A 57,671-nucleotide genomic window follows, 5' to 3' on the forward strand; every position below is an offset into this window, starting at 1 on the left:
CGTCTCGCCCCGCCGCACCCCACAACCCACCAGATGACGCGCAAGCCGATTCGCCGAAGCGTTCAACTCCCCGTACGAGATGCCCCGCCCCTCGAAAACCACAGCGGTGGCATGGGGAGTCCGCGCCGCCTGCTCCTCGAAGATCTGGTGGACGCAGTCCATGGACACCTTCATCATCTCCATCACTCGGCGGTCGGTCGAGGGCGTGTCGGGTGGTCCGGCGTGGTGTGACGCCGGCGTTGTGTGACGGGCCCGCGTGGTGTGACACCGGCGTGTATGACGATCCGGCGTGGTGTGACGATCGGGCGTGGTGTGGGGTGGCCGGGCCGACGGGTCAGCCCGCGGCGGTCTCGGCGATCAGGCTCGCCGGGCGCATGTCGGTCCAATGGGTGTCGACGTACTCCAGGCAGCTCTGCCGGGAGGCGGCGCCGTGGACGACGTTCCAGCCTTCCGGGACCTCGATGTCGGCCGGCCACAGCGAGTGCTGGTTCTCGTGGTTGACCAGCACCAGGTACGCGGCGTCCACGTTCTCGAAGGGATTGGTGGTCATCGGAATTCTCCTGTTCATGATGTGATTCTTCGGAGACGTCGAAAAGTTATCGCCGCGGTGAATTCCGGAAGGGCAGCAACCGGGGCAGCTCGGCGGCAGTTGTGCGGCGGCAGTGGAATGCGGACCTCTCGCCATTCCGCGCGATACGGTCCGCCGGCGCCGCTATCGGGGGTTTCGAAGGAGAGGCGCGTTCCGCAGAACGGCGGGTGTGCGGCGTTCTGCGCAGCAGCGTTCGGCCAGCAGCGCGTAAGGCAGCAGCGCCTCCAGGCCGGGCGGGCCGAACAGCGATACGCCGACCGGCAGTTCGCCGACGAACCCGGCCGGTACGGCGACGTTGGGGTGGCCGGCCAGGGCGGGGAGGGTGGAACTGGTCCGGGTGAACGGATCGGGCCCGTCACCGATGCGCCAGGCCGGGCCGCTGGTCGCGGCCATCAGGACGTCCACACCGTGGTCGGCCAGGGCCGTGGCGAGCAGCTCGCGGGCCCGCCGCCGGGAGCGTCGCCGCCGGTGGATGGCGAGCGCCCGGTCCTCATCGGTCAGCGCGGCGCACCGCTCGAAGAGTTCCTGGCCGAAGAAGCCCGGTTCCAGGGCGTCCCGCCGATTCGCCATGATGATCTCGTCGAGGGTGGCGGGGGCGTCGCGCCGGCTGCTCAGATACCGTTCGAGGGAGGGCCGGAACTCCGCGCAGAGCGCGTCGAGTCCGTCGACGAGCATGTCCCTGGGCAGGGTGAGCTCGACGGGCACGACGACCGCGCCCGCGTCGCGGAGCCGGTCGGCGGCACGTTCGGCCACGTCCTGGGCGTCGGGCGACATTCCCCGGACGTGCCACAGACCCACCCGGACGGTCTCCGGCGGGGCCGGGTCGAGGGGAAGCGGACGGCCGGTCAGGACCGCGAGGCAGAGCGCCGCGTCTTCGAGCCGCGACGCCAGCGGCCCGATGGTGTCCTGCACCACGGAGATCGGCACGACCCCGGCCGACGGCAGGGTGCCGGGAGCGGGTTTGATCGCGGCCACTCCGCAGACGCCGGCGGGGCAGACGAGCGAGCCGTCGGTCTCGGTGCCGATCGCGAGTGGGGCCATCCCGGCCGCGACGGCGGCGGCCGATCCGGCGGAGGAGCCCCACGGGCTGCGCTTGGGGTCGTACGGGTTGCGGGTCTGGCCGCCGACGGCGGACCAGCCCTCGATACCCCGTGTGGACCGGAAGTTGCCCCATTCCGTGAGGTTCGTCTTGCCGAGGATCACGGCCCCGGCCGCACGCAGCCGGACGACGACCTCCGCGTCCCGGTCGGGCGGGGTCCCGGCGAGCTGCCGGGAGCCGGCGGTGCCGGCGAGCCCCTGCGTGTCGATGTTGTCCTTGACGAGGACCGGGATGCCGTCCAGTGGGCTCAGGGGACGGCCCCTGGCGTGCCGGTGGTCGGCTGCGCCGGCCTGTGTCCGGGCGGTGCCGTCGACCGCGAGGACGGCACGGACCACGGGATCCACGGCGGTGACGCGTTCCAGGCAGGCAGTGACCAGGTCGGTGCTGGTGAGCTGGCGGGAACGCAGCAGCCGCGCCAGCTCGGTGACGGGACGGTCCTGGATGCCCGGGAGCCCCGGGGCCGGATCTTCGACGACAGCGGGGGCGGGGAGGCGGTCAGTCAAGGCGGGCCTCCCGCAGGAGGGGCGTGAACGTCACCGTGACGACGGCGGTCAGCGCGACCAGCGCGTGCAGCAGCAGCGCCCAGGTCATCCCGGTCCACTCGACGAGCACACCGAGGACCAGGTTGCCCATGGGGGCGGCGCCGAAGATGAGGAGCGCCTGGATCGACGCCACCCGGCCGCGCACGGTTTCGGGTGTCCAGCGCTGGACGCACGACACCAGCACGGTGCCGACCAGTGCCGACAGGAGTCCCAGGCCGGCGTAGGGGGCCAGGGCGGCGGCCATGGAGGGTGTCCAGGCCAGTGCCGCCAGGCACGCGGTCTGCCCGGCGGTGCCCAGGACCAGGACGCGTCCCGCGCGGTGGCGGGCCGGCCACACCAGGGACAGCACGAACCCGGCGGCGGCGCCGGCGGTGAAGGCGGTCAGCAGCAGTCCGGCGCCGGCGGCGGCCGAACCGTTCCGGCCCGCGATCAGCACCACTCCGATGTTGATCGGTCCCGCACCCGCGAACTCGGTCAGTCCGATCACGATGATCACGGTTCGCAGCCGTGGTTCGGCGGCCACGGCCCGCAGCCCTTCGCCGATGCGCGCCCTCAAGGACGCGCGCGGCCCGGTGCGGCGGGCGGTGCCGCGGCCCGCCGCGCCGGCCCCTCCGCCGCGCGTGGCGGCGTCCACGCCGTCGGCCGGGCCCGCCGGGGCCTGTTCCGTGGCCCCCGCCCCGGCCGTGGGCGGCCTCCCCGGCAATGTGGGACCGGGGCCCGCCGGGGCGGTACCCGGTACAGCGGTGTGCCCGCCCGCCGCCGTCCCCCGTACGGCAGCGGGCCCGCCGTTCTCCGCCGCCGCTCCGGGGGCGGCGGCGGAACCGCCCACGGCGCCCGGCGCGGTGGAGGGCCCGCCCGGTTCCGGCAGGGCCTTCGCTCCGTTCGTCTCCGGTGGCGGTGTGCCCCGTACCCGTACGCGGAGTACGGCCACCACCGACACCGCGTACGTCACGGCGTTGACGGCCGCGACCAGCGGGATGCCGCCGAGGGCCATCAGTACCCCGCCGAGCGGGCCGCCCGCCGCCTGGCCGCCGCGGAGGGCGCCCAGGTAGAGCGCGTTGCCGCGGACCAGGTGGTGGTGGGGCAGGAGCCCGGCGCGCATCGATCCGGAGGCCGGGATGAAGAACGCCCCGAAGAGCGAGAGCCCGGCGGCCGCCGCCACGAGCAGCGGCACTCCTGGGCCCAGGGCGAGGGCTCCGGCGGCCGCGAGCACCATGACGGCGCAGCGGGCCAGGTCGGCGCCGGCCATGACCCGGCGCGGGCCGATGCTGTCGACGACGGCGCCCGCGCCGAGCAGCGTGATCATCCTCGGCAGGGAGGCGAGCGCGAGGACCGCGCCCGCCCGTGCCGGGCCGGTCTCGGCGGTGACCGACCAGGCGAGGGTGACGTACCAGGCGGCGTCGCCGAGCGCGGACAGACCCATGGCGACGGCGAAGCCGAGGTAGCCGCCGCCCGTGAGGCCCGCGTCCTTCGTCCGGGTGGCGGCGGGGCCGGGCCCGGTGGCCGTGGCCCCGCTCATGGCCTGTGGCCCAGCGGCGTGTGGAGCGAAGGGTCCGGGTGCGGGAGCCCCGTCCCGGCCGCCCACACGTCCTCGTACGCGAGCGCGTCCGCCCGGTACTTGCCCAGCGCGCTGATCAGCAGGCGCAGTTCCAGGGACAGGGCCTCCACGAGACGGACCAGGCCCCGCTCGGGGTCCTCTTCGACCGCGAGGAGTGCCGCCCGTCCGAGTCCGACGGCGGTGGCCCCGAGGGCGAGTGCCTTGGCCGCGCGGGCGCCCTCCCACATCCGGCCGGACACCAGCAGTCCGGCGGCGGGGCGGCCGATGCGGCGCAGGCATTCGCCCAGCGGCAGCCCGACCCCGTCGAGGAAGCCCAGCGGGGCCCAGCCGGTGCCGCCCTCCGCGCCGTCGACGGTGACCGCGTCGGCGCCGGCCGACCAGGCGACGGCGGCGGCCTCCCGGACGTCCCGCCCGGGGTGGAGCTTGACCCACACCCGGGCACGGGGGAAGTTGTTGCGCATCAGCCGGATCTGCTGGCGCAGGATCTCCTCGGTGAACGTGCCGGGGCTGCCGCAGCGCAGGACCCGCCCGTCGCCGCCGAGGACGTCGTCGACGGTGTACTGGTCGGCGACGCGTGCGGCGGCTGCGCGGTCCAGGACGGTCATGCCTCCGAGCCCCGGCTTGGCTCCCTGTCCCACCTTCAGTTCGAAGGCGAGCCGCCCCGACTCCAGCAGCGGCCGGGCCGAGGGGTCGCTGTAGACAAGGTTCCACACCTCGGCGTCGGCGTCCTCGGTGCTCTGCTGCACGGCGACGCCGCCGGTGCCGTCGGGGACCTCGTCGAGGTAGGCGCGGATGCGGCCGAGCAGGGACCGCTCGGTGTGCCGGGACGGCGGGGTCGCGAGCCGCCCGTAGCCGTTGACGGGGACGACGTTCTCGCCGATCACCATGGGGATGCCGAGCCGTCCGGCCTGTCGGCTGGCGGCCGTGCCGAGGTCGGCGCTGGCCACCTGGGTGGAGCCGAACGCGGAGAGGTAGGCGGGTACTGGGGAGTGGAGGGCACCGACCACGGTGGCGAGGTCCACGTCGTGGTGCATCGGCTCGCGTGCGAGGTCGATGAGCTTCTCCAGGCGCTGCGGCATGAAGACGGGCGGCACCAGGCGGAGCTCGTCCAGGAGGTCGGTGCCCGGGGCGGCGGTCGCGTGACTCGGCGTGGCGCCGAAGAGGGTCCGTCCGTACGTTCCCCCGGGCGGGAAGAGGGCGGCGGTGCCGCGGCGGGCCCGGTCGCGTACGGCTTCGGCGGGGAAGCCGTCGGCCCGGAGGGCGGAGCCGTCGGGCGGGAGAGCGGAGCCGTCGGGCCGGAGGGCGGAGCCGTCAGAGGTCTCCCCGGTGGGTCGCGGGATCACGGGGCGACCACTCCCGGGACCTTCGGGTAGGCGCTGGCCTGCCATACGGCGTCGAGTCCCGCGAGGTAGCGGGTGAAGCGCTCCAGACCGATGCCGAAACCGGCGCTGTCCGGTATGCCGTCGCGGACCATCTGGAGATACCAGCCGTACTTGGCGGGGTTCTCGCCGGTCTCCCGCATCCGGGCGACGATCCGGGCGTACTCGAACTCCCGCTCGCTGCCGCTGCACAGTTCGCCGTAGCCCTCGGGCGCGATGATGTCGAAGTTGCGCAGGGTGCCCGGCTCGACGCGGCTCTCGCGGTCGTAGAAGCCGCGGGAGCCCTTGGGGTAGTCGGTGACGAAGAAGGGGCCGCCGGACTTGGCGGACAGCAGGGCCTCTCCCTCCCAGTCGATCTCGGCGTCGGCGCTCTGGTCGTGGCCCATGCCGCGCAGTTCGGCGACGGCCTCGGCGTGGGTGCGGTGGCCGAAGGGTTCTCCCAGGAGTTCGGTGAAGGCGCCGGTGTCGCGGCCGAGTCGCTCGAACTCCTCGGAGTGGTGCTCGGTGACCTCGCGCACGATGTGCCGTACGAGGTCCTCCCCGAGCCGGGTGATCTGTTCGCGGGAGGCGCCCGCGACCTCCACGTCGATCTGGTGGAACTCGGCGAGGTGACGACTGGTGTTCGCGGTCTCCAGGGGTTCCAGGCGGACGCAGGGCGCGATGCAGAAGATCTTGTCGAAGGCGAGCAGGGAGGCCTGTTTGTACAGGATGGCGCTCGTCATGAGCTTGTAGCGGTGGCCGTAGTAGTCGACGTCGACCTGCTTGGAGCCGCGCCCGCCGGGGTCGGTGACGGGTCCGATCATCGGCGGCAGCATCTCGGTGAACCCGTGCGCGCGCAGGAAGGAACGGGCAGCCGTGAGCATGCCGTTCTGGAGCCGTATGACGGCGCGGGTCGTCGGGTCGGTCAGGTGCCGTGCGGGGGCCTGCGGCAGGCGGTCCGTGTCGGCGGGACCGGCCGTCGGGTCCGTGATGTGCGGCATGGGTGTCTACCGTCCTTCTTCGGGGAGGGCCGCGCGGGCCGGCGGGCGGTGCCCGTCGCCGAGGGGCCGGTGGGCGGGCGGGAGGTCGAGCGCTGCGGCGTCGAAGCGCCGTTCCACGTGGCCGAGGGCCGTGAGAAGACCGCTGGAGGTCAGGCGTGGGGCGTGGGCGAGTTCGGCGATGCCGCCGAGCGGCATGGCGCCGATGGCGGACCAGCGCAGCCGTCCGTCGGTGTCGAGGTAACTGCGGGTCCGCTGGGCGTTGTCGGGGTGGAGGCAGTAGGGGACGTCGAGGTAGCCGCGCTCGAAGGCTCGCGGCAGGGCCCGGCCGAGATCGGGCGAGATCTCCAGGACCGCCTGGACGAGAGCGGACGCCTCGGCGTGGATACCGGTGTCGGGGACCGGCCCGGCGGCATGTCCTGGGGCCGGCGCCGGCATCGGCCCGGCGACGGGGGCGGCTGTCGGGTCGGCGGCGGGGGCGGCTGCCGGCCCCGTGGTCGCCGGCAGCGCGCGGGCCCTCTCGGTCTCGGCGGCGCGCGCCGCGGCTTCCAGGGCGGTCACGTTCTCCTGCACGCTCGGGATGCGGTGGGCCTCGGCGGCGGTCTTCACGATGAGGCGGGCCGCGCCGGTCCGCACCGCGAGCCGGGCCGACTCCTCGAGGAGGAGCCGGGCGCCGTCGGGGGTGCGCGGGAACACACCCATGTACGTGTAGAGGACGATGTGCCAGTCGAGGTCGGGCAGAAGCGCCTCCGCGAGTCGCCGCAGGGCGTGCACGGCCTCCTCGTCCTGACCGGGGTCGGTCTGCTGGGCGTAGCTGAGGGAGACGCTGCGCAGTCCGTGCTGGGCGAAGAACAGGGCTTCCAGGACGCTGAGCGCCACGAGCAGGCTCGGCGGGCACAACTGGCCCATCATGCAGCCGCCGAAGGTCTCCAGATGGGGTTCCGCTCCGTGGGCGCGGGTGCCGACGAGCAGGTCGCAGCCGCGTGCCCAGTTCTCGACCGAGGCGGTCAACGGGGTACGGCCGTAGGGCAGGCAGTAGGAGACGGGGCCGCCCTCGGTGGCGTCGAGCCCGGCGAGGACCAGTGCGGCGACGATGTCCTGCGGGGCGGCGGAGCCGTGGCGCACCTGCACGGGGAAGGCGTGGTCCTGGATGCCGTCGAGGACCGAGCGGGTGACGGCGGTGTCGAGGGTGACGAGGGGGTAGCCGTTGAGCGGGACGCCTTCGGCGAGGGCGCGGCGGGCGGCGGCCTGGTCTCCGACGCGGGTGTAGCTGTCCAGGGTGACGGTGCCGACGGTGGTGGCGTCGGCGGCCCTGGTGGCGGCGAGGCCGGCCCGCATGGCACGCGGGTCGCTCATGCCCATACGGGGCTGGACGACCAGGCGGCCGGCACGCCGCGCGGCGGAGACGAAGGCTCCGAACGATCCCATGGGAGACGGCCGGCCCGTGGCGGCCGGGGGCTCGGCGAGGGTCATGTCGTCACGCCCGCCGGGATGGATCCCAGGAAGGACCCGAACGACGCCAGGCCCGTGCCCTCCTCGAAGACCGCGTCGAAACCGGCCGCGAGGAGGCCGGCGTGTTCGGTGCTCCCGGCGCCGCCGATTCCGAGCTTGCCGCCGATCACGACGGGGATGGCGGCGGTCTCGGGATGGCCGCGCAGTCGACGGACGACCCGCCGTCCGTCGTTGGCGCCATGGCCGTTGACGCTGCTGATCACCACCAGGTCGGGGCGGTGCAGCCGGCAGTGCTCGACCAGGAGCCCATCGGGCACGCACGCCCCGAGGTTCGCGACCCGGTGCCCCAGCTCCTCCAGCAACAGGTGCAGGAACACGAGGTTCCAGGTGTGCGCGTCCGACGCGACGCTGGAGACGACCACCCTGAGTCCGGAGTCCGGCCGTAACGTCGTACTCGGGGTCTGTACCGGGGTGACCGGGGTGACCTGGGTGACCGGGGTGCCCACTTCCATAGCCTGCCTTCGCTCGACATGACGGATGACGTCTTCTCCCCCGCGATTCCCCGTGCCTTCCGGCGTTGTGTGCCGGGAGACGGTGTCCCGCGCCCGGCGCCCGGCGCCGTTTCCACGGCGTTCTCCACAGCGCTTGTCAGGCGCTTCTCACACGCTTTCCACTGCGCTTCTCACGGCGTTGCCACGGCGTTCTCACGGCGTGGCTTCCCGCGCTGCTCCCTGGACCCGTTTCTCGCGGTCTCCGCGAGTTCTCGCGTACGGGACCGGCGGGCGAAGCGGCGGGGTCGTCCGGTCGGGGCGTGCGTTCAACCTAGGGGGCGCTTCGGTGCGCGGGCGGAAGTACGGGCGGCAGGTGTCCGGCAGAATCGGCCGCGGGACGTGGGCGGCGTCATGCCACCGCGCGGACGACCGCGGATGCCGCGTCGTATCCCGGCGCAGGCCCGTGTCCGGTGGAGAAGGGGGCCGAGTGGCCCGCGAGGACCGACCGGACCCGGTTCAGGACACGGAAACGGTCCGGGCCGTCCTCGTCGGCGGTCCGGACCAGGCCGTGGACCAGCAGGCCGTACACGGTGTCGGCCAGGGAGGCCCCGGCGAGCAGCGCCGCCTCCTCCAGCGTCCAGCTTCCGGGCAGCGCGGACAGCGCGGCCAGCCGCTCCCGCAGCGGCGGCTCCAGTACGGCGAGGCTGCGCAGGACGGCGCCGGAGCCGCTTCCGGTCGCGGGGCCCCAGGCGGCGGGAGGGGCCGAGAAGCGCTCGGGGTCCCGGACGAGGGAACGCAGCAGCTCTTCCGGGGAGTGCACCAGCCCCCAGGCGGCCGTGGTCTCCAGCGCGCCGGGGACGCCGTCGAGCGTGCGGCACAGTTCGGCGACGGCGGCGGTCGCGGCGGGACGTGGGGCGTGGGGGCGCAGCCGTCGCAGATGCGAGAGGAACAGCCGGACGGCGGAGAACTCGGCGAGTGCGGCGGCATCGTGGTCGAGTGCGCGGCCGGGCACGGGCAGCGGGGCGACCGGCATGACCTGTTCACCGCTCAGGCGGGACGGAGTGGGCGCGGTGAGGACGATGCGCAGGCCCGGGCCGCGTTCGAGCAGGTGGTGGGCGAGGGGCCCCTCGGCTCTGTGCCCGAGACCGTCGAGCACCAGCAGTACGTCATGTCCGTGATCGCCTCCGGCGTCGGTCACGGACGGTTCGAGGTGGCGCAGTTCCCGCAGGTCGGGTGCGAGCCCGGCGGCCGGGACCCACAGCACGTCCCAGCCGTGACCGTCACGCAGGGCCCCCGCCGTCTCCCGTACCAGGCGGGTCTTGCCGACTCCGCCCAGCCCGACGACGCTCACCAGTCTCTGCCGGTCCACCGTCAGCAGCTCGATGAGGGAACGCATCTCGTGCTCCCGCCCGACGGTCGTGCCCAGCAGTACGGGCGGCGGGCCGGCCACCGGTCCGGCGGCGCCGGTGCCCTCGGTCGGGAGGTGGCTGCGCGCCACGTCGTGGAACGCTTCGCGGGACGTGCCGGTGAGCCGCAGGACGTCGGCGAGCAGCCGGACCGTCTCCTCCCGGGGACGGCGGGCGCGACCGCTCTCCAGGTCCCGTATCGCCCGGACGCTGAGTGTGGCCAGATCGGCCATCTGCTGCTGGGTCATCCCGCTGCGTCTGCGATGGGCGCGCAGCAGCCCGCCGAACTGGTCCGTGACGATGGCTGTGGTCATGGTCCCCTCCGCTGGTCGGTCCTGACGTCTCCCATGGTCGGAACGGTTCGGTGTGCACCACATGGGTCGGCCGCCCCCAGATTTGGCCACCCGGGCGCGGAGGATGTCCCGGGGGCGGTTCCGGGGGCGTACAGATGTGCGGAGCGGGCTGCCGGGGGGCGGAGGGGCGCGGGCCCGCGGCGCGCACACGCCGGTGAGCTGGAAGCGGACCGGGTGCCGCGCCGGGTGCGGCGGGTGGGTCGGGGGACGCGGAGCGAAACATGGGGGCGTTGCCCCCATGTGGGGCCGGGGCGCGCCTGCCACCGTTGCCCACGTGACCATCACGACCTCCACACAGGAGACCACTCCGGGTCTGGCTCCGGGCTGGTGGGCTCCCGCCCTCCACCTGCGGGAGCGGCTCGCGGCACCCGGCGCTCCGGCCGCCGCACCCTCCGGCCCGGCAGTGGCGCGGCTGGCGGACCGGGTGACGGCACTGGGCCAGGACGAGGCGTTCCGGGCGCGGCTGGCCGCGCTCGGCGCCGATGTGCCGACGGTCGCCGCGCTGGCGGCGGAGCCGGCGGCACGGCTGGCCGCCCGGGCGCGGCGGCCCGTGTGGGCGGAGTTCGTCGAGCGTGCCGTGGCCACGGCACCGCTGCGGCCGGCTCCGGGCCTGGGGTCCCCGGCGGACGCGGCCGGGCAGCACGCGTGGACGGCCGCGGCCCCCGCGGACGGCGCCGGGCGCCGCACGCCGGACCCGGCCGCGGCTCCCCAGCCGGACGCGGCGCCGGGGCACGACGCCTGGCGGCGGGCGTTCGCCGGTGCGCTGGCCCCCCTGACCCGGGCGGCCGGCCGTGCGCTGGCCGAGCGGCTACGGGCCCTGCCGGGCCTGGTCGGCCGGGTCGATCCGGACTCCGTACGGGCGCGGTTCGAGCAGCAGCTCGGTCATCGGCTGGTGGGCCCGGCGGCGCGCACCCTCGTTCTCGAACTGAACCGCGCCCGCGCCGAGGGACGGCTGGACGGGACCACGCCCGAGCGGCGCTTCGCCCGCTTCACGGCGGAACTCGGCACCCAGGGCCCCCTGGCCGGCCTGTTCGGCCGGTATCCGGTGCTGGCACGGCTGCTGGGCACCGAGTGCGTCCACGCCACCGCCGCCGCCGCCGAACTGCTGGAACGGCTGGCCGGCGATCGGGCCGCCCTCGTGGAGGAACTCCTCGGCGGCCTCGACCCCGGTGCGCTGACCGGCGTGGACCTCGGGCACGGGGACACCCACCAGCAGGGCCGCGCCGTGGCGCTGCTCCGCTTCGCCGACGGCCGCACGGTGGTGTACAAACCCCGCCCGCTCGACCAGCACGTCTGTTTCGACCGGCTCGTGGCCTGGCTGGACGACCGGCTGCCCGGCCTCGGACTGCGTACGGTGACGGTCGTGCGCCGCGACGGCTACGGCTGGCTGGAGTTCGTCGACCACCGGCCCTGCCGGTCGGTCGGTGAGGTCGACCGGTTCTACCGGCGGCAGGGCGCGCTCCTGGCGCTGCTGTACGCGGTGGACGGCGCGGACATGCACTACGAGAACCTGGTGGCCCGCGGGGACCAGCCGGTGCTGGTCGACGTGGAGACGCTGCTGCACCCCTCGGTGCCGATGGCCGCCACGGCGGGCCCCGACCCGGCCGCGCTGGCCCTCTCCGCCTCCGTGCACCGCACCTGTCTGCTTCCCCAGTTGCTGATCGACGAGCACGGGGCGCTGGACATCTCCGCGGTCGGCGGTGGTCAGGCCGCCCTGTCCCCCACCGATGCCGTCGACTGGGCGGACGCCGGCACCGACACGATGCACCTGGTGCGCCGCCCGGTTCCGTACGCCGGCAGTCCCAACCGTCCGTCGCTGGACGGCCGGGCGGTCGACCCGGGGGCGTACGAGGCGGCTCTGCTGACGGGTTTCCGGGCGGGTTACGACGCCCTGGTCGCGCACCGCGGGGAGCTTCTCGCGCCGGAAGGTCCGCAGGCCGCCTTCGGCGCCGCGCCGGCGCGCCTCGTGGGCCGGGCGACCCGGCTGTACGCGACGCTTCTGGACGAGTCGGCCCACCCCGACGTGCTCGGTGACGCCGTCGACCGGGACGTGCTGTTCTCCCTGCTGTACGCCGAGTCCGCGGGCGACCCGGTGCGGCGGAGGCTGGTCGAGCACGAGATCGCGGACCTCTGGGACGGTGACATCCCGTTGTTCTTCCACCGGCCCGGAGGCACCGACGCCTGGTCGTCCCGTGGGGTACGGCTGCCGGATCTGCTGGCGGCACCCGCACTCGTCGTCACCGAGGAGAAGATCTCCGCTCTGGGCGAGGTGGACCGCCACCACCAGGAATGGCTGATCTCCGCCGCGCTGTCCACCCGCCGGGCCCGCCGCGTCACGCACCGCGCCGACGCCCCGGGGCTGCCCCCCGCGCCCGCCTCGGTGCCGGAGCCGAGACGGCTGCTGGCGGCGGCCTGCGGCATCGCCGACGAGATCGTGGGGCGCGCGGTCCACGACCGCTCCCGGGCCAACTGGATCGGTCTGGAGCTGGTCAACGGCAGACACTGGGCGGTGACCCCGATGGGGGCCGGTCTCGCCGACGGCTACACCGGAGTGGCGCTGTTCCTGGCCCAGTTGGGCCATCTGACCGAGGTGGGCCGCTACCTGGAGCTGGCGTCGCGGGCGGTACGGCCGCTGCCGCGGCTGGTCCGCGCGCTCGCCGCCGACCCGGAGCTGAGCCGTGCGGTCGGGCCCGGCGGATTCCACGGCCTGGGCGGGCTCTGTTACGCGCTGGCCCGGCTGACCACCCTCCTCGGCGACGACCGGCTCGGCGACTGTCTGCCGCTCGCGCTGCGAGCGCTCGCCGCCTCGGCCCGTACGGACGACCCGGCCGGTCCCCCGGCGGACGTCGCCACCGGGCTCGCCGGAGGCCTGGCGTCGCTTCTCGCGGTGCACCGGGAGTCCGGGCTGCCGCAGGCCGCCGCCTCCGCCCCGGAGTTCGCCGGCCGGCTGCTCGCGGCGGCCGAGGCCCTCCCGGACGGGTTCCTGCGGGGGCGGGCCGGGGCGGGCTGGGCACTGTGCCGCTACGGGGCGGCCGTCGCCCCGCCGGAGGGCGCGTACGCCGCCGCCGGGCGGGCCCTGCTCGGCCCGGCACCGGCCGGCACCGGCCCGGACACGGACCTCGGCTGGTGCTCGGGGCTCTCCGGCACCCTCCTGGCCGGGGTGACCGGCAACGGGCCGACGCAGACCCGCGCCCCTGCCACCGCCGGGCCCGACGCCCTGCGGTCCCCGCTCGACGCGGACCGTCCGCTCTTGAGCGACCTCAGCCTGTGCCATGGGGAACTCGGCACGCTGGAGCCCCTGGCCGCCGCCGCGGCGCGGGGACTTCCCGGGGCCGCCGACCGGCTCACCCACCGGGCCGGGCTGGTGCTCGGCGCGCTGGACCGGTACGGACCGCGCTGTGCCACCCCGGACACGGTGCCCTCTCCCGGGCTCCTCACCGGACTGTCCGGCATCGGCTACGCCCTGCTGCGGCTGGGCTTCGCCGAGACCGTCCCCTCCGTGCTCCTCCTCGACCCCACCCCGGGGAAGCCGTGACGGCGCCACCCGTACGGCACGTACACCCCCGCATCCGCATCCGCATCCGCGAAAGGATCTTCATGAACCCGCAGACGCCGTCCCACGAGACCGTCACCGCGCTCACCGACACGACCACCGACGAGCTCGCGGGTGCGGTCCGCGGGGCGGAGCCGGCCGCCGGGCGCATCAGACTCTCCGGGCGCGACCGGGCCACGGCCCGTACCCGTGTACTCGCGGGTCTCGCGCTCGGCACCGGCCTCGTGGCGATCCTCAACGACATCGACACCACCGTGAGCGTCCCCATCCTCCCGATCTGACGTCCCGCCCCGGGCCTCCCCGCACCGCGGCCGGCCGCCTCCTTCCCCCGTGGAGGCGGCCGGCGCCGCCCTCGGACGGCGCGCGGGGGCACGATCCGGGCACCGGACGGCGATGGCGCAAATCTTTCGTGGTCAGGCGCTCCTGAGCGGAGCGTCGCTTATGCCCTGCCATGAACAGGTAGCTTCGCGGGTATGTATCCCCAAGCGCCCCTCCTCGTCGGACGTGACGCGGAGATCGCCCAGTTGGAGCGCGCCCTCGACACCGCACGTGGGCAGCGTGGCAGCACGGTGTTCCTGGTCGGCGACGGAGGCATCGGCAAATCACGTCTGGCGGCCGAGGCGACGGGCCGGGCCTTCTCCGCGGGAATGCGGGTGCTGCGGGGCCGGGGCAGCACAATCGGGCCAATGGTGCCGTTCCGGCCGCTCACCGAGGCGCTGATGTCGCTCTTCCGCGGCGGTGAGCCGTTGGATCAAGCCGAACTGGGCCCGTACCGGCCGGTGCTGGGACGTCTGGTCCCCGACTGGGCGGGCGACGCGCAGAACGGCGGCTCGCTGGTGGTGCTCGCCGAGGCCGTTCTGCGGCTGCTCGCCGTGGTCTCCAGGGAGCGGGGCGCCCTGGTGGTCCTGGAGGACCTGCACGACACCGACACCGAGACGCTGGTGGTGCTCGAATACCTGGTGGACAACCTGGAGCATCTGCCGGTGGTGCTGCTCGCCACGACCCGGGCGGAGCCCTGCGCCGCCCTGGACCTGGCGCACTCGGTGACCCAGCGGCGCTCCGGTGTCCTCCTCGGTCTGGGGCCGCTGGACCGGTCCGAGGTCACCCGGATGATCGCCTCCTGTCTGGACACCGAGGCGGACCAGGTGCCCCGCGAGATCGTGGCGCGGCTGTGGGACACCAGCGTCGGCAACCCGTTCGTCGTCGAGGAGCTGCTCCACAGCATGCTCGGCAACGGATCGGTGGTCCACCGGGGTGTCTCCTGGGAGGTGGTCGGTCCGCTGCGCACGGAGGTGCCGAGCACGCTGGTGCGGGGCATCGCGCACCGTACCGACCGGCTGGGGCCGCAGGGCAGGATGCTGCTGTCGGCGGCGGCCGTGCTCGGCCACCGCTTCCCGCTGTCGGTGCTCCAGCGGATGTCCGGCATCGACGACCACGGTCTGCTCAGCCATCTGCACGCCGGTGTGGCCGCCCAGTTGGTGGTTCCGGACGAACCGGCGCCCGACTGGTACGCGTTCCGGCATCCGCTGACCGCCGAGGCCCTGCTGGCCCAGCTCACCCCCACCGACCGGGCGAAGCTGTCCGGCCGGGCCGCCGAGGTGGTGGAGGAACTCCATCCCGGGCTGCCGGGCGAGTGGTGTCCGCTGATGGCCGCGTTGCGCCGGGACGCGGGCGATCCGGTGGGTGCGGCCCGGCTGTTCACGGAGGCGGGCCGCCGTGCGCTGGCGGACGGCGCCGTGGGCTCGGGCGTGTCCCTGCTGCTGCGCGCCGACGAGCTGCTGGCGGGGCGGCAGGACTGGGTGGCCCGGGCCGAGGTGCTGGAGTCGCTGCTGCCCGCGCTGGCCGAGAGCGGTGAGTTCGGCCGCGCCTTCGAGCTCGCGGAGGGGCTGCATGAGCTGGTCGGCGCAGGGGTGGAGGCCTCCCGGCTCGCCGCGCTGCACACCCGGCTGGCCAAGGTGGCGCATCTGGCGGGCCGCTGGGCCGACGGCAACGCACAGATCGCCGAGGCCAGGACGCTTCTGGAGACCGTGCGCGACCCGGCGCAGAGGGCCGCCGTCGACGTGGTGGCCGCGTATCTGGCACTGGACACGCCAGGGCCGGACCGGACCGAGACGGCCGAGAAGCTGGCCCGCGACGCGGTCTCGGCGGCCGATGCCGGTCCGCTGCCGGTGGTGGCCTGTGAGGCCTGGGAGCTGCTCGGGGTGCTGGCCCGGGAGCGCGATCTGGAGGAGGCCCAGCTGTGCTTCGAACGGGCTCGGCGGATCGCCGAGCAGCACCGGCTGCCGATACCCCGTATCTACGCGCTGGTGCGCATCGGCGGGAACCAGTGGCTGGCGGACGGGGACACGCGCACCCTGGAGCTGGCGCGTGACGAGGCGTTGCGGCTCGGCGCGGTCACCATCGCGTACTCGATCGACGCGATCCTCGTCCTCCAGGCGGTGCTCGGCGGCCGGTTCGAGGAAGCCGCGCGGCTCGGCGACGAGGTACTGACGACGGCGGCCCGGCTGCGGCTCGCGCCGGTGGCCCGGTATGTGCTGATGACCCGGGCCACGCTGGCGGCGCACCAGGGCGACCGGGCCACGATGGAAGAAGCCCTGCGGGAGTTCGCCGGCTGGGACGGGGCGGGCTCGCAGGAGGAGCCGCTGTGCATCGGCCTGGCCGGGGCGTTCTGCGCCCTGCTCGAGGAGAACCGGCCGCTGGCGCTCAGGGAGCTGGACCGGGCGCGCGCCCGGGAACGGGACAGCCCCACGACGTTCCATCTGAGCGGTCTGCACGGGCTGCGGCTGCTGCTGGACGTGCTGGCCGGCGAGGCCGACTGGGACCATTACCACCGGTCGGCCGCCACCTCGGCGAGCCGGATGCGCTGGAACCGGCACTTCGTCCTGCTGGCCCACGCGGTGCTGCTGGGCCGCTCGGGCGAGGCGTCGGCGGCGGCGGCGTCGGTCGCCGAGGCGGAGTCGCTGGCCGCCCCCTATCCGACCGCGCTCCATCTGGGGCTGCGGCTGACGGCCGAGGCGGCGCTGGAGAACGGCTGGGGTGATCCGGCCGCCTGGCTGCGCCGGGCGGAGGAGCACTTCCACGCCGCGTCCGTGCCGGACGTCGCGGGCGCGTGCCGGGCCCTGCTCCGTCAGTCCGGCGTCTCGGTCCGCCAGCGGCGCAGCGGCGCGGACCGCATTCCGGCGCCGCTGCGGGCGCTGGGGGTGACGGTCCGTGAGTACGAGGTCTTCCAGTTGCTGGCGGAACGTTTGAGCAACAAGGCCATCGCGGGCCGTCTCTACATCTCGCCCCGTACGGTCGAGAAGCATGTGGCCGCCCTGCTGACCAAGACGGCGCGGCCGGACCGCGAGGCGTTGTGCGACCTGTCCGCGTCGGACGCGGCGACCGGAACCCGCTGACTCCCGCGGGCGGGGGCCGGCCGGCGGAACGGGAGTGCGGGGCGTACGCCACCGCATGACCCGGATCCGTTCGTACAGGGGCGCCCCGCGGCCAAGGCACCCCGCCGGGTCACTCCTCGTCGCGCAGCCGGGCCGCCAGGGAGGTCAGCGGCTCGGTGTCCTCGGTGTGGCCCAGGGCGGTCAGACGGGAGACCGCCGCGTCGAGGCGGGTGAGGGCGGGGGCGGGGCGTTCCAGGTAGATGCCCTCCACGGCACCCGCGAGACGGACGCACTCGGCCCACTCGCCGGCGTGGTCCTGCTCCGGCCCCGGCTCGCCGAGCAGCGCCAGGGCCTTCTCCAGGGCGGTCAGGGCTTCCTCGTACTCTCCGGCGTGGGTGTGGACCCGCCCGTGTTCGTAGGCCAGGGCGGTGTCCAGGGAGCGACCGTGGGCCTCGTACCGGGCGGCGCGGGCCTCGTCGGCGATCCGGCCGGCGTCGGCGAGGTAGGCGAGGGCGTCGGCCAGGCCGTCGGAGCCCTGCTGGCGGGCCTGGAGCCGGGCGAGTTCGCGCAGGCAGTTGCTGAGCTGCTCGTAGCGCGGGGCCCGGGTGTGGGCGGCGAGTGCCTGGTCGGCGGCCTCGCGGGCGGGGCCGAACCGTCCGGACTCACCGAGGAGTACGGCCGCCTCCGCGGCGATCATGGCATGGCTGCCGGGGTCGTCGTCCCAGCCGGCCGACTCGGCGGCGAGGGCGACGAACTCCGCCACGGCGGCCTTGAGGTCCTCCCCCGCGTGCAGGGCGCGGGCGCGGGTCAGGCGCAGCTGGGCGACGAGCCGGTCGTCCAGCTCTCCGGCGGCGACGTCCGGTTCGGCCAGGAGCGAGTCGAGCAGAGCGATGCAGTCCTCGACACGGCCGAGGTCGAGGCTGAGCTGGGCCGCGTTGCTGTAGGTGCAGAACGCGTCCGTCCGGCTGCCCCGGCGGAGGTCCGCCTCCGCCGAGCGCGTGAGGTGGCGCAGTGCCTCGTCCGGGCGGCCCAGGTGTATGCAGGCTTCGGCCAGGTCGTTGTGGAGGCGGGCGGTGTCGACCGTGTGGGCCGGCCAGTCGGCGGCCAGCCGCAGGCCCTCGGTCAGGTCCGCGTGCGCGGCCTGGGCGTCCTGGAGGGCGAGCTGGAGGCGGCCACGCAGGGCGAGCGTGCGGGGCAGGTGCCAGGCGGGCCCGTGTGCTTCGAGCCGCTGGAGGAGGGCGTCGATCTCGTCGACCGCCGCGGGCAGGTTCCCGGAGATGGCGTGCGTACTGGCCCGCAGCAGCATGGCGCCGGAGATCTGCCCGGTGATGTCGTGCCGGGTGGCGAACGCGTGCAGCAGGTCCACCTCCGCGAGCACCGGCGCGACGTGCTCCTCGCTCCTCGTCGTCTGCACGCGCAGGCCGAGCGCGGTCGCCCGCATGCGCAGCAGGCCGGCCGCCTGGTACGGGGCGAGACCGGGCGTCTGCTCGTGCAGGCGGACCATGGTCGCGTGGGCGGTGGTGAGCGCGGCGGCCTTCGCCTCCGCATCGGCCTCGTCGGCGCCCTCCGCGGGGATCTCGGCGGCGGCGAGCAGGGCGCAGGCGCGGGCGAGTGCCGCGTGATCCGGCACTCCGGCGTCCTCGTACAGGCCCGCGGCCTCCTCGTGGAGGGCGGCGGCGTCGGCGAACCGGTCCTTGTCGTCGGCCCGTCTCGCCTCGTCGGACAGCAGGTCCGCGCGCAGCTGTACGAGGGGGCCCACCGCGGGGTCGTCGGGGTGGGTGTAGCCGCGGGTGGTGACGAGCGTGCGCAGCCGCGCCCAGCAGGCGTACGCGTCCGGGTGCCCCTGCCGGGACAACTCCCTTGCCCGCGTGATGAGTTCCGGCAGTGATTCGGGGTCGGCGGAGGCCGTACCGGGGGCGGGCCCGGCGGCGGCGGCCGGGGCCACGTCGTCCAGGCCGCGGCTGCGCAGGGTCAGTTCCAACGCGTCCAGGAGCGGGGCGCGGTCGAGCCGGGCCCGGCGGCGGTCGGTGTGGGCCGTCGTGCCGTTGCGGGCGTCGAAGCGGGCGGCGAGGTCGTCGGCGCGGTCCCTCACCTCGGCCCGAAGGCCGGTCACCGTCCAGGTGCGGCCGGCGTACCCGGCGGCGGGGAGCTCGCCGTGGCCCAGGAGCTCGACGCGCCGGAGCAGGACCTCGACGCCGGTGAGGAGGTCGAGCAGGTCCAGCGGCGAGTCCACCTCGTCGAACAGGTTCCGGTTCTCGGCGAGGAGCTCCAGGCCGCGTGCCTCGTTGCCGGTCAGCGCGCAGAACTCCAGGTGCCGGCCGACCTCCCCGGACATCGAGGGGTTGCGGCGGCAGGCGCGGTAGCCGGCGAGGTGCAGTTCGCGGGCCCGGTCTGCGCGGCCGGTGCGCAGCAGGGGCAGCAGGGCGTGCGAGACGGAGCGGGCCGGCTCCTCCTGGCAGGATTCCTTCCCGTCCAGGACGGGTTCCCAGACGCGCAGCGCCCGCTCGTCGTCGCCTGCCGTGAGGTGGTACAGGGCGCGCTCGCAGGTCTCGCACGCCTCGCAGTCGCTGAGCGGGGTGCGGGTGCGGCCCGCCCACAGCTCGTAGGCGAGGGCGGTGTTCTCGCCGGTGTGGGCGGCGAGCTGGTACGCCTGTCCGTAGTAGGGCTGGAGGCCGAAGCCGGCCTTCTCGTACCGCTCGCCCATCTCCGTCAGCCACTGGCGCAGGCTGGCCAGCGGTATCTCGGGCAGGGCGCGCAGGGCGTGGGCCACCCACTTGAACCGCCAGAACAGCAGGCGGCGCAGGCGCTCGTCGAAGACGTCGGGCTGCTCGTCGAAGAGGGTGAGCAGGCGGGCGAAGACGACGGGGGACTTACGGGGTTCGGAGCCGTAGTTGTACGCCTCCTGCAGCTCCAGGAGGGCGTGGACGAGCGGGACGGGCTCGGCGAACTGCTCGGCTGCGTCGACGAGTTCCTCGGCCGTGACGGTGCGGAGGCGGCCGTAGGGGCGCCGGTCGTTCTCCTGGAGCGCCCGGTAGAGCTCGTCGGTGCTCTGGGGATGGGGTGCGGTAGGCATCGTCAGCTGTCCTTGCGGAGGGCGTGGGCGAGGAGGTCGAGGAAGGAGCGGTTGATGAGGCTCGACTCGGCGGGCCTGAGCGGGCGCCGGGACAGCAACGCGGCCTGCCCGTACAGGGCTTCGGCGCTGGTGCGGGCCAGCTCGGGCTCGTCGATGGCCACGGCGGTGCGGACCAGCGGGTTGAGCTGGTTGAGGATCAGCTGGGCCCGCGGGGCCTCCTGGCGCAGGGCACCGAGGATGTCGCCCCACAGGCCGCCCTCCTGTTCCCGGGCGAGCTGGGAACGGGTGCGCTCGTGCCGGGCCTCTCGGCTGTCGACCAGGAGAGCGGGGGCGGAGGCGGGCTGGAAGGTGCGCAGAGCGACGTCGCAGTCGAAGACGGCGAGGGCGTCGCGGGCCAGGGCGAGGTAGGCCGCGGCGGCCAGCTCCGTCTCCCGGTCGACGGGGTCGAGGTGGGCGGTGAGGGTCGCCGGGTCGAGGTCGGCGACGCTGACCTCCGGCCTGATCTCGGGCAGCCGGTGGACCAGTTCGCGGTCGTACGTGTAGCCGCCGTTGACGACGCCGAGTCCGGCGGCCGAGGCGATGGACGCGACCTGCCGGAACTCCTCGACGCTCGATGTCACGAGCACGGTGCGGTGGGTGCGCGCGAACTCGTCGAGGGTGGCGTGCCCGTCGGTGGTCTCGAACGGCAGCCAGGGCAGCAGCATCCGCAGGATCTCGTCGTCGTGCACCGCGAGCGACTTCACGGCGAGGTGGTGGGCCTGGAGGAAGCGGGCGAGCAGGTCCGGATCGCTGGCGGCGGCCCGGGCGATCCACGCGCGCAGCCGCTCGGCGAGGGCGTCGCGGACGGCGGCCAGGGTGTCGTCCTCGTACAGGGCCTCGCGGGACGCCGTCGGGCGCAGGCTCTCGGCGTCGACGACGCAGCGGACGAAGAACGCCCACTCGGGCAGGATCTCGTCCGCCTGCTCGGACAGCAGCATGCCCTTGACGTGCACGCGATGCCCGTGGCGGCGGCCGGCGGGCACCGCCTGGGGCAGCACGCACGCGATGCCCTTCAGGCCGACGGCCGGCAGGTCCAGCTCGATGGTGTCCAGCGGCGTGAAACCGAAGACCCCCTCGCCGTACGCGGCCAGCGCCCGGGCTCGGGCGCCCGGGGTGGGGTGGGTACGCGCCCAGGGCGCGGGCTCGGGGTTGACGGACGCGCCGGGGCCGCCGGTGCCGTCGTCGAAGCTCACCGGATGGCGCAACAGGGAGCCGAAGTGCCGGGCCAGCGCGTGCACCTGCTCGGGCCGGGTCCACTCCCCCGCGTCGGCGCGCGGTGTCAGCGTGACGGTGGTTCCCGGCCGGGGGCGGGCGGAGGCGGGGAGGGTGCGGACGGTGTAGCTGCCGTCGCCGCGTCCCCGCCACTCCACGGCGGGTGCGTCAGGGGTGCGGGCGGAGCGGCTCAGGACATGGATCTCGTCGGCGACCAGGAAGCAGGAGAGCAGGCCGATGCCGAACTGGCCGATGAAGTCGCCGCGCTGCTCCGCGATCCGTTCGGCGCGCTTGCTGCTGCGGCCGATCGTGGCCAGGAAGGTGTGCACGTCGGCAGCGGTGAGACCGACGCCGTCGTCCTCGACGCGTACCACCGAACCGTCGGCGTACAGGCGGATGCCGAAGCCGTCGGCGGGGGCGGCCGGCTCCAGGCCGTGCCGGGCGGTCAGCGCGTCCACCGCGTTCTGCAGGAGTTCGCGCAGGTAGACGCGGGGACTGGAGTAGAGGTGGTGGGAGAGGAGATCGACGAGGCCGCGCAGATCCACCTGGAAGGTGTGGTCGGCGCCGGACGGGTTCGGGGCGGTGTCGGGCAGAGTCATCGGGCAGTCCGGAGTGGGAGGGTCGGATGGGGGCACGGCGGTCGGGGCCGGGGTCCGCGTGCGCTCAGGCGCCGCGGTGGTGGCGGGCGAACTGCTGCTCGGGCTCCGCGAAGTAGGTCCAGGGCCAGCTGGTGTAGGCGCCGTCGAGCGCCTTGAAGACACGCCGGACCGTGTGACGCTCACCGGCCAGCGACAGGGCCATGGCGAACATGTTGAAGTCCTGCTGCCAGCCCGGGCGCCGCGCGTAGGCGGCGTGGAGGATGCTGTGATCGGCGGCGTCCCGCAGCTCGGCCTGGATCGCGGGAGTCACGAGGCAGTCCCCGCGGTCCGACTCGACCCAGTCCTCGATGTGGGCCATGGCGATCACACAGCCGAGGCGGTCCCCCTGCGGGGCGCGGGCGAGCGCGTCGCGGGCGAACGCCAGGGCCTGGCCCGGCTCGCCGCCCCAGCGGGGCTGCAACTGCGACACCCACTCCAGGTGGGTCTCCAGGTCCGACGGGTCACGGCGCAGGGCCGCGTCGAGCCGGGTCTCGTTGACGGCCGGCCCCAGCGACATGCCGCGGCCGGAAGTGAGCAGTCGGCACCACGGCGTGACCCAGTCCGGGCGCAACTCGGCGGCTTCGAGCAACTGCTCCTCCGCGATGCGGAGCCGCTCGTGGAAGACCCGCCACTGCTCCTGCGTGACGTTCACCGCACGCGCGGCGGTGCGCGCCTCCCATCCCCAGCTGATGTGACGCGTCCCGGACACCAACAGGGCAAGCGCCCGGTGCTCCTTGTCCTCGGCGACGGCCCGGCCGATCCAGTCCTGCACACCGTCCAGATCTGCCAGCTCGCCGAGCACCTGGTGATCGCGGCCCGGGTCGAAGGGAGCCAGCGCCACCTTGACCGCCTCCCAGTCACCCGCGTCCGCCGCCTCCACCAGCCCGAGCACCCGCTGGTCCCCGAGCGCGCGCAGCGTGTACATCCCGCTCTTCCGCCTGCGCGGGACAGGCAGGGCGTACGGATCAGCCGTCGATCCCTCCCCACTCCTGCCGAACAGCCTGCCCAACATGGCACCCTCCCCTGGTCCCGCATGATCGTCCGGTGCAGCATAAGCAGCTCCACTGACATCGCTTCCACAGGGTGTTCACGGGTGCTTCACGGCTCCCTCCCGGTGCCGCCCCCTCGTCCCTGCCCGGGTGGACCCGGTCGCGGCGCACCGCGGTGACGTCGAGGGGCCGGTGCTCCTGCCCGGGGGCTCTTCCCGGTGCTGCCCGATCTGCCGAGGGGCCCCACCGAGGAGGGCCGGCGGGTGGCCGCCGGGCAGCGGGAGGCACCCGTGCCCTGGGGTCCGCCGTACCAGGTGGCCACCACGGGCCGGGGGTCGGCGGGCCTGCCGTACGAGCTGCGGCGCGCCCCGTGGCGTCCGTCCCGCGGCCACGCCCTGGCGGACGACCCGCCGGGGCTCGGCCTCGGCGGCCCGTGACCGTCTTCGCGCGTCCCGCCGGCGCTCGGCCGCGGCCCCGGTTCCGGGGCGCGGGCGCTGAACGCCGGCCAGGTCACGGTCGCTGCCGCGCCCCGACCGGGACCGTCCCGGTGGCGGGCTTCAGCAGTTGCTCGGCGAGCTGCTGGAGCTGGACTCCCCGACTGGCCTTGACGAGGACGACGTCACCAGGTCGCAGAGTGCGGCGCAGCAGCTCCAGGGCGGTGTCCTGGTCGGGCACCTGTACGGCGTTGGCCCCGGCCGCCGAGGCGGCCCGCTGCATCCATCGGGCCTCCTCCCCTCCGATGGTGATGAGCTGCTCCAGCCCGAGTCCGGCAGCCGTACGGCCGATCCCTTCGTGCGCGCCCGGGGAGTCGTCGCCGAGCTCGTTCATCCGGCCCAGGACCGCGATGGCGCGGCGGTCGCCACCGCGGGCCACGGCGGCCAGGGCGTCGAGCGAGTGCCGCATCGAGTCCGGGTTGGCGTTGTAGGCGTCGTTGATGACGGTCACGCCGTCCGCGCGGGTGGTGGTCTCCATCCGCCATGGGGACCGCAGCGTCGCCGCGTCGAGCAGGACGGCGGTCTGTTCCACGCCCATCCCGGCCTCTCGGGCCACGGCGGCTGCCGCGAGGGAGTTGTGGACCTGCGGCTCGCCCAGGAGCCGAAGCCGCACGGGTGCGGTGCCCTCGGGCGTGGTGAGGGTGTAGCCGGGCCTGCCCTGGGCGTCGAGGCGGACATCGGTGGCACGGATCGTCGCGTCGGCGGCCAGGCCGTAGGTGACCACCCGGGCGGTGGTCCGCCGGGCCATCGCGCTGACGAGCGGGTCGTCGGCGTTGAGGACCGCCACTCCGTGCGGGGGCAGGGCTTCGACGATCTCGCCCTTGGCCAGGGCGATCCGGTCCCGTCCGCCGAACTCGCCGATGTGGGCGGTGCCGACGTTGGTGACCACGCTGATGGCGGGCGGGGCGATGCCGGTCAGGGAGGCGATGTGACCGACACCCCGGGCGCCCATCTCCAGCACCAGATAACGCGTGGCCGGATCGGCCCGGGTGATGGTCAGGGGCAGGCCGATCTCGTTGTTGAACGACTGGTAGGTGGCGACGGTCGGACCGGCGGCGGCCAGGGTCTGGGCGATCAGGTCCTTGGTACTGGTCTTGCCGGCCGAGCCGGTGATCGCGACGATCGTGGTCCCGTTCAGAGTGGTGTGCACCAGGTGCCGTGCGAGGCGCCCGAACGCCTCCAGGACGTCCTCCACGACGATGGCGGGGACGCCGACAGGCCGGGTGGCGAGCACGGCGACCGCTCCCGCCTCGACAGCCGGCCGGGCGTACTCGTGTCCGTCGCCGTGATCGCCGCACAGGGCGAGGAACAGAGTGCCCGCAGCGGCCTCGCGGGAGTCGAAGACCACCGAGGTGACCGGAGCTTCGAGGTCGGTTACGTCGGTGAGGGCGCCGTCCATCACACGGGCGAGGGCCGAGAGGGACATGGGCTGCATGCGGTTCTCCCTGGTCAGGTGGTGATGGGGGACGCTACCGGCCGCCCGGCGGCGGGCCGGTCAGGCATGCGGAGGGTGGGTCGAACGGGAGCCCCGGTCGCCGCGGAAGGCGGCGAACCGGCCGACGGCGGTGCCGCCGCACGCGGCGCCGGGGTGCGGCCGGAGGGGCTGGGTTCGCGGCGGCCCTTGGCACCCGTCGCGCTGCGGCGGCACCGTTCGGGCGCGCCATGCCCCGGATGTACCGGGAACGACCGCGTCTCCGCCATGACGTGCGGACCCCGGGCCTCGGTCCCGGGTGCGGACCAGGGGGCACGTGCGCCGCTCGCCACGGCAGGACAGCCCGCACCCGCTGGGGGGTGTCCTGTCGATCAGGCCGGATCAGTGGGCGGCGGGCGGTGCCTGGGGCATCCCCAGGCCCTCCGGGGCCGAGGGGACGCATCGCGAGGCGGAGGAGGGAGTCCTGGCGGCGGGGGCACCGCCCGTGCCCGTCCCGAGGCTTCCGGACACGACCCCAGGTCGTGCCCCCGGCCACGGCTGCCGGGCCGGCTTCGCGCGCACAGGGCCTATCGGGGCGGCTCGGCGTCCGCGAGGTCCACGTCGTCGAAGAGTTCCAGCATCCGGCTCAGCACCCGGACGCAGGCATCGACATCCTTGCCGGCGAGGCTGCCGCCCGCCTGGCGCAGCAGGGCGTGCTCACGGGCGGTCACGGCGTCGATGGCCGCGCGGCCCCGGTCGGTCAGCCGGATCAGCGACGAACGCTGGTGCGCCGGATTCGGGATGCTGTCCACGAGCCGTCCAGCAGCGGCGTCGTTGACCATCCGCTGCACGAACTGGCGGCTCAGCGACTGGGCCCGCCCCATCTGCGGGACGGTCATCGGCCCGTGCTCGCGCAGCAGATCCAGTACGGCGCGCACGCCGACGGAGAGGTCCTGCGCGGCGTCCTGTTCGATCTTGCGCTGGACGCGGCGGTAGAGCGGTCCGACGAGGGCGAAGACCTCCATCAGTCGCTGAGGCAGCTCGTCGGGGGAAAGGTGGCGGTCGGTGTCGGTCACCCCACAAGCATGACACCTTGGTTGCCAAACCTCCAGGACACATGACACCTTGGTTGTCATGAACGAGGCTTCGATCTCCCGCACCGCTGCCCCCGCTCCCCCGTACGACACCTTCGCGTCCGGGGACGGTCTGCTCGCCTACCGCGACGCAGGCCCTCGTGATGGCAGCCCCCTGGTGCTGCTGCACAGCGGTTTCGTGGACCACACCCAGTTCGACAACCTGATCCCCGGCCTCGTGGCCGAGGGACACCGAGTCATCACCCCGGATGCCCGCGGGCACGGATTCTCCGCGAACGCCACCAGGCCCTTCCGGCAGGCCGACGACCTCGCCGCCCTGCTGCGCCACCTCGGCCTCGACGGGCCGTCGACTCTGGTCGGCGTCTCGATGGGCGCGCTCATCGCCGTCGACACCGCGATCGAGCACCCCGAACTGGTCGGCGCCCTGGTCGTCAGCGGCCGCGGAATCGGCGAACCGGACCTCGGCGACCCCTGGTCCGCGGCGCTCCAGCGGGCCCAGACCGACGCACTCACCACCGGTGACATCCCCGGCTGGCTGGACGGCTTCGTCCAGTGGGCGGCGGGCCCCTCCCGTACGCTCGCCGACATCGACCAGGACATCATCCGCCACATCCGCGAGATGGCGTCGCGCACGCTGATGAAGCACACCCCGGACGAGCCGGACCACTGCGTTCCGGTCGAGGACGTGGCCGCCCGCGCCAAGGACATCACCGTCCCGGTCCTGGCCGTCGACGGCGCCCTGGACGCGCCAGGCGTGCTCCGCACCGTGACCGCCCTGATGGACATCGTCCCCGACGGCCGCAGCGCCCGGCTGGAGGGCGCCGGTCACTACACGACGATGGAGCAGCCGGAGGCGTTCACGAGGATCCTCATGGACTTCCTGCACGAAGTGCGCGTCCAGGGAGTCTCCGAGCGGCCCTCGTGACGTCGGCGCGTGCCGCCCGCCCTTCGCGCAGCCGCCGGTGCACGACCGGGCGCCCGCCTGTTCGACGGTGGGCGGCCGTGGGGCCGGGGGCGGCCGCGTGGACTGTCCCCTCCTCGGCTGCTCGGCCTTCCCGCCGGCTTCGCCGCCGGCCGCGTGACCGCTCCCCGTCCGGCCGGGCCCTGCCGGGGGCGGACGGGCCCCGGGAGCGGTCTCCTTGTCACGAATCGGAGACGACGGGGTACCGGGGGACGGCGGCCCGCCGGCATCGGAGCCCGTCGACCCGGGGAGCCCCCATGCGCGTACGCGCCGCCCATGCGATCGCAGCCGTCGTCACGGCCCTGTTGGCCACCGGGTGCGGTTCGTCCCCCGCCGAGGAGGTCGAGGACTGGTACTCCGGAGGCGGCGAGAAGCAGCTCAGGCAGATGGCGGAGGACGCGGGCCGGGTCAACGAGGTGAGCACACGGACGCTCGACGTCATCGGAACGGCCTGCCAGGACCTCGCCAAGCACGCCCCGGCCGCCGAAACCCTGGAGCCCATACCCGACGAACTGGCCCAGGAGAACCGGGCGCAGGCGCTGACCGCGCTTCGGGAGGGGGCGGCCGAGCGCACGGCCGGAGCCGCCGCCAAGGACGAGTCGGCGGCCGGCCGGGGGGTGCGTACGATCCAGCTCGACAGCTCGACGGCCTCCACGTCCTGCCCGAGGTGACCGACCGGATCAAGACGGTGCTGGAGCAGAAGTGAGGACCCCCGAAGCGGGGGACGTCGCGACGTGGAGCGCCGGGGACGCGAAGCCGGCCGCTGCCATGACCGCGGCTGCGCCGGCCGGACGCCTTCGGCCGTCCTGAACCGCCCCTCGGGGCCGGGCCCTTCGCCGCCGGACGGTGGACGGCGTGGCCGTTGGAACCGCCCACGCGGCCGAGGTGGTCCGCCGCTCGGGCGCGCGCACCTCATGCGCGGGACGTTCACGTCGAAGGCAGGGCCGTCGGCCGATGCGGAGCCGGGGCGAGCCGTGCCGCGCGGGAGGCGAGGTGGCGTCGTTCCGGTGCACTGGTGGCGCGTCGAGCGGCATCGCGGTAGGCGTGGGCCGCCGCGTCGTGCTCGCCGAGCATCTCCAGGAGGTGGGCCCGGGTGGCGAGCAGACGGTGATGGCGTGCCATGCGCTTGTCGGATTCCAGCGTGGTGAGCAGATCGAGTCCGGCGGAAGGGCCGTGGACCATGGCCACGGCGACCGCGCGGTTGAGGGTGACCACGGGGTTCGGCGCGGCCTGTTCCAGCAGTTCGTACAGGGCGAGGATCTGCGGCCAGTCGGTGGCGTCGACGTGCTCGGCCTCGTCGTGGACCGCGGCGATGGCCGCCTGAAGCTGGTAGGGGCCGACCTGCCCCCGCGGCAGAGTGCGGGTGATCATGTCGACGCCCTCGGTGATGAGCCGGCGGTCCCACCGCCCGCGGTCCTGCTCGGCGAGTGGCACCAGGTCGCCGTCGGGTCCGGTCCGAGCGGGGCGGCGCGCGTCGGTGAGCAGCATCAGCGCCAGCAGCCCGGCCACTTCGCCGTCGTCGGGCAGCAAACGGTGGAGCATGCGGGTGAGCCGGATCGCCTCGGCCGACAGGGCCGGCGCGGTCAGGTCGGCACCGTCCGTGGTGGTGTACCCCTCGTTGAAGACCAGGTACAGCACGTGCAGGACCTCGCCCAGCCGGTCCGCCCGGTCGGCGGCCTCCGGCATGCCGAGCCCTGTGCCGGAGGCCTTGATGGTCTGCTTCGCCCGGCTGATGCGCTGCGCCATCGTCGCCTCGGGCACGAGGAAGGCCGCGGCGATGTGAGCGGTGGTCAGGCCGCCCACGGCGCGCAGCGTCAGGGCGATCCGGCTCGGCGAGGACAGTGCCGGGTGGCAGCACAGGTACAGCAGCGCGAGGGAGTCGTCCCGGTCCGCGTCCGGCTCGGCGTCGGCGGAGTGGCTGAGCAGTTCCGCCTGCGGGGTGGACAGGGCGATACGTTCCTCGCGGTGCCTGCGTGCGGTCTCGCTGCGCACCTGGTCGACCAGCTTGCGGGAGGCCACCGTGACCAGCCAGCCCCCGGGGTTGTCCGGCTCTCCCTCGGCCGGCCACTGGAGAGCGGCGGCGAGCAGCGCCTCCTGGACGGCGTCCTCGCACATGTCGAAGGAGCCGTACCGGCGGACCAGCGCGCCGAGGACCTGCGGCGCCAGTTCGCGCAGCAGGTCCTCGACGCCGTGTTCCACGCTCACAGGTCCGCCGCGGACTCGTGCAGGACCGGCCACAGCTCGACCGGCTCGGTGTCGGCGAAGGGCATGTCCGCCGCGATCTGCTGGGCGCGCTCCTCGCTCGCGCAGTCGAAGAGGTAGAAACTGGCGATGTACTCCTTGGTCTCCAGGTACGGCCCGTCGGTGACCGCCGGGGCCCCGTCCTTGCGGCGCACGAGCTGGGCGTTGGCCGCGTCCGCCAGGCCGTAGGCGCCCAGAAGCTCCCCGGTCTCCCGGTACTTCTTATTGAACGCGTCCTGCTTGGCGATGGCCTCCGGCCACTCCTCGGCGGGGAAGGAGTCCCACTTGGCCTGGTTGCCGTAGATCATCGCGACGTACTTCATCTCAGGTGTCCCCTCGCTTCCACGCGCCCCGTCGGCGCGCTGTCACCCCTCAGTCGGAGCAGGAAACGAGTCCTCGACATCCGGCGACAGTTTTTCTTCGATTTCTTTCGGATCCCTTCCGAGCCGACGAGGACGACCACTTCGAACGCCCGGGCGATCCGAAACGATCAACCTACCCGGCCTCCTGGGTGACGGGCCAGAAGCCGTGCGCGGTTCCCGCTCTCCGGCGCCGGCAGCACCCCGACGTCCGCCGTGGCCCCCTGCTCATGATGCGGAGCCGTCGGGAACCACACCGAGCTGCCGCATCTGCGCGAGGAGGTCGACGACGCCCCGGATCTCGGTGACCCGGCCCTCCGCGAAGCGCAGGATGAAGATCTCGTCGTAGCCGACGGACCTGCCCGTCGGCGGGAGGTTCATGTACTCGCCCAGGTGGGTCCCGGTGACCCTGTTCCTGAAGACGACCTTGTCCCCCTCCGCGATCACATCCTCGACCGCGATGCGCAGATCGGGGAACGCGCGAAGGAGTACCGTCCACACCTGCTTGAGCGCCCGCACCCCCGTCGCACCATTCGGTACCGGCGCGTGGAACAGCACGTCGGGGGCGATGACCTCGTCGATGGTCTTCGCGACGGCCTCCGCGTCGCCGGTGTTCACGGCGTCATGCAAGCGGCTGAACGCGGCTATGTTGCTCGTTGCTCGCGCTGTCGGCATCGTTCTCTCCTCGGGTGGCCGGGGCATTTCGGGTCGTTGTCGCTGCTCGGAGCGTGGGCGTGCCTGTCGGCGTGCGGCAGCCCCGTGCGGGGCCGGGTCACTCCCCAAGGAGTGCGTCCGGAGGGCCGGTCGGCCCTCCGGACCGTTCGATACCAGTCGCCGATGCCGGCCGCGAGCGGTCGGCGTCCCCCAGGTATCCGGGGGGCACCTCCGCCGCTGCCGGTCATTCCTATGACCGGCGCGGATCGCCGCGATGTGACATGAACGGATGTGGCGCGGGTCTCCCCGCCCCGTGCGAGGGGGATCCGCGCCGGGCGGCGGACCGCGGGGCGGGGGCGCGACGGTCATGCGCGCGAACGGCCTGGGCTCGCGTCGACCGCATCGTCTTCGGGACGCGCAGCGCCGTGGCGATCCCCTTCCCGGTCCGCCCGTTCGGCATGCGGGCACCGCCGGACCCGTGAAGGTGCCCCCACACACCACCACCGCGCGTGGACCGTCAGCGTCCGCCGGCACGGGCCGACGCGCAACTAGTAAAGTTTGACTAGCCAGTTCCCGGGCCGTACCGTCGGCATCCCCGGCTCGGCGGCCGTTCCCTGGAGCCGATGGCCGAGCGGCCCGGAAGCCGGGGTCCCATGGTGACGAGACAGGCGGAGGACCGTTGACCGAGACGACGATTCGGGCGAACGAGACAGTGGTGCCGGTGCTGCCATGCGCGGACCTGGAGGAGACCCTGGCCTTCTACCAGGCACTCGGATTCGAGGTCACCTACCGGCAGACTCGCCCCTACCTCTACCTCGCCCTGGAGTGGAGCGGCTTCGCGGTGCACTTCGGCAGGCCGCCCCAGGACCACGATCCGGCCAGGGAGGACGGCGGCGCCTGCCTGGTCATGGTGGAAGAGGTCGCGGCCTACCACGCCGCCTTCACCGAGGCCATGCGTGCCGCCTACCGCAAAGTGCCGGCCAAGGGCCTCCCTCGCATCACGCGCTTCCGCCCCGGCCAGACACGGTTCACCCTTCTCGACCCGTCCGGCAACTCGCTCATCTTCATCCAGCGGGACGAGCCGGTCACACTGGAGTACGGCGGCTCCAGGAAGCTGCGGGGGCTGGCCCGGGCGCTCGACAACGCCCGGATCCTCCGCGAGTTCAAGAACGACGACCGGGCCGCCTTCAGGGCCGTCTCCTCCGCGCTGCGCAGGCACGGCGACGCGGCCACGGCCCTCGACCGGGCCCTGGCGCTGGCCACCCTCATCGCACTGGCCACCGCTCTCGACGAACGGGAGCACATCGACGCGTGGACCCGCGAACTGGAGCGGATCCACCTCACCGACGCCGAACGCGAGCGCGTCAGCGACGAACTGCGCCGTTCGGGCACATGACGAGCTTCTGCGTCCGCCCGACCGGGCCGCGCCCCCGCCCCGCCACCGCCCCCGCCGGCTGACGCGCCGTTCGACGGTGCCGCGGCGCTTCCTGCGGGCCGCGCCCCGCTCCTCTTGAGCCCGGGCTCCGCTTCTCGTACGCCTGGCCCCGCTTCTTCCCCGCCCCGCCTCGGCGTGGAAGCCGGCCGGCCACCGTCCGCGGCGCGGCGTCGCCGCGGACGGTGGCCGGCCTCGGGCCCGATGGGGAGGGGAGTCGCTCCGGCTGTCGTACGGAGCACGACGGGGTGGCGCGCCCGGTCAGGCGGTACGGCCCCTCAGAGCACCCGGGGGCCGGGCTCCGGCACCGGGGCGGGCCGGGGTTCCTGAACGTCCTCGGGGTCGTCGTCGAGCGCTCGCCCCTTGGTCTCGGGGGCCGCGACCGCCATCCAGAGGACGGACCCCACGATCGCCAGGGTCAGCACGGCGAAGGTGAGCGGAAGCCCCAGCAGGGGCCACATGACCGAGCCGAACAGCAGCGGGGCGAAACCGGTCAGCGCCCGACTGAAGGACGATGCCCAGCCGAAGCCACTGGCCCGCAGCAGAGTCGGGTACAACTCGGACACGTAGGCGTACAGGGCGGGGATGGCGAGCTGCATCAGGAACCCGAAGGCCGCGATGGCCACGACGGACGCCGTCGGCATGTCCATCAGCAGCGCGAACACCACCAGGGCGAGCGCGCCGATCGGTGCCGTGACACCGATGAGCCATTTCCGGCCCACCACGTCGACCAGCGCGGCGGACACCAGGACCGCGACGATGCCGACGCCGCTCATCAGCGTGGTGCTCATGAAGGCGGCCGTGTCGCCGAGTCCCTGTTCCTTGAGGATGGACGGCATCCAGCTCAGCGCCGCGTAGTACACGAGCATGATGCTGGCGAACAGCAGCCAGGCGGCGGAGGTGATGCGCGGGCTGAACCTCCAGACGTCGCGAAGCTGTTCATAGGCGGCCGCCGGCCCCCGCGACCTGGCCTTCTCCGGCGGCGCGGGGATGACGTACGGCTCGACCGCCGCTCCGGTGCGGGCCACCAGATCGTCGATGACGGCGCGGGCGTCGGCCTCCCTCCCCTTCTTGGTGAGGTAGACCGGCGACTCCGGGATGCCCCGGCGCACCCAGAAGAGCAGCAGCGCCGGGATGCTCATCGTGGTGAGCATCCATCGCCAGTTGTTGTCGAGTGTCAGCATGAACGTCGACACCAGGCCGCAGAGGGTCACGCCTATCGGCCACCACACGTCGAGTGCGGTGAGGATCCGCCCGCGGTACTTCCTCGGTGAGAACTCCGCCACCAGGGCGTAGTCGACGGGGATACAGCCGCCGAGTCCGACACCGGCCACGAAGCGCAGAGCCAGGAAGACGGCGTAGTTCGGGGAGAGGGCACCGAGCACCGAGAACAACGCGAAGATCAGAAGTGTGACGCTGAAGGCCCTCTTACGGCCGATGCGGTCCGCGACCGCGCCCCAGGCGACCGCGCCCAGGGCCATACCGACCAGGTTCGCGGTGGCCACGAGACCGCGCTGGGAGAGCGTGAGATCGAAGTGCTTGCCCAGCAGCGGCATCAGGAAGCCGTTGAGGGCGATGTCGTACGCGTCGAATAAGTAGCCGAGGCCGCCGATGATGAAGATCTTGCCCTGGACTCCCCATTTCCAGGGGAGGTCCTGCACGATCTGGTCGCCTGTTTTCACGTTCGCTCCACGGAGGTGTTCGAGGGGGACGCGCCCGCGCGGGGGCGGACACCGGGGGTGGAAGAGCGGGATGGGACTGACGGGTCGCGGAAGGAATCCAGAGGAGGGGTGCGGGGAGCGGCCGGCCGGGGAGCCCGGTCAGCGGGCGAAGCGGTGGGCGCGGCCGCTCACCGGCGTCGCAGCCGCAGAGGGACCGGCCCAGTGGCAGCAACGCTCACGACGACCGCGGCCGACCGCTGACGCCCCGCGGTGGACGCTCCGCTCCCGGGCGGCCCGCCCCTGCCCACGCCAACGCGCCCAAGGCCCGCGTCACGGGGACGAGCGGCCTTGGTGATGCTTCCCGGCATCGGACGCCTGCGGTGCCATACGTCTCCTCGATGAACTTGCGGCCCATCCATTCCCGACTTTCCTGACACATCGTCAAGCGGGGTCGGGGGAACCTCGTCGGCCTGCCCCCCACCCACGCCGGAACGACGATGCCAGCCTACGCAAAGCCTCTTGGCAGCCGGCCGTTGCCGTCGTCACCGCGGCATCCGATGGTACGCCGCCTCCCGGGAACCCGGTGTCCGGCGGCCGCCGAGCCGGCGGTCACCGGGCCGCCCACGCTGCCGGGCCCCTCGACGCCGACGCAGGCGCTCACCAGGGCGCCTCCCGGGTGGAGTCGGTTCAGGACAGGCGGAGTTCGCGGTCGTCGCCGAGCGGGGCGAAGTAGCGGGACACGTCGCTCTCGGTGACCTCGTCGAGGCGGGCGGGCGACCAGCGGGGGCTGCGGTCCTTGTCGATGACCTGGGCCCGGATGCCCTCGACCAGATCGGGCGTCGACAGAGCCGCGCACGAGACCCGGTACTCCTGCTCCAGTACCCGTTCCAGCGAGCCGAGCCGGCGGGCCCGGCGCAGCGCGGACAGGGTGACCTTGAGCGCGGTGGGCGATTTGGCGCCCAGGGTGACGGCCGCCTCCTTGGCCGCCGGTACGCCACTGCCGACCAGGCGCTCCACGATCTCCTCCATCGTGTCGGGCGCGTAGCAGTGGTCGATCCACTCGCGGTGGGCCGCCAGTTCACCGGGCGGCACCAGGCCGGCGTGCGGGGGCAGGGCGTCGTCCACGGGCGCGTGTGCGAGCTCGGCCACCAGCCGATCGAGCCGGTCGGCCGGTACGAAGTGGTCGGCGAGGCCGCAGAGCAGGGCATCGGCGGCGCCGACGGCGGCACCCGTCAGGGCCAGGTGGGTGCCGAGCTCGCCGGGTGCCTGGGCGAGGAGGTGGGTCCCGCCGACGTCGGGGGCGAAGCCGATACCGGTCTCGGGCATGGCCACCCGGGAACGTTCGGTGACGATCCGCACGCTTCCGTGGGACGAGACACCGACGCCGCCGCCCATCACGATGCCGTCCATGAGGGCGACGTACGGCTTGGGGTAGCGGGCGATCAACGCGTTGAGCCGGTACTCGTCCCGCCAGAAGTCGGCCGAGGCGCCGCCGCCGCGGCGGGCGTCGTCGTGGATGGCACGGATGTCCCCGCCCGCGCACAGGCCGCGCTCCCCCGCGCCGGAGATCACCACGGTCCGCACGGCGGGGTCGTCCCGCCAGGCGGTGAGCGCTTCCTCGATGCGCACCACCATGCCGTGGCTGAGCGCGTTCAGGGCCTTGGGGCGGTTGAGGATCAAGCGGCCCAGGCGCCCCTCCGTCCGGACCAGGACCTCCTCCTGCCCGGTCATGCCAGGTGCTCCGTCAGGCTGCGGGCGACGACGTTCATGATCTCTTCGGTCCCTTCCAGGATCCGGCGGACCCGCGGGTCACGGATGGTCTTGTGCGTGCCGTACTCCTCGGGGCGGCCGGATGCGCCGTGAGACCCTGGCGTCCGGCTCACGACGGAGGACCGGCCTCCGGGGCGGCCCGCCCGGCCATGCCGGCGCGCGGGCGGCGGTGAGTGCGGTGGCCATGCCGGCGAGCCTAGACCGCCGGCCCGGGCGTCGAGCAGGAGGCCCCGCTCCCGCGGGAGCCGACCGCTCGGCGCGCGCAGCGACCGGCACCGCGTGTGGTGCCGGGTCCGTACAGCAGGCGTGTCGTGTCGGGTACACACAACAGAAGGGGCAGGGGGGAAAGCCGCACACGGAGCGGAGGCCGGGCGGGGATTCCGCTCGCGCGGCGATGTCGTGAGGTGTCGGGAGGTGCGCGAGGTGTCGCGAGGTGTCGCGAGGCGGGGCCGCTCAGCGGAGACGGTCGCCGAGCCGGAGTGCGATCTCGTCGACGAGCTTCGTCATGTTCCGGGTGTCCGCGGGGCGGACCCAGAACAGGACGCGGTCGGTTCCGGCGGCGGCATAGGCGTCGACGTCGGCGAGGTCACCGCCGAACAGGGTGACGGGGATGGGCTCGTCGCTGCCCGGTTTGCGGGCGGTCTTCTTGAATTCGGCGATGTGGTCGAGGACACCGGGGCGCAGCATGGGGATCCACTCGTCGCCGTAGGCGATGACGCGCTCGGCGACGCGTGGACCGTTGCCGGCGACGAGGATCGGCGGGTGCGGGCGCTGGACGGGCTTGGGCCAGGAGGTGACGTGGTCGAAGTCGACGAACTTGCCGTGGTAGGACGCCACGTCACGGGTCCAGATCTGTTGCATGGCCTCGACGCGTTCGCGCATGACGCGGAAGCGGTCGTCGGGTTCGACGCCGTGGTTGCGCATCTCCTGGTAGATCCAGCCGGGCCCGACACCGAAGTTCATACGGCCCTGGGAGAGGACGTCGACCGAGGCGACCTCCTTCGCGGTGATGATCGGGTCGCGTTCGGGGACGAGCAGGACGGCGGTGCCGATCTGGAGGTGGGTGGTGGCCTGGGCGATCGCGCCGAGCGCGACGAAGGCGTCCATGCCGTTCTTGAACTCCGGCGCGAGGTTCAGCACGTCGTAGCGTTCGGGGGTGACGGCCGGGATGTGGGTGTGGTCGGGCATGAACAGCGACTCGAAGCCGCGGTCTTCGAGGAGGGTCCCGAAAGCGCCGGGAGGGATGGCGTCCTGGGTGGGGAACATGATGAACCCGTACTTCACCGCTGTGCCTCCTCGCGGGCGACAGTGACGACGATCTTCCCGACCTGCTGTCCGGCTTCCAGGTAGCGATGTGCCGCGACGATGTCGTCCAGGTCGAAGGTGCGGTCGATGACCGGGGTGAGGACGCCGGCGTCGAGTCCGTCGGTGATGTAGTGCCGGGCGCGGGCGAGACGGTCCGGGTCACCGGTGATCTCGAACACGGTGTACGGGCGGGTGAAGACGGGGCGCATGCCGCGGAGGCCGGGCAGCGGGGTGGGCTCGCCCGAGAGGCCGCCGTGGACGAAGAGCAGGCCGTCCCGGGCGGTGGCGGCGGCGAGCGCCTCGATGCCGGTACCGGCGACGGCGTCGAAGACCATCTCCGCTCCCCGCCCGGCGGTGATGTCCAGGATCGTGGTGGCGACGTCGTCGCGGCCGGTGACGACGGTGTGAGCGGCGCCGGCCTCGCTCAGGCGCTTCTCCTTGTCCACGTCGTTGGTGGTGGCGATGGGGATGGCGCCCGCGCGGCGGGCGACCTGGAGGGCGGCGAGTCCGACGCTCGACGAGGCGGCCGTGATGACCACATGGTCACCGGGGCGCAGGCGGCCGATGTCCAACAGGGCGCCGTACGCGGTCAGGAAGGGCATCCATACGGCGGCGCCCGTCACCGCGCTCACCGACGGCGGACGGTGGACCAGGGCCGAGGCCGGAACGATGGCCTGTTCGCCGTACATGTGGTGACGGGACTGCTGGAACAGCGGCAGCACGCTGACCGTGTCGCCGGGGGCGAACCCGGTGACGTCGCCGCCGACGGCACGGACGCGGCCGGCCCCTTCGTAGCCGAGGCCGGAGGGCAGCGCGGCGACCCGGTCCAGATAGCGGTCGCGGCGGAAGTTGGCCTCCGACCGGTTCAGACCGATGGCGTCCACGTCCAGCAGGACCTCACCCGGGCCGGGTTCGCCCAGGTCGATCTCCTCCAGGCGTAAGACGTCCGGTCCGCCCAGTTCATGGAAGCGCACCACCTTTGCCATGGAACCCGCTCCTCACCGCTCGACATTACTTCGACCTCAATCGTAATACGATGACGATCGACATTGCGAGCTCTCCGGCACGGGATCCGCGCCGCGTGCGCCGACGGCCCGGCACCGATGCCGCCCCGGGCCGGGCCGCCGGCCCGGGGCACGCGCACAGGCACACGCCCGCGTCGCGGTGTTCATGGCGCCGTTCCGTGCGGCCCCCTCAGGACGGCGGGGTGTCCGCCTCACGGGCGGAAGCGGCCACCAGCGCCGACAACAGGCCGGGGAAGCGCGCCTCCATCTCGTCCGAGCGCAAGGAGTTCATCTTCGTCGTCCCCACGTAGTACTGCCGGATCACCCCCGCCTCGCGCAGCACGTTGAAGTGGTGCGTCGACGTCGACCGGGACACCGGCACGTCGAACGCACCGCAGCTCAGATCGTCGCCGCGGTTCGCGAGCTGCGACACCACGCCGCGCCGCACCGGATCGACCAGCGCCTCCAGTACCTGCTGCAGCGAGACGTCCCCCAAGGACGGGTGCTCCACGGTCCGCGAGGCGGTACGGGGACGGGCCACAGCAACTCCTTGAGCCGGGTTCAGCAACCCTTCCATAGTACGACCGCCGTCGAACGAACGAGGGTTCGCGCCGTGCCCCGCGCCGTGGACGACGGCCGGTACCCGGGCGGAAAACACGTGGTGGGATGCCGTGCCCGTACCGGCGGCGCGGGTACATCGCCGACCGGCCCACACGGAACCGTAGGATCTCGCCGAACGATCGACCTGAGCAGGGGAGCTATGTCGTGTCCGGTGCCCTTCACCCCGAAGTCTTCGGGGACTGGTGCGAGTACGGCGTCGGGGTAAAGGTCCGCGCCTACGACCTGGAGCGGTTCAGACCGACGCAGGACGAGCGCAAGGACCTCCCCAAGGGCTACACGTTCTTCCGCTTCAAGGTCACGGTGGAGAACGTGGGCAGTGAGGCTCTCACCGTGGACATCCGCCGGGCGGACGTGCGGGTCGGCAGGGACGGCCTGACCGCGCTTCCCGTCTTCAGCGCCACCGACAGGATCGAAGACGTGAACCTGTACCCGCTGCGCCGGGCGACGGGCGTGTACGCCTTCTGCTGCCGCCCGGCACACGCCAGGCTCATCGACGCGCAGATCGACATCCGCGCGGACGGGGACAGGCTGGAGAACGCCGACTGGACCGGACAGCTCGGCGCGGCGAGAAAGACACCCGCCACGAAGGGGCAGGGCGACTTCCTCGCGTCCGGTGTCGTGGAGGGGGTCCATGAGTGGCTGTTGGAGCGGGCCCGCGAGGGCGGCCGGCACATCGCCGAGGAAGACCCCCACGCCGCCAGGGAGAAGGGCATCGGCGATCCCTACGTCGCACGGACGAGCAGAGGAGTGCGCTGGGGGCTGGCCGACGTGAACGCACTGACGGCCGGGGAGCTCGCCGCGGCCGTCGGCATCGGCGAGGAAGCGGCTCAGAGGGTCGTGTCGGCCCGGGAGCTCCTCGGCGGATCGTTCGACGACGTGGACCAGGTGTTCCGCTTCACGTCCCTCTCCGACGAAGAGCGCGCGGCCGTCGAGGAGCGTGCCGTCGCCCTGCCGCCCGAGCTCTGATCCGCCACGGCCGGCTCAGATACCGCCGAGTCCTTCGTCCCCGGCCGCCTGAGCCGCGGCCGCCTGCTCCTTGACGCGTCGGCCGACCACGGCGGCCGCCGCGAGTGCGCTGCCGACGAAGGCCGCCGCCACGATCCAGGGCCGGTCGAGGCGGTGGTGGGTGGCGTGGTCGAGTCCGTATCGCCCGGCGCCCGCGAGGCCGATGGACGCCGCGGTGAACCCGAGGAACGCCGGGTACTCGAAGCCCCCCGACTGGGCGAAGAACCCGGACGGGGCATGCACCGAGACCGCACCCGCCATGGCTCCCGCGGCGGCGGCCCCGGCGGCGGGCGTGGCCAGACCCAGCGCCAGGAGTGTTCCGCCGCCCGCCTCCCCCAACCCGGCGGCGATGGCGCTCCGCTTCCCGGGCCGGAAGCCCATCGCCTCCATCGCCTGGGCCGTGGCCTCGATACCACCGCCCCCGAACCAGCCGAAGAGCTTCTGGCTCCCGTGCGCGGCGAGCACCGCTCCTGTGCCCACCCGCAGGACGAGCAGGCCGAGGTCGCGTCGGTTGATGGGGGTCATGAGGGCTCCCGGTGCGTGGGCGGAGGCTTACCGGTTCCACTGTGGGCGTGCGGGAGCGCGGACGACCGTGGTACTGAGCCATCCGGGTCACGCACGGCCCCGGTCGGGGCGCGACGGGCCGTGCGCTACATTTTGGCTCGCCTTGACCGCGATCACTCATGATCACTTTCCGATACGGAGCCGGCATTCCTATGAGCGACATCGTCAATGGACTCGGCCGGGCCACCGCCTACGGCGCACTCGGCGTGGTCCTGCTGATCCTCGGCATAGTCCTGGTCGACGCCCTGACGCCGGGAAAGCTCGGCCGGCAGATCTGGGAACAGCGCAACAGGAACGCGGCCGTGCTGCTGAGCTCCGCCCTGCTCGGTATCGGCGGCATCGTGTTCACCTCCATCTGGACGACCTACAACGACTTCGGCAAGGGCCTCGTGTCCACGGCCGCCTTCGGCCTGCTGGGGCTGGTGATGATGGCCGTGGCGTTCCTCGTGGTGGACCTCATCACCCCGGGCAAGCTGGGCGCGACGCTGGTCGAGCCCGAGCCGCACCCCGCGGTCTGGGTGACCGCGTCCTGCAACATCGCGGTGTCCGCCATCGTTTCGGCCTCCATCGCCTGACACCCGCGATCCCGCACCGGGCAACCGGCCCTCCGCACCTGAGCCGTCGCACCCCCCGGGCGGAGGGCCGTCGGCGTCGGAACACGGCTCACTCCACGCCGGCCACGGGCTCCACCTCCAGGAACCGCCGTCTGCGCGGGCCGCGGTACAGCAGCGCTTCCCAGCCCAGCCGTTCCAGCGTCCGCGCGCATGCGGACAACGCGTCCTCCTCGTCATGGGCCGCGCCGCCGCCGGGCGGGCCCAGCCACTCCACCCGGACCGAACCGGGCCGCTCGCCCGGGCTCACGCGGTACCCCGTGGCGACGCGCCGACCGCTGCCGTCCACGGCGGACGGCGCCACCCCGGCCGCCTCCAGGGCCAGCGCGACCGACCGGACGGGCCGGTTGCGCTCCCAGGCCGCCGGCACCGCCATGGGGTCGCCGGTCCCAGGGGCCGGACCCAGCCGCCGGATCTGCAACAGCCCTTCGAACGCCACCCGCACCTCCGCGGCACGCCGCTCAACCCCCTCGGCGGGCGGTGCGAGTCCGTCCCCGGTAGCGACCTCGAACGCCTCTCCGCTCACAGCAGGCGCCTGATGTCGCCCCGGACCCGGTAGAAGCCGCCCGACGCGGCGTGCAGCGCGTCGACGACATACCGCGCGCCGGGCTCCCGGATCGCCCTCGGGAACTGCACGTTCCACGACGCGTCATAGCCGTCGGACACCACCTGGACCCGCATCCGGCCGCCCTGCTGGACACACTCCACGACCACCGCTCCCGAGGGCGCGGCCGCCACCGTCGCCACCGAGGTCACGGCGGTGGCCGGTTCGTACGTGGGCAGCGCCGCGGCCAGCTTCACGTCCCGTGCCACCGGTACGGTGCCCTGCTGGGCAGCGGTGATCGCCGCCTCGCTCGCGTCCACGCACACCAGGGAACCGTCCGTGGTGACCAGGTACAGCCGCTCCTCGCGGTACTGCATCGACAGCGCCGACCCGCCGCCCGTACCGAGCTTCCACAGCCGCGTGCCGTCCTCGTCGAAGCAGTACACCGACGAGGAGGAGTCCCCCGCGAAGACGAACCGGCCGCCCGGCGAGGTGGCGCAGGAGTACACCGGGCTGTCGCACCGGTACGTCGCCTCCACGGCCCCGTTCCCCTTGGAGAGCCGCTGGACGACCCGGTGCGCCGTGCCCGCGTACACCGCCTCCTGCTCCTGCCAGCCGAAGAGGACCGCCCCCTGGGTCGGCGTGTGCCACAGCTCCGCCCCGCCGTCCGGCCCGTAGGCCGTCACGCCCCGCTGATGCCCGTGGTACACGGCCCGGTCGTCGGCGCGCACCATCCAGGCGTGCTCACCCTGGCTGCGCCGCGCCCACTGGTGCTCGTCCTCGTGGTCGATCACGGTGAGCCGCCCCGCGCGGTCCGCGACGTTCAGCACGCCCTCGTGGATGTCGAGCCAGAAGATGTCCACGTCGGCCGCGATGTCGTACGCCGCGAAGGGCAGCTTCGACGACAGGTCGTACACCCGGCCGTCGTCACATCCCGCGTATATCCAGAAGTCGTCGGCGACCAGGCACTTCACGCCGTCCGGCAGGTTGTAGCGGGCGAGGACCTCGCCGGTGTGGCTGAGGGTGTAGACGTCCCCCGACTGGTTGCCCACCCAGCAGCGGTCGTCGTCGACGTGGATACCGAACGCCGACGATCCGGTCCGGAAACGCCACAGCACCGGTGCGACCGCCCGCGCGGTGGACGGGGCCGAGGCGACCTGACGCCGTGTGACCGAGCGGGCCGCGCGCTGCCCCTGGACGGCGGGCGCGTACCCCTTGCGCACCTTCTCGCCGATCTTCTTCGCGGCGGCGGCCTGTGCCTTCTCGGGCGTGGGGAAGGACGATGTCTGGAGCTGGCCCGCGGCCCCGATCCGCCCGTAGCGCACGGAGACGACCTGGCCGTCGACCGTCACCTCGTAGAACTTGTGCGCACCACCGCCGTCCTGCGACAGCTCCAGATACGTCTTCGTCATGGCAGACCCCTCCCCAGGGTGGACCGGCGGCCGGTTCCGCGAATCCCACTGCCTGAACAGTAGAAGCGACCACTGACAATCGCCCTGCCGCCCCGTGTGGGGACCTCATGAGCCGTCCGCCTCCTGCGGGGACCGGTTCCGGCGGCAGGCCGGGCGCCCGGTCCGCTCTTCGGTCCGGACCGGTGAGCCGGGCAAGGGCCACGGCGGTGACCGGCCTTCGCCCGCGTGGAGCAGGGTGCTCCGGATGGAGCAGTCCGGCGGGCGTCCGCGGGCGTCCGGCGGTGACGATGGACAACCGCGGGCCGGTGGGCGCGGCCCACCACGGCCGGTGGCCGACGTCGGGAGGGCGGAGCATGTATCTGGCGCGTAACCGCCGGGCCCGTACCGCCCTCGCCCTGACGGTGCTCGTGGTGCTGGCCGCCGTCGCGTCCTGGCTCGCCCCGGCCGCGTCGCCGTTGCGCGTCATCACTCCGGTCCCGACGCGGGAGCCGCCGCGCGACGCCCGCCACCAGGGGCCACGGCCCGTCATCGTGCCGCGTGTGGCGTGGCAGGCCGAGACCGTCGCCACCGCACCGGGCGCACGGTACGCGCCCGCGGTGAAGGCCGCCGTCATCCACCACACCAGCACGCCGAACGGCTACGACTGCGCGACGGTCCCGGACACGCTGCGCGACCTGTACGCCGGACACGCCTACGGGCAGCACTGGGACGACATCGGCTACAACTTCCTCGTGGACGCCTGCGGAACCGTCTACGAGGGCCGGGCGGGCGGCGTGGACAGGCCCGTCATCGGCGCGCATACCCGTGGCTTCAACGAGGGCACCGTCGGCGTCGCGGCGATCGGCACGTTCAACCAGGGGGCGTACGTACCCGAGCCGATGCTGGACGCCATCGCCCGTCTGCTCGCCTGGAAGCTCGACGCGCGCGGCCCCGATCTGCGCGGCACGATCGCCCTGGTCTCCACGAACGACGAGGCCCGGTACCCGAAGGGGACGACCGCGTTGCTGCCGGTCGTGGGGGGCCACACGGACGGGTTCCCCACCCGTTGCCCCGGCGACGCCCTGTACGCGAAGATCCCCGACATCAGCGCGAGGGCGGCTCGCCTGCAACGCCGCTGACACACCGTTCTCCGGAGCCCTTCGCGCAGGGACCGGGCGGGACCGGGTTCATCCTCCTCCCGCGCCTCCACCCGGCGCCGGAGGGCCCGTCGTCCCGGCGACCGTGGACAGGGCGAGGTCATATCCTGAGGTCCGCCCGTCCGGAACAGGCCGGGGCAGGATGCCGAAGGAAGACCCGCCATGCCCCGCAGTACCCCAGAGGGCGACGCCCCCGAGCGCGGTCGGCGCGGTCGTGCCGGAACGCGACCGGTCATGGACGACGTCGCCCGCCGTGCGGGCGTGTCCAAGCAGACCGTCTCCCGGGTACTCAACGAATATCCAGCGGTCCGCGCGGAGACCCGTGAGCGGGTGCTGGAGGCCGTGCGCGCGCTCGGATACCGGCCCGGTCCCGGCGCGCGGCCGCCGGCCGGCGGCCGGAACCGGATGCTCGGTGTGATCTCGTTCGACGCCGTGCGGTACGGCCCCGCCTCGATCCTCGACGCGATCAACGGAGCCGCACGGGACGCCGGTCATCTGGTCAGTTCCATCGTTCTCGACACGGCCGGCCCCGGCACCGTCGTCGAGGCGGTGCAACGGCTCACCGCCGAAGGGGCGGACGGTGTGATCGCCATCGCCCCGCAACGATGGGTGGGCCGGGCCATCGCGGACGCCGGTCTCAGAACGCCCCTGGTCATGCTGGACAACGACCTCGGTGATGGTACTCCGCTCGTCACCACGGACGCGGGCGAAGGCGCCCGCAGGGCGACCGAGCACCTGCTCGCGCTCGGTCACGCCACGGTCCAGCACATCGCGGGCCCGGAAGGCTGGATCGCCTCCGATCACCGGCTGGACGGCTGGAGGGCGGCGCTGGGGGCCGCCGGGGCCACCGTTCCCGCGCCGCTGTTCGGGGACTGGAGCGCGGTCTCCGGTTACGAGTTGGGGCGACGGCTGGCCGCCCGACCGGACGTGACGGCGGTGTTCGCCTCCAACGACCAGATGGCGCTCGGTGTGCTCCGCGCTCTGTACGAGGCGGGCCGCAGGGTGCCCGAGGACGTCAGCGTGATCGGATACGACGACATTCCGGAGGCCGCGTTCGTGCTGCCTCCGCTGACCACCGTACGGACCGACTTCGCACGGATCGGACGTCAGTGTCTGCGCCTGCTGCTCGCCCGGTTGGACGGCGGGCGGGAGCGGTACGTCCGCTCGGCCGTACCGGCAGAGCTGATCGTGCGCACCAGTTCCGGCCGGGCGCCTCGACCGGGACGGCGGAGCGCCTTCCACGGTTGAGGGCCGCTGCCGGGCTCCCGCGGACGACATGGCGGCGCGTGGCTCCTGCGGCCACGCCGATCCCGGGGAGCGGGCGGGCCGACGGGCGGATCGCGGGCCCCCGTCACGCAGGGGGGCGGGCCGGGACGTGCGCAAGGGGCAGAAGACCCGCCGCCGGCGCCGGCCACCGGCGTGACCGCCGTACCCCGCCCCGACGGCACGGGGTGGGTACAGGATCTCGCCGTTGTGGCCCGATCCTCCCGCCCTGCGTGCCGACGGGTGCGCCCTTCAGTCCGAGACACCGAAGTTCTGGACCCACCAGGGCCCGTTGGAGTTGAGGTTCACACCGACGCCGATGTCCCTGAAGGAGCAGTTCAGGATGTTCTCCCGGTGCCCTGGGCTGTCCATCCAGTCCCGTACCGCCCCGGTGGGATCGTCGGGCCCCCGGTGGATGTTCTCGCCCCACGTACGCCACTCGTACCCCGCGGACTCCATGCGGTCACCCGCGTCGCGTCCGTCGGGGCTGTTGTGCTCGTAGTAGTTGCGGGCGGACATGTCGTTGGCGTGGGCCTGGGCTGCGGCCTGCAACCGGTTGTTGATCCGCAGCGGGGAGCAGCCGGCCTTCGCCCGTTCCGCGTTGGCCAGGGCGACGACCCGCTTGGCGTACGCGGCCGCCGTGCCCCTGGGGCCGCCGGCCTGAGGTGCGCCGCCGGCCCGGGCCCGCTCCGGATCGCCCGCGGGTGTGGGCGGGGCGCTGCGCCGGGGCGGACGCGGGGTCCCGGCGGCACGGCCGGTCGGCGACGCACTGCTGAGGGGCGACGACGTCGCGGGGGGCGCGGAAGGCGCGGCCGACGGCGACGCGGAGAGTGTGCCGGCCGGCGTCGGCGGACGGGGAGGGGCCGGCACACGGGAAGGGGCCCCCTCGACGACGCTGCCGGCCGTACGTCCCCCCACGGGCTCCCCCTGGGATCCGGCCCTGGTGGCCTCCGTTACGCCGCCCGTGCCGCCGGCTATGAGGCTTCCGGCGACCACGGCGGCGGCCGCGACCGTACCGGCGATCACGGTCCCCACTCCTTGAGCGGTCCGGTTCCGCCTCGCGTGCCCCCGCACCGCCCGGTGCCGGGGTCGGGGCCGGTCGTGCGCGTGGGTGTGGTCAGGGTGGTGGTGCTCGTGATGGGGGTGCACAGGGACTCCGCTCTCTTCCGGGGTACCGGTCGGTCCGGCACATGGGAGATCGGGCGGAGCGACCGCGACAACAGTTCCTGCGAAGAAAGGACTTCCTTACCGGGCGGCCGGAGAAACCGTTCCACCACGGAATGGACCGGTAGGCAGGATCTCCCTCCCCGACGTGGCCCCCTCGCCCTTCGCCGGACCGTTCCACGGGTTACCCTCCCGTCCTTCTCCTGGCTGACGGCGGAGCCGGTTTCGAGGTCGGGGGCCGGCGCCCGTCGTCCGTACGGTCGCCTCCCCCCTGGTCGGGGAGTGTCACGTGGACGTCTTCCGCCCGGCGTCCTGCTGTCCCTCCCCGCGCGGGGGCGGCGCCGGGTGGCCGGCGCTTCCGACGAGGGTCCTGAAGGAGGACTCCAGCAGTGGTTCCGTCTGCGTCAGGATCTGGCGGATGCGCTCCCGGGTGACCCCCAGGTCCTTGCCTATCTCGTCGAGGGTGGCGGGGTCCCCGGTAAAGCCGTATCGGCGCTCGATGATGTGGCGCGTGCGGTCGCTGAGGGTCCCGAGGACGCTGTGGACCTCCTCGGCGGTGAGGCCGTAGAGATACGGCTCCTCTCGGACGAGCGGCACGGTCGGATCGAACGCGCTGTGCAGCAGCTCGTCGTCGAGAGCCTCGGCAAGCACCTCCAGGGACACCGTGCGACGCACTCGGGACAGATGGGTGCGGGCCTCGGAAAGGGACACGTCGGCGCGGGCGGCCACTGCGGGCAGGTCGTCCCCGGGGGAGCCGAGGCCGAGGTCGCGCGCCGCCCTCTGCAGCGCGGTGACCGCTTCGTGCGCGTGTACGGGCAGCCGGATCGTCCGGCTCTGGTCGGCGATGGCCCGGTGCATCGCCTGGCGTATCCACTGGGTTGCGTACGTGGAGAATCGATAGCCGGTCGCGTGGTCGAACTTGTACAGCGCCCGGACCAGTCCCAGGTTGCCTTCCTGGATCAGGTCCAGGAACAGGACCCCTCGCCCGGTGAACTTCTTCGCGATGCCGACGACCAGCCGGAGGTTGCCCTCGAAGAACTCGGTGAAGGCGGCTTCGCCATCCGCCGAGATCCGGGCAAGCTCCCGCTTGAGGCGGGGGGCCGCCGAGCGCCCGGCCCGGTCCAGTCGCTCCCGGGCGAAGACCCCGGCCTCGATCCGCCGAGCCAGCTCCCCCTCGCGCTGTGCGGAGAGCAGTGGGAAGCGGCCGACCTCCTTGAGGTACTGCTTCACCGGGTCGTGGACCGCCTGCCCGTGCTCTCCCGACGCCTCGGAGCCGACCGCTGCCGCCACCCGGCCGGCCACGCGCGCCCCGGGTGCGGGACTGGCAGCCGGGCGCGCGGAGGCCGGGCGTCCCGAAGCGGAATCCGGGGAACCGGGACGCGGGGAACCGGGACGCGGGGAACCGGGACGCGGGGAAGCGGCCTCACGCGAAGCGGCGGTGACGGAGGGCGCCGAGAAGCCGGAGGGTACGGGAGAGGCGGGCGCGGGAGCGGCGGGCGCCGCGTGACCGGGCGCCGCTCGGATCGGCCCGGCCGAATCGACGGGAGCGCCCGCACCGACGGTTCCCGTGGTGCCGACCTGTTCGCCGGGGGCACCGCGACCGACGGAGCCGACCGGGCCGGGCACAAGGGTCGTCACCCTCATGGCCGCGAAGTCCAGCGCCGACCCCGGCGGCAGGTCCACCGCGAAGCCGGGACGCGCCGGAGGCGGGACGGCGACGCGCACCGCCGGGGGCGCGGCATCAGGCCCGGACCGGGATCCGGACACCGGATCAGGTACGGGATCGGATACGGGCACGGGCGCGGGCACCGATGCGGGCACCACCGCGGGAGCGGCGACCGGCGCGGACGTAGGAGCGGATCCAGGCGCGGGAGCCTGCTCCGCAGCGGGGAGCCGTACGGGAGCCGGCACGGACCGGGGCGGTGCCACCTCGGGAGCCACGGCGGCCGCGCGCAGACCGAACTGGCGCACGACCTGGTCCGGCAGGCGTATCCCGTCCGTCACCACCTGGGCCAGGACGGCCGCGAGCATCCTCTTGTCCGTCCCCGTCAGGAGCCCGCGCAGGGAAGCCATGCTGAGGGTCTTCTCCGCCCCCGCGGACGCCACGAGGGCCTCGCGCAGTGCGGCCATCGGTGACCTGGCGGACGCGTCGGCTGTGGTCGGCATAGGCCCCCCGTATGGAACAGCGGCGGAACAGATACATGTTCATCTCATCACCCGCCACTGACAACCGGCCCGGCCGGTCCCCGTTCTCCCTCCCGCCCAGCCCTCACCGCCACCTGACGCGCCCCGCCGCTGCCCACCGTTCTCCCCGGGAACTTCCACCCCACACCCCGCTCCTCCCGTCCTCGGCCTTCCGAACGGGTCGGCACCGACGGGACATCCCGCCCGAATCGGTCGCGATGCCGCCCTTCGTCGCGTTCCCACCTGGGGATTCCCCGCAAAGCAACCGTGAAGGGGTGGTAGAACGTCGGAAGGCGGCGCTCGATCCATCGCGTGGCCGGTGGCGTGCGTCAAGGGGGCGGGACATGCTGGTGGACCCGGCGGAGCTGCTGGACGACTGCGAGCAGGTGTGGCGAACCTCGGGGCATCCGCCGGTCCTCGGCGCCCTGACGGCCGAGCCGCGCCGTATGGCGCTGGTGCTCGACGCCCTGGTGGCCTACCAGCTGTTGGCGCGGTCCGAAGGGCTCACGGAGGACACCGTTTTCCGGCGCTGGCCGGCCTGCACCGTCGGAACGGTCGCACACGCGGGCCGGGACGGTGCCGTGATGCTCGCCCAGCAGGTGTCGAAGGCGCGGCAGCGCGTACTCGGCGCGGTTCCCCGTCCCGTACGGCCCGGTGGGCCCGACGAGGCCGTCCTGACGGTCCCGTACGTCTCGATCGCCCCGCAGTGGCTGGAGGGCGCGGCCTCGGCCGCGCGGGCCCTGGGGTGGCCCTGGCCCTTGCCGAAGAGCACCGAACCCTCTTCGCGCCCGGCAACCGGCGGCCTCGCCGCGCCGCCTTCCTCGGCCGAACAGCCCGCCCGCGCGCCCGTGCACCCCGACGCCGGGTGTCCCGACGCCGCGTACGCCTCCTCGGCCGGGCACCCGGCCCCCGCCCGCCCCTCCCCGCCGGCGCCACCGCCGGCAGGGCCCGTACGGCCGCGCGCACACGCACCGCTGCCCGCTCCGGAACTGCGTCTCGGTGCGGGCGGCGCGAGCGTCCTGCTCAGCCTGGCGGCGGGGTCCTCGCAGGAATGGCGGCTGTCCGCCGACGGCGAGTCGGCCACCGCGCGGGCACCGCACTGGGCGTTGCCCCGGCCCGTGCGCCGTATAGACGCCACCGATCCGAACGGCACCGTGCACCGTCTCGCCGTCGTCGATCCGGACGTGGCTCTGCTGGCGTTCACCGCCGACGGGAGCCGCCTCGCTCCCGACGAGCCGCTGCCGGCCGACGACGTGCACCTGCTGCACGCGGGCGAGCTGGACACCGACGGGGTACCGGTCGGCGTGGTGGAGCTGCCCACGCCCTACGGCTGGAACGGATGGACGCTCAGCAGGCTGTCCCTGGCCCGCGTGCGGCGGCTCCGCAGCGGGGGAAGCGCCCCGGGACGCTGGCTGGAGATCGCCGTCGGCGGACCCCTGCGCTGGGAGGGCGGCGAACGTCTGCGGTGGGTGGCCCACACCGACGACGCGCCCGTGTGGAGCCGGCCCCCGCTGCTGCGGCTGCCGCACCGTCCGGGGGAGGCCGGACGGGAGCACTGGCACGTGGAGGTGGTCCGGGCCGGCGGCGGGGCCTCCTCCCGCCTGCGAGGGGCTCCCGGCGCCCTGGTGGACCCCTGGCGGGACCTGCCTCGTCCGCTGCTCGGCCTCTACGAGGTGGTGGTCCGCCGGGACACGACCCGGGGTGCGCGGCGGCTGACCGCCTTCCTCGCCGATGGCGTCACCGCCACGGCTTCGCCGGAATGGCGGCTGCTGGCGCCGGGCGGTGGCGTGGCTCCGGCCGTCGTGAACGTCCGGGCATCGGGGACGGTCACCGCTTCCACGGGCCGCCTCGCGTTCGCCCCGTACGAGACCGGGAGGACGCTCGAACTGCGCAGCGGGTCGCGGGCGTGCACGGTACGCGCCGTGGTGCCGCACTCCGAGCTGCGTCTGGAACTGGACGGGCAGCCGCGCCCCTGGTCGATCCGCCCCGTGGACATGGACGCCGCCGATCTGTCACGCGGCTGCGTGCTGACGGTACGTCTGCCCGAACAGGCCGTGGCCGTCACGCCCGCACTGGCCCTCACCGTGAACGGCACCGATGTGCACACCGTGATGCCGCAACGCCGGGTCCGGACCCGCAAGGGCGACCTGCGGTACTCGCTCACCGCCCTCGCCGACACCATGAGCGGCTGCCCCCGGGCGGAGTTGCGGCTTCTGCTGGCCGGTGAACGCCTTCTGGTCGGTACGGTCCGGACCCAGCCCATCGCCGAGGGCGTCGAACCCGGCGCCACCGGTCTGCGTCTGCTCGGCCTGCGGCACCACGGCCGGCTGACCGCACGGGTCCACTCCGCCCTCGCCCCGTGGGCACCACCCGTGATGGCGACCGTCACTCCGGAGGGCACGATTCCGCTGCCGTCGGACTGGCGGGACGCCGGCCCGGTCGTCGCCCGGCTGCTCACCGGGGCCGATCCACGGCCGTCGGCGGCGGCGGCCGGGTGGCCGGACCTGCGCGACGACGACACGCTCGTGCTCAGGCGCCCACAGGGCGTACCGGGCTTCGTCGAGGGCCTGGAACGCGAAATGGCCGTGTACCTGGCGGGAGCGGGGCCCCTCCCCCAGGTGCCGCGAGCCCTGCCGTACCAGTGGCTGATCGCCGCCCGGGGACGCGATCTGCGGAGCTGCGGGGTGCGGGAAGCCGCACCGGCCGAGTGTCTGCGGGCGCTGGGCGTCGTACCGGAGCAGGCGCTGGTGCACGCGGCGGACGCCGGTCTGCGCTCCGGGGAGCTCGCGCGCGTCCTCGTCGGCAGCGGACTTGCCGTGCACCGGGTGCGGGGCGTCGACGAGCCGGAGACGGTGCGACGCGTCTGGCGTACGGCCCCGCTGTGCGCGCTGCTGCTCACGGCGCCGCTCCTGCCGTACCTCTCGGGCAGTGGGGCGTACTCGCTGGACGAGCTGTATCCGGAGGAGGCGGAGCTGCTCGACCAGGTCACGGAGTTCCTGGGGGACGCGGCGCGTGACCTGATATCCGGCGGCGACGACCGGGCGCACACCGTAGGCCGGTTCGGCGTCCAGGCGCGTGTGCTGGACGGGATGCCGGAGGCACGCCAGCGGGAGGTGATGCGGCGTGCCGGTCTCGTGCCCCGCGCCCTGCTCGACGCCGACACCCGTGCGGAGGCCGCCTGGCAGGCGTTCCGGGACCGACGGGCCCTCCAGGCGTTCGCGGTGCGCCAGGAGGCGCCGAATCGGCTGAAGGACCTTGAGGCGCTGCTCGGTGACGGCCACGACGCCCTCGCGGAGGCCCTCCGCCGTCGTTCCCCCGACGCCCCGCACGGCGCGCAGGAGGCGTGGATGCGCGTCCCTCAGCTCTCGCTCGGGTTCGCACTGGTCGCACGGCTCGCCGCCTGGGGCGACGCACGGGCCGGGGAGATGGAGCAGCGCTACCGTCCCCTGTGGACGAGCATCGCCGCGCACGCACCGGACCTCACCGCGGTCGACCTCGCGCTCGCGGAGTGCCTGGTCGCCGGCGAGCAGAGCCGCCGCGACGGCCCCTGAGCGGTCGCCGAGGACCGAACCCCGCGCCCACACCCCGTACCCACGCGCCCCGCGCCCGCGCCCGTATCCACACATCCCCGCACCCACGCACCCACGCACCCACGCACCCACGCACCCACGCACCCAGCGTCCGCGTCCCGCAGGACCAGCCCCACTCGCAGCCCCGGAGCCCACTGTGCACAGCCTCGACCCGCTCGCCACCGCGGAACTCATCAGCGACACCTACCGCAGGTACCTGCGGTCCCTGCTGCCGCTGCGCGATCCCCGGCTCGCCGACGCGCTCGCCCGGGCCGTCGCGACGAGCCCTCTGCTCACCAAGGGCCCCCTGCTGGAAGCCACGCCCGCCTACGCCCCGGGCGCCACCCTGGGCCGGCTGCTGGCCGAGGGTGTGCTGGATCCCGCCTTCCGTGATCTGACGGGCCCGGCGCTGCCCATCGACCGGCCGCTCCACCGGCATCAGGAACAGGCACTGCGCAAAGCCGTGGACGGGCGCAACCTGGTGGTCGCCACCGGTACCGGTTCCGGCAAGACGGAGAGCTTCCTGCTCCCGATCCTGAACGCACTCGCCGCCGAGCACGCCCGGGGACGTCTGGGCCCCGGGGTCCGGGCCCTCCTGCTGTACCCGATGAACGCCCTGGCCAACGATCAGATGAAGCGCCTGCGGAAGGTGCTCGCCGCCGCCCCGCACATCACCTTCGGGCGCTACACCGGCGACACGAAGGACGATCCGCGGCGAGCCGCCGACACCTTCGAACAACTCAATCCGGGCGAGCCGCGCCTGCCCAACGAACTGCTCAGCCGGCGCGAGATGCGCCAGAGCCCGCCGCACATCCTGCTCACCAACTACGCCATGCTGGAGTACCTGCTGCTGCGGCCGCAGGACATGGACCTGTTCGAGGGCGAGCACGGGGGTGGCTGGCGTTTCGTCGTCGTCGACGAGGCCCATGTCTACGACGGTGCCCGCGGCGCCGAACTCGCCATGCTCCTGCGCCGGCTGAAGGACCGGGTGGCGGGCGGGCGGCGGCTCCAGGCCATCGCCACCAGCGCCACCGTCGGCGCCGAGGAGAACCCCGCGGCCGTCACCGCCTTCGCCCAGGCGCTGTTCGACGTCCCCTTCCACTGGAACCCCGACGACCCGTCCGCGCAGGATCTCGTCACCGCCACGCGGGTCGGCATACCGGCCGGACCGCACTGGGGTCCGCTGCCGACGTCCGAGTACGCCCGTCTCGCCGGCCTGCCCGATCCGGGGCCGGAGATCCTGCGCCTCGCGCGCGTGCGGGGCGCCTTCGCGCACGACACGGCCGGTGGCGTGAAGGCGACGACCACCCCGGCCACCGCCCTCGCGGCCGAAACCGGGACCGCCGCACTGCGGCGGGCGCTGGCGGCCGGACCCCGGCCCGTCGGCGAGATCGCCGCGGAGGTCTTCCCCGGCGCCGAGGACGGCCCGGAAGCCGTCACGGCGCTGATCCAGCTCGCCAGTCGGGTCACCGACACCGACGGCGCCCCCGTCCTCTCCGCGCGCTACCACCTGTTCGCCCGTGCCACCGAGGGCGCGTTCAGCTGCCTCGGCCCGTCCGGCCCGCATCTGGAGCTGGCCCGTCACGAGAACTGTCCGCACTGCTCCCGGGCCTCCTTCGAGCTCGGCGGCTGCCGGCGCTGCGGCGCCGTCCACCTGCACGGCACACTGACGCACTCGGGTGGGAGGCCGGTCCCCCGGCTCGTCCACCGCAAGGCGCCCGACAGCCCGCACACCTGGCTGCTGCTCGACGGCGACAGGGCGGGCGCCACCGTCGACGAGGACGACGAGACCCTGGGCGCGGCCGCGAAGGCAGGGCTGAAGGATCGCCACCTGTGCACCGGTTGCGGCGCCCTCCACCCCTCCCCCCGGCCGGTGTGCGCCGATCCCGGCTGCGGCGGTCGGGATCTGCGCCCCGTGCACCAACTCGACACCCATGAGGGCACCCCGGCCTCCTGCCTGGCCTGCGGGGCGCGCGGGCACGGCATGATCCGTCTGTTCGAGGCGGGCAACGAGGCGGCGGTGTCCGTCCTCGGCACCGCCCTGTACCAGGCGCTGCCGCCGGCCACGGAGGGCCCTGCCGCCGCTCTTCCGGGGCAGGGCCGCAAGCTGCTGTTCTTCAGCGACAGCCGTCAGGCCGCCGCCTATTTCGCGCCGTACCTGGAGGAGTCCTACACCCGCATCCAGCACCGGCGCCTGATCACCCAGGCCGTCCATGGCGGTTCCGCCGGCCCGGACGACCCGCTCCACATCGACGACCTGGTCGCCGAGACCGTCCGGGCCGCGGCCGGAGCGGGGGTCTTCACCCGCAACGACTCGCGGCGGACCCGGGAGCGCACGGTGGCCCTGTGGGTCATGCAGGAGGTCCTCAGCCTGGACGACCGCCAGTCGCTGGAGGGGCTCGGCCTGCTCCGTATCGACCTGGACCGGGAGCCCTTCTGGCAGCCTCCCGGCGCTCTGCGCGCACTCGGCCTCGACGACGAGGAGTGCTGGTTGCTCCTCCAGGAGCTGCTGCGCAGCCTGCGCAACCAGGGAGCGCTCACCATGCCGGAGGACGTCGACGCGGGCGACGAGGCGTTCGCGCCGCGCCGTGGGCCCGTCTGGGTCCGCTCGCAGGGGTCCGACGCCAGGCGCCGGGTGATCAGCTGGCTGCCGACCAGCGGCTCCAACCGTCGTGTGGACCACCTCGTGCGGGTCCTGGACGCCCTCGGACACCCGGGCGACCGACGGGCCGCCGCGCTGGAGATCCTGCGGCAGCTGTGGGGGGACCTCACCACCGGGGCGCTGCGCGAGTGGCTGCCCGGGGAGAACCGTCCGGAGATCGGTGCCGTGCGCCGCCTCGACCACTCCTGGCTGCGACTGCGCCCGGTCACCGCGGACAGCGGGCCGATGCGGGTGTGCGACCGCTGCCGTCGCATCACCGCCGTCTCCGTACGCGGTGTCTGCCCGACCCTGCGCTGCACGGGTGTGCTGGAGGAGTTCAAGCCGGACGAGGAGGCCGACGACCACCTGCGGCGCCTCTACCGGTCGCTCGACCCGATCCCGCTGCGCGCGCAGGAGCACACCGCGCAGTGGACGGGTGAGAAGGCGGCGGAGATCCAGAACGAGTTCGTACGCGGCGCGGTCAACGCCCTCTCGTGTTCCACCACTTTCGAGCTGGGCGTCGACGTGGGCGAGTTGCAGGCGGTCGTCCTGCGCAACATGCCGCCCTCGACGGCCAACTACGTGCAGCGGGCGGGCCGGGCCGGCCGCCGTGCGGAATCGGCGGCGCTCGTACTGACCTACGCCCAGCGCAGGCCCCACGACCTGGCCCGGTTCGCCGAGCCGGAGGAGATGATCGCCGGCGAGGTGCGGGCTCCGGTCGTCCCCCTGGACAATGTGCGCATCGACCGGCGGCACGCCCATTCCATCGCCCTGTCCGCCTTCTTCCGTGCCATGAAGGAGGAGCGGCGGCGCATCTGGCGCAAGGCGGGCGAGTTCTTCCTGCCCGACGAAGAGGGGGAGATCGCCGCGCACGGGGTGCGTGACTGGCTCACCCCCGTCCCCGCGCACGTCGAGGCATCCCTGATCCAGGTGCTTCCCGCCTCGGTGCGGGAGGAGATCGGCGTCGGCGAGCACGCCTGGGTGGCGGAGCTCGACCGGCTCCTGCGTGCCGCGCGCCAGATCCTCGAACAGGACGTCACCGCCTACCGCGAGCGCCGGGACGAGGCGGCCGCCGCGCACAAGTACCGCCTGGCGGAGATGTACGAGAAGGTCATCCGTAACCTCACCGAGCGCGATCTGCTGGGTGTGCTCGCCAACCGGAACATCCTGCCCAAGTACGGCTTCCCGGTCGACACCGTCGAGCTGCGCATCACCCAGGACAACGCGGCGGCCGGGCAGCTGGAGCTCACCCGTGACCTGAGCGCCGCCGTCCACGAGTACGCGCCGGGGTCCGAGATCGTCGCCGGCGGGCAGCTGTGGACCTCCGCCGGTGTGTACCGGCTGCCCGACCGCGAACTCGTCAGCCGCCACTACGCCGTCTGCGAGGGCTGTGGCCGCTACCGGGAGGCCACCGATCAGGTGGCACCCGCCTGTCCGGCCTGTGGCAGAGCGCACACCTCGGCACCGCGCCGCTACGTCGAACCCGTCTACGGATTCGTCGCGGGGCGGGGCGCACCGCGGCGGCCCGGTCAGACGCCGCCCCGGCGGGCCTGGCACGGAGACGTGCACATGTCCACCGAATCGGCCGATCTGGAGGAGTCCACGACCGTCTTCGCCTCCGGGCACTCCGTCGACTGGTCGGCCGGCACCCGGGGCGAGATGGTCACGGTGTCGGAAGGGCCCGGTGGGGCGGGTTACGAGATCTGCGACTGGTGCGGCTGGGGCCGCCCGCACGCCCGGTCGGCGCCGTTGCGGGGTGGCCACCCGCACCTGCTGAAGGAGAAGCAGTGCACCGGCCCGCTGCGGGTCGTCTCGCTCGCCCACCGCTACCAGACGGACTTCCTCCAGATCCATCTGGACATGGCGACGGCTCTGACCGCCACCGATGCGCAGCTGCGGTCCGGGTTGTACGCCCTGCTGGAGGGGGCGGCCACGCTTCTCGACATCAGCCGGGACGACATCGACGGCACCGTCCACACCAGTGCCGAGGCGCTGCCCTCCCTGCTCTTGTTCGACACCACCCCGGGCGGGGCGGGGAACGCCGTGCGGATCGCCGGCCGGCTGGAGCCGGTGGTGGAGGCCGCCCTGCGCCGTGTGGGCTCCTGCGAGTGCGGACCGGAGACCAGTTGCTACGCCTGTCTGAGGACCTTCCGCAACCAGCGGTTCCATGAGCGGCTGTCGCGGACGGACGCCATGACCCTGCTGCAGTCGGTCGCGGGGGTGACCCCTCCCGCCTGACCGGCCCCGGTGCCCTGCGACCGCGTGAGGGGACCAGCACGGCGACGGGGCCGGGGGCGGCGGGGCCCGGAACCCGCCCAGAGGCCGGGGCCGCGGGGATTGCTGTGGTTCCCGTCACTCCCCCGGCCCCGGCCCGCCCGGTGGAGGCCGTGGCGACGCCGTCCACGCCGTTGGCGATCGACACCGGCAAGCGGCCATTGGGGAGGGTTTCGTTCCGGCTCCTCCGGTCAGGAACAGCGATGGCAGGCCGTCCGTTCGGATCCGTAGGCCCCCCGTCTTCAGCCGTGAGGCCGCCCGGAAAAGTGCGACCTTCGCCTCATCGGCTCGATGCAGCGGAGAGTAGTGAGCTCCCTACATGTCCGGTACGTACTGTCATAGGTGCACCTCAGGCTGATGAGGAACAGAAGGAGACCCATGCGACCGTTCGTGTTCAACTACGCCCAGCCGAACGATGGTTCGGAAGAGCTGGTTCCCTACGCGTACGACTCGGCCCTCCAGCTGAACGTCCTGTCCGACGGCCGGCCCGCGATCAGCGATCGGGCGCTGCTCCTGGCCGCGGGCACCACGACGTCGAAGGCCGGCTCCCAGACACACTTCGACGACTGACCGAACGCGCCGATGACTGTACTGATCCTGACGTGCCGACAGGACGTCACGGCGGACATGGTGGTGAACAGACTGCACGAGCGGGGCGTCCCGCTCGTGCGCCTGGACCCCGCCGATGTGCCGGGCGAGGCGGACCTGTCGGCCGAGTACGCGCGGGGCGACTTCCACTGCTACCTGTCGGCGGACGGGCGCCTGGCCGGCTCCCGGGCCCTGCGGTCCGTCTGGGTACGCAGACCCGGTGAGCCCGCGGCGCACGCCCCCGAGCCGTCGCAGTGGCTCACCGCCGAGACGGGACAGGCCCTGTACGGAATGCTCTACTCCACCACCGCGCGGTGGATGAACCATCCGCAACAGGCGGCACAGGCCCGTTTCAAGCCGTGGCAGTTGCGGATCGCCCACCGCAGCGGCTTCGCCGTGCCGCCCACCGTCGTCACGACCTTCCCGAAGGTGGCCCGGGAGTTCGCGGCCCATTGCGGGAAGGTCGTGGTCAAGACCTTGTCGGGGCCGCCGCGCACCGAGCCGCCGATCGCGCTGCCCACCGCGCTGGTCGATCCCGACGCGGACTTCGAGGGCGTGGCGGCGGGCCCGACCCTGCTCCAGCGTTACGTCCCCAAACGGGCCGACATCCGGCTGACGTGCGTCGGCGGGCAGTTGTTCGTGGCCCGCAAGGTGTCCGGCCCGGACCAGGTCGACGGGAGGTACGGCGAGACGGGACACCGCTGGGAACCGGCCGGGGCACCGGACCGCGTCGCCCGGGCCGTGCACGACTACATGGACCTGGCCGGCCTGGCCTACGCCGCCTTCGACTTCGCCGAGGACGAAGAGGGCGTGTGGTGGTTCCTGGAGTGCAACCAGGGCGGCCAGTTCGGCTTCGTGGAGCTGGAGACCGGCCAGCCCATCGCCGACGCGGTGGCCGGCTGGCTGGCGGGGAGCGCTTCCTGAACGGGCGGCTGCCACGCCGCGTAGTAGGGAGCAGCAAGGTCACCGTACCGAAAGGGGGGCG

At 73.6% G+C, this 57,671-nt stretch carries 43 protein-coding genes; 15 read left to right on the plus strand and 28 right to left on the minus strand.

The genetic code is table 11. From position 1 onward, the window contains the following. The 9 genes from PUR26_RS10755 to PUR26_RS10795 form a co-directional block, all read right to left on the minus strand. A partial coding sequence (locus PUR26_RS10755) for an AMP-binding protein (protein ID WP_329871549.1) occupies positions 1–183 on the minus strand: 183 nt, incomplete at its 3' end. 151 nt (positions 184–334) lie between these two features. Next, a complete protein-coding gene (locus PUR26_RS10760; protein ID WP_329871551.1) occupies positions 335–550 on the minus strand; it encodes an MbtH family protein in 216 nt (71 codons plus the stop codon). 162 nt (positions 551–712) lie between these two features. Continuing rightward, positions 713–2,191, minus strand: coding sequence for an amidase family protein (locus tag PUR26_RS10765; RefSeq protein WP_329871553.1), 1,479 nt, complete (start codon positions 2,189–2,191; stop codon positions 713–715). Beyond that, positions 2,184–3,749, minus strand: a complete 1,566-nt coding sequence (locus tag PUR26_RS10770; RefSeq protein ID WP_329871555.1) for an MFS transporter — start codon at positions 3,747–3,749, stop codon at positions 2,184–2,186. Before PUR26_RS10770 ends, PUR26_RS10765 begins: the two co-directional genes overlap by 8 nt. Beyond that, complete coding sequence (locus PUR26_RS10775; protein WP_329871557.1) at positions 3,746–5,131, minus strand: glutamate synthase-related protein; 1,386 nt, start codon at positions 5,129–5,131, stop codon at positions 3,746–3,748. Before PUR26_RS10775 ends, PUR26_RS10770 begins: the two co-directional genes overlap by 4 nt. Then, entirely contained in the window at positions 5,128–6,147 is a 1,020-nt protein-coding gene (locus PUR26_RS10780; protein WP_329871559.1) for an asparagine synthetase A, read from the minus strand. Before PUR26_RS10780 ends, PUR26_RS10775 begins: the two co-directional genes overlap by 4 nt. A gap of 6 nt (positions 6,148–6,153) precedes the next feature. Then, complete coding sequence (locus PUR26_RS10785) at positions 6,154–7,572, minus strand: methylaspartate mutase (protein ID WP_329871561.1); 1,419 nt, start codon at positions 7,570–7,572, stop codon at positions 6,154–6,156. Between the two features lie 41 nt (positions 7,573–7,613). After that, positions 7,614–8,108: a cobalamin-dependent protein gene (locus PUR26_RS10790; RefSeq protein ID WP_329871563.1), complete on the minus strand. Its 495-nt coding sequence runs from the start codon at positions 8,106–8,108 to the stop codon at positions 7,614–7,616. A 388-nt stretch (positions 8,109–8,496) separates the two neighbouring features. Next, complete coding sequence (locus tag PUR26_RS10795) at positions 8,497–9,807, minus strand: helix-turn-helix domain-containing protein (protein ID WP_329871565.1); 1,311 nt, start codon at positions 9,805–9,807, stop codon at positions 8,497–8,499. Positions 9,808–10,120: 313 nt separating this feature from the next. Between PUR26_RS10795 and PUR26_RS10800 the strand changes: the two genes are divergently transcribed. The 3 genes from PUR26_RS10800 (at position 10,121) to PUR26_RS10810 (ending at position 16,794) form a co-directional block, all read left to right on the plus strand. Beyond that, positions 10,121–13,381: a type 2 lanthipeptide synthetase LanM family protein gene (locus PUR26_RS10800; RefSeq protein WP_329871567.1), complete on the plus strand. Its 3,261-nt coding sequence runs from the start codon at positions 10,121–10,123 to the stop codon at positions 13,379–13,381. Between the two features lie 62 nt (positions 13,382–13,443). Beyond that, on the plus strand, positions 13,444–13,680 hold the full coding sequence (locus PUR26_RS10805) for a hypothetical protein (protein WP_329871568.1): 237 nt from the start codon (positions 13,444–13,446) through the stop codon (positions 13,678–13,680). Positions 13,681–13,872: 192 nt separating this feature from the next. Continuing rightward, positions 13,873–16,794 (plus strand): helix-turn-helix transcriptional regulator, encoded by a 2,922-nt coding sequence (locus PUR26_RS10810; protein ID WP_329871569.1) that lies wholly within the window; start codon positions 13,873–13,875, stop codon positions 16,792–16,794. A gap of 109 nt (positions 16,795–16,903) precedes the next feature. Here PUR26_RS10810 and PUR26_RS10815 read toward each other — a convergent pair whose 3' ends face one another. The 3 genes from PUR26_RS10815 to PUR26_RS10825 form a co-directional block, all read right to left on the minus strand. Next, positions 16,904–19,846: a hypothetical protein gene (locus PUR26_RS10815; protein ID WP_329871571.1), complete on the minus strand. Its 2,943-nt coding sequence runs from the start codon at positions 19,844–19,846 to the stop codon at positions 16,904–16,906. Positions 19,847–19,848: 2 nt separating this feature from the next. Further along, positions 19,849–21,696: an HSP90 family protein gene (locus PUR26_RS10820; protein WP_329871573.1), complete on the minus strand. Its 1,848-nt coding sequence runs from the start codon at positions 21,694–21,696 to the stop codon at positions 19,849–19,851. Between the two features lie 64 nt (positions 21,697–21,760). Then, complete coding sequence (locus PUR26_RS10825; protein WP_329871574.1) at positions 21,761–22,747, minus strand: hypothetical protein; 987 nt, start codon at positions 22,745–22,747, stop codon at positions 21,761–21,763. Between the two features lie 240 nt (positions 22,748–22,987). Here PUR26_RS10825 and PUR26_RS10830 point away from each other — a divergent pair, with 240 nt between their 5' ends. Further along, entirely contained in the window at positions 22,988–23,161 is a 174-nt protein-coding gene (locus PUR26_RS10830; protein ID WP_329871576.1) for a hypothetical protein, read from the plus strand. A gap of 73 nt (positions 23,162–23,234) precedes the next feature. On the opposite strand, the gene PUR26_RS10835 is transcribed toward PUR26_RS10830, so the two are convergent. Further along, a complete protein-coding gene (locus PUR26_RS10835) occupies positions 23,235–24,653 on the minus strand; it encodes a UDP-N-acetylmuramoyl-tripeptide--D-alanyl-D-alanine ligase (protein ID WP_329871578.1) in 1,419 nt (472 codons plus the stop codon). Positions 24,654–25,216: 563 nt separating this feature from the next. After that, positions 25,217–25,705, minus strand: coding sequence for a MarR family winged helix-turn-helix transcriptional regulator (locus PUR26_RS10840; RefSeq protein ID WP_329871579.1), 489 nt, complete (start codon positions 25,703–25,705; stop codon positions 25,217–25,219). Positions 25,706–25,763: 58 nt separating this feature from the next. Here PUR26_RS10840 and PUR26_RS10845 point away from each other — a divergent pair, with 58 nt between their 5' ends. Continuing rightward, the gene (locus tag PUR26_RS10845; protein ID WP_329871581.1) at positions 25,764–26,648 is read left to right on the plus strand and encodes an alpha/beta fold hydrolase; all 885 of its coding nucleotides are present in this window, start codon (positions 25,764–25,766) and stop codon (positions 26,646–26,648) included. Positions 26,649–26,941: 293 nt separating this feature from the next. Then, the gene (locus PUR26_RS10850) at positions 26,942–27,355 is read left to right on the plus strand and encodes a hypothetical protein (protein ID WP_329871583.1); all 414 of its coding nucleotides are present in this window, start codon (positions 26,942–26,944) and stop codon (positions 27,353–27,355) included. 256 nt (positions 27,356–27,611) lie between these two features. Here the strand turns inward: PUR26_RS10850 and PUR26_RS10855 are convergent, their stop codons facing one another. From PUR26_RS10855 to PUR26_RS10865, 3 genes are all read right to left on the minus strand, one after another. Next, positions 27,612–28,889: an RNA polymerase sigma factor gene (locus PUR26_RS10855; RefSeq protein WP_329871585.1), complete on the minus strand. Its 1,278-nt coding sequence runs from the start codon at positions 28,887–28,889 to the stop codon at positions 27,612–27,614. Further along, positions 28,886–29,248, minus strand: a complete 363-nt coding sequence (locus PUR26_RS10860; protein ID WP_329871587.1) for a YciI family protein — start codon at positions 29,246–29,248, stop codon at positions 28,886–28,888. The genes PUR26_RS10855 and PUR26_RS10860 overlap by 4 nt, the downstream gene beginning before the upstream one ends. 264 nt (positions 29,249–29,512) lie before the next feature. Continuing rightward, positions 29,513–29,959 carry an ester cyclase gene (locus PUR26_RS10865; protein WP_329871589.1) on the minus strand — a complete coding sequence of 149 codons (447 nt, stop codon included), beginning with the start codon at positions 29,957–29,959 and terminating at the stop codon, positions 29,513–29,515. Between the two features lie 658 nt (positions 29,960–30,617). Between PUR26_RS10865 and PUR26_RS10870 the strand changes: the two genes are divergently transcribed. After that, positions 30,618–31,334 (plus strand): VOC family protein, encoded by a 717-nt coding sequence (locus PUR26_RS10870; protein ID WP_329871591.1) that lies wholly within the window; start codon positions 30,618–30,620, stop codon positions 31,332–31,334. Positions 31,335–31,648: 314 nt separating this feature from the next. On the opposite strand, the gene PUR26_RS10875 is transcribed toward PUR26_RS10870, so the two are convergent. The 6 genes from PUR26_RS10875 to PUR26_RS10900 form a co-directional block, all read right to left on the minus strand. Beyond that, the gene (locus PUR26_RS10875) at positions 31,649–33,052 is read right to left on the minus strand and encodes an MFS transporter (RefSeq protein ID WP_329871593.1); all 1,404 of its coding nucleotides are present in this window, start codon (positions 33,050–33,052) and stop codon (positions 31,649–31,651) included. Between the two features lie 666 nt (positions 33,053–33,718). Beyond that, the gene (locus tag PUR26_RS10880) at positions 33,719–34,762 is read right to left on the minus strand and encodes an enoyl-CoA hydratase/isomerase family protein (protein ID WP_329871595.1); all 1,044 of its coding nucleotides are present in this window, start codon (positions 34,760–34,762) and stop codon (positions 33,719–33,721) included. Further along, positions 34,759–34,914, minus strand: a complete 156-nt coding sequence (locus PUR26_RS10885; RefSeq protein WP_329871596.1) for a hypothetical protein — start codon at positions 34,912–34,914, stop codon at positions 34,759–34,761. Before PUR26_RS10885 ends, PUR26_RS10880 begins: the two co-directional genes overlap by 4 nt. Before the next feature lie 340 nt (positions 34,915–35,254). Further along, positions 35,255–36,085 (minus strand): LLM class F420-dependent oxidoreductase, encoded by an 831-nt coding sequence (locus PUR26_RS10890; protein WP_329871598.1) that lies wholly within the window; start codon positions 36,083–36,085, stop codon positions 35,255–35,257. After that, positions 36,082–37,092 (minus strand): zinc-dependent alcohol dehydrogenase family protein, encoded by a 1,011-nt coding sequence (locus PUR26_RS10895; RefSeq protein WP_329871601.1) that lies wholly within the window; start codon positions 37,090–37,092, stop codon positions 36,082–36,084. The genes PUR26_RS10890 and PUR26_RS10895 overlap by 4 nt, the downstream gene beginning before the upstream one ends. A gap of 208 nt (positions 37,093–37,300) precedes the next feature. Then, complete coding sequence (locus PUR26_RS10900; protein ID WP_329871603.1) at positions 37,301–37,651, minus strand: ArsR/SmtB family transcription factor; 351 nt, start codon at positions 37,649–37,651, stop codon at positions 37,301–37,303. Between the two features lie 224 nt (positions 37,652–37,875). Here PUR26_RS10900 and PUR26_RS10905 point away from each other — a divergent pair, with 224 nt between their 5' ends. After that, positions 37,876–38,697, plus strand: coding sequence for a hypothetical protein (locus PUR26_RS10905; protein ID WP_329871604.1), 822 nt, complete (start codon positions 37,876–37,878; stop codon positions 38,695–38,697). A 15-nt stretch (positions 38,698–38,712) separates the two neighbouring features. On the opposite strand, the gene PUR26_RS10910 is transcribed toward PUR26_RS10905, so the two are convergent. Further along, positions 38,713–39,261, minus strand: a complete 549-nt coding sequence (locus PUR26_RS10910) for a DoxX family protein (RefSeq protein ID WP_329871606.1) — start codon at positions 39,259–39,261, stop codon at positions 38,713–38,715. Positions 39,262–39,452: 191 nt separating this feature from the next. On the opposite strand from PUR26_RS10910, the gene PUR26_RS10915 reads away from it, so the two are divergent. Further along, positions 39,453–39,875: a DUF350 domain-containing protein gene (locus PUR26_RS10915; RefSeq protein WP_329871608.1), complete on the plus strand. Its 423-nt coding sequence runs from the start codon at positions 39,453–39,455 to the stop codon at positions 39,873–39,875. Between the two features lie 88 nt (positions 39,876–39,963). Here PUR26_RS10915 and PUR26_RS10920 read toward each other — a convergent pair whose 3' ends face one another. Beyond that, on the minus strand, positions 39,964–40,437 hold the full coding sequence (locus tag PUR26_RS10920) for a hypothetical protein (protein ID WP_329871609.1): 474 nt from the start codon (positions 40,435–40,437) through the stop codon (positions 39,964–39,966). Next, the gene (locus PUR26_RS10925; RefSeq protein WP_329871610.1) at positions 40,434–41,867 is read right to left on the minus strand and encodes a WGR domain-containing protein; all 1,434 of its coding nucleotides are present in this window, start codon (positions 41,865–41,867) and stop codon (positions 40,434–40,436) included. Before PUR26_RS10925 ends, PUR26_RS10920 begins: the two co-directional genes overlap by 4 nt. A gap of 353 nt (positions 41,868–42,220) precedes the next feature. Between PUR26_RS10925 and PUR26_RS10930 the strand changes: the two genes are divergently transcribed. Further along, entirely contained in the window at positions 42,221–42,985 is a 765-nt protein-coding gene (locus tag PUR26_RS10930; RefSeq protein WP_329871612.1) for a peptidoglycan recognition protein family protein, read from the plus strand. A 180-nt stretch (positions 42,986–43,165) separates the two neighbouring features. After that, positions 43,166–44,251: a LacI family DNA-binding transcriptional regulator gene (locus tag PUR26_RS10935; protein WP_329871614.1), complete on the plus strand. Its 1,086-nt coding sequence runs from the start codon at positions 43,166–43,168 to the stop codon at positions 44,249–44,251. Between the two features lie 267 nt (positions 44,252–44,518). On the opposite strand, the gene PUR26_RS10940 is transcribed toward PUR26_RS10935, so the two are convergent. After that, on the minus strand, positions 44,519–45,292 hold the full coding sequence (locus tag PUR26_RS10940; protein WP_329871616.1) for a CAP domain-containing protein: 774 nt from the start codon (positions 45,290–45,292) through the stop codon (positions 44,519–44,521). A gap of 423 nt (positions 45,293–45,715) precedes the next feature. After that, entirely contained in the window at positions 45,716–47,596 is a 1,881-nt protein-coding gene (locus PUR26_RS10945) for a sigma-70 family RNA polymerase sigma factor (protein ID WP_329871618.1), read from the minus strand. A gap of 362 nt (positions 47,597–47,958) precedes the next feature. Here PUR26_RS10945 and PUR26_RS10950 point away from each other — a divergent pair, with 362 nt between their 5' ends. The 4 genes from PUR26_RS10950 (at position 47,959) to tgmB (ending at position 57,610) form a co-directional block, all read left to right on the plus strand. Then, positions 47,959–51,165, plus strand: a complete 3,207-nt coding sequence (locus PUR26_RS10950) for a hypothetical protein (RefSeq protein WP_329871620.1) — start codon at positions 47,959–47,961, stop codon at positions 51,163–51,165. Between the two features lie 175 nt (positions 51,166–51,340). Further along, positions 51,341–56,062, plus strand: a complete 4,722-nt coding sequence (locus PUR26_RS10955; RefSeq protein ID WP_329871622.1) for a DEAD/DEAH box helicase — start codon at positions 51,341–51,343, stop codon at positions 56,060–56,062. Positions 56,063–56,476: 414 nt separating this feature from the next. Continuing rightward, positions 56,477–56,668, plus strand: coding sequence for a putative ATP-grasp-modified RiPP (gene tgmA / locus PUR26_RS10960; RefSeq protein WP_329871624.1), 192 nt, complete (start codon positions 56,477–56,479; stop codon positions 56,666–56,668). Positions 56,669–56,680: 12 nt separating this feature from the next. Continuing rightward, on the plus strand, positions 56,681–57,610 hold the full coding sequence (gene tgmB, locus PUR26_RS10965) for an ATP-grasp ribosomal peptide maturase (RefSeq protein ID WP_329871625.1): 930 nt from the start codon (positions 56,681–56,683) through the stop codon (positions 57,608–57,610). The last annotated feature ends 61 nt before the right edge of the window (positions 57,611–57,671 follow it).

The sequence above is a fragment of the Streptomyces sp. SP18CS02 genome (assembly GCF_036322365.1).
Taxonomy (GTDB): domain Bacteria; phylum Actinomycetota; class Actinomycetes; order Streptomycetales; family Streptomycetaceae; genus Streptomyces.

Coding starts and splice junctions, on each gene's coding strand:
- PUR26_RS10760 (WP_329871551.1), bottom strand. CDS start 550: ATGACCACCAATCCCTTCGAGAACGTGGACGCCGCGTACCTGGTGCTG.
- PUR26_RS10770 (WP_329871555.1), bottom strand. CDS start 3,749: ATGAGCGGGGCCACGGCCACCGGGCCCGGCCCCGCCGCCACCCGGACG.
- PUR26_RS10780 (WP_329871559.1), bottom strand. CDS start 6,147: ATGCCGCACATCACGGACCCGACGGCCGGTCCCGCCGACACGGACCGC.
- PUR26_RS10785 (WP_329871561.1), bottom strand. CDS start 7,572: ATGGGATCGTTCGGAGCCTTCGTCTCCGCCGCGCGGCGTGCCGGCCGC.
- PUR26_RS10790 (WP_329871563.1), bottom strand. CDS start 8,108: ATGGAAGTGGGCACCCCGGTCACCCAGGTCACCCCGGTCACCCCGGTA.
- PUR26_RS10795 (WP_329871565.1), bottom strand. CDS start 9,807: ATGACCACAGCCATCGTCACGGACCAGTTCGGCGGGCTGCTGCGCGCC.
- PUR26_RS10805 (WP_329871568.1), top strand. CDS start 13,444: ATGAACCCGCAGACGCCGTCCCACGAGACCGTCACCGCGCTCACCGAC.
- PUR26_RS10810 (WP_329871569.1), top strand. CDS start 13,873: ATGTATCCCCAAGCGCCCCTCCTCGTCGGACGTGACGCGGAGATCGCC.
- PUR26_RS10815 (WP_329871571.1), bottom strand. CDS start 19,846: ATGCCTACCGCACCCCATCCCCAGAGCACCGACGAGCTCTACCGGGCG.
- PUR26_RS10820 (WP_329871573.1), bottom strand. CDS start 21,696: ATGACTCTGCCCGACACCGCCCCGAACCCGTCCGGCGCCGACCACACC.
- PUR26_RS10825 (WP_329871574.1), bottom strand. CDS start 22,747: ATGTTGGGCAGGCTGTTCGGCAGGAGTGGGGAGGGATCGACGGCTGAT.
- PUR26_RS10835 (WP_329871578.1), bottom strand. CDS start 24,653: ATGCAGCCCATGTCCCTCTCGGCCCTCGCCCGTGTGATGGACGGCGCC.
- PUR26_RS10845 (WP_329871581.1), top strand. CDS start 25,764: ATGAACGAGGCTTCGATCTCCCGCACCGCTGCCCCCGCTCCCCCGTAC.
- PUR26_RS10850 (WP_329871583.1), top strand. CDS start 26,942: ATGCGCGTACGCGCCGCCCATGCGATCGCAGCCGTCGTCACGGCCCTG.
- PUR26_RS10860 (WP_329871587.1), bottom strand. CDS start 29,248: ATGAAGTACGTCGCGATGATCTACGGCAACCAGGCCAAGTGGGACTCC.
- PUR26_RS10865 (WP_329871589.1), bottom strand. CDS start 29,959: ATGCCGACAGCGCGAGCAACGAGCAACATAGCCGCGTTCAGCCGCTTG.
- PUR26_RS10880 (WP_329871595.1), bottom strand. CDS start 34,762: ATGACCGGGCAGGAGGAGGTCCTGGTCCGGACGGAGGGGCGCCTGGGC.
- PUR26_RS10895 (WP_329871601.1), bottom strand. CDS start 37,092: ATGGCAAAGGTGGTGCGCTTCCATGAACTGGGCGGACCGGACGTCTTA.
- PUR26_RS10910 (WP_329871606.1), bottom strand. CDS start 39,261: ATGACCCCCATCAACCGACGCGACCTCGGCCTGCTCGTCCTGCGGGTG.
- PUR26_RS10915 (WP_329871608.1), top strand. CDS start 39,453: ATGAGCGACATCGTCAATGGACTCGGCCGGGCCACCGCCTACGGCGCA.
- PUR26_RS10925 (WP_329871610.1), bottom strand. CDS start 41,867: ATGACGAAGACGTATCTGGAGCTGTCGCAGGACGGCGGTGGTGCGCAC.
- PUR26_RS10930 (WP_329871612.1), top strand. CDS start 42,221: ATGTATCTGGCGCGTAACCGCCGGGCCCGTACCGCCCTCGCCCTGACG.
- PUR26_RS10935 (WP_329871614.1), top strand. CDS start 43,166: ATGCCCCGCAGTACCCCAGAGGGCGACGCCCCCGAGCGCGGTCGGCGC.
- PUR26_RS10945 (WP_329871618.1), bottom strand. CDS start 47,596: ATGCCGACCACAGCCGACGCGTCCGCCAGGTCACCGATGGCCGCACTG.
- PUR26_RS10950 (WP_329871620.1), top strand. CDS start 47,959: ATGCTGGTGGACCCGGCGGAGCTGCTGGACGACTGCGAGCAGGTGTGG.
- tgmA (WP_329871624.1), top strand. CDS start 56,477: ATGCGACCGTTCGTGTTCAACTACGCCCAGCCGAACGATGGTTCGGAA.
- tgmB (WP_329871625.1), top strand. CDS start 56,681: ATGACTGTACTGATCCTGACGTGCCGACAGGACGTCACGGCGGACATG.